50 protein-coding genes (2 of these 50 running past the window's edge) are annotated in these 57,400 nt (G+C 69.4%); 38 read left to right on the top strand and 12 right to left on the bottom strand.

Annotated features, from left to right (window positions below; all coding sequences use genetic code 11):
• The 3 genes from POL67_RS36120 to trpA all read left to right on the top strand — a co-directional run.
• On the top strand, positions 1–1,023 hold the end of the coding sequence (locus POL67_RS36120; protein WP_271925181.1) for a M13 family metallopeptidase. It extends 1,080 nt beyond the left edge of the window; the window shows 1,023 of its 2,103 coding nt (coding positions 1,081–2,103); its start codon lies beyond the left edge, outside the window; its stop codon occupies positions 1,021–1,023.
• Positions 1,024–1,106: 83 nt separating this feature from the next.
• Positions 1,107–2,309, top strand: a complete 1,203-nt coding sequence (gene trpB / locus POL67_RS36115; protein ID WP_271925180.1) for a tryptophan synthase subunit beta — start codon at positions 1,107–1,109, stop codon at positions 2,307–2,309.
• A complete protein-coding gene (gene trpA / locus POL67_RS36110; RefSeq protein WP_271925179.1) occupies positions 2,309–3,136 on the top strand; it encodes a tryptophan synthase subunit alpha in 828 nt (275 codons plus the stop codon). Before trpB ends, trpA begins: the two co-directional genes overlap by 1 nt.
• 47 nt (positions 3,137–3,183) lie before the next feature.
• Here the strand turns inward: trpA and POL67_RS36105 are convergent, their stop codons facing one another.
• The gene (locus tag POL67_RS36105) at positions 3,184–4,113 is read right to left on the bottom strand and encodes a GGDEF domain-containing protein (protein WP_136967543.1); all 930 of its coding nucleotides are present in this window, start codon (positions 4,111–4,113) and stop codon (positions 3,184–3,186) included.
• A 138-nt stretch (positions 4,114–4,251) separates the two neighbouring features.
• Complete coding sequence (locus POL67_RS36100; protein WP_271925178.1) at positions 4,252–4,917, bottom strand: metallophosphoesterase family protein; 666 nt, start codon at positions 4,915–4,917, stop codon at positions 4,252–4,254.
• A gap of 190 nt (positions 4,918–5,107) precedes the next feature.
• On the opposite strand from POL67_RS36100, the gene glnE reads away from it, so the two are divergent.
• From glnE to POL67_RS36075, 5 genes are all read left to right on the top strand, one after another.
• A complete protein-coding gene (glnE, locus tag POL67_RS36095) occupies positions 5,108–8,083 on the top strand; it encodes a bifunctional [glutamate--ammonia ligase]-adenylyl-L-tyrosine phosphorylase/[glutamate--ammonia-ligase] adenylyltransferase (RefSeq protein ID WP_271925177.1) in 2,976 nt (991 codons plus the stop codon).
• Positions 8,084–8,388: 305 nt separating this feature from the next.
• Positions 8,389–8,991 carry an NfeD C-terminal domain-containing protein gene (locus tag POL67_RS36090; protein ID WP_271925176.1) on the top strand — a complete coding sequence of 201 codons (603 nt, stop codon included), beginning with the start codon at positions 8,389–8,391 and terminating at the stop codon, positions 8,989–8,991.
• A 74-nt stretch (positions 8,992–9,065) separates the two neighbouring features.
• A complete protein-coding gene (locus tag POL67_RS36085; protein WP_271925175.1) occupies positions 9,066–10,433 on the top strand; it encodes a flotillin family protein in 1,368 nt (455 codons plus the stop codon).
• Positions 10,430–11,755: a flotillin family protein gene (locus POL67_RS36080; protein ID WP_271925174.1), complete on the top strand. Its 1,326-nt coding sequence runs from the start codon at positions 10,430–10,432 to the stop codon at positions 11,753–11,755. The genes POL67_RS36085 and POL67_RS36080 overlap by 4 nt, the downstream gene beginning before the upstream one ends.
• 451 nt (positions 11,756–12,206) lie before the next feature.
• Positions 12,207–12,713 (top strand): hypothetical protein, encoded by a 507-nt coding sequence (locus POL67_RS36075; protein WP_271925173.1) that lies wholly within the window; start codon positions 12,207–12,209, stop codon positions 12,711–12,713.
• On the opposite strand, the gene POL67_RS36070 is transcribed toward POL67_RS36075, so the two are convergent.
• A complete protein-coding gene (locus POL67_RS36070) occupies positions 12,714–12,872 on the bottom strand; it encodes a hypothetical protein (protein ID WP_271925172.1) in 159 nt (52 codons plus the stop codon). It abuts the gene before it with no gap.
• Between the two features lie 148 nt (positions 12,873–13,020).
• Entirely contained in the window at positions 13,021–14,706 is a 1,686-nt protein-coding gene (locus POL67_RS36065; RefSeq protein WP_271925171.1) for a hypothetical protein, read from the bottom strand.
• Between the two features lie 281 nt (positions 14,707–14,987).
• Between POL67_RS36065 and POL67_RS36060 the strand changes: the two genes are divergently transcribed.
• Genes POL67_RS36060 through POL67_RS36050 form a run of 3 tightly spaced genes read left to right on the top strand, consistent with a single transcriptional unit; the run spans position 14,988 to position 18,908 of the window.
• On the top strand, positions 14,988–16,097 hold the full coding sequence (locus POL67_RS36060) for a DUF444 family protein (RefSeq protein ID WP_271925170.1): 1,110 nt from the start codon (positions 14,988–14,990) through the stop codon (positions 16,095–16,097).
• A gap of 19 nt (positions 16,098–16,116) precedes the next feature.
• Positions 16,117–17,679 carry a SpoVR family protein gene (locus POL67_RS36055; RefSeq protein WP_271925169.1) on the top strand — a complete coding sequence of 521 codons (1,563 nt, stop codon included), beginning with the start codon at positions 16,117–16,119 and terminating at the stop codon, positions 17,677–17,679.
• Positions 17,679–18,908, top strand: coding sequence for a tetratricopeptide repeat protein (locus POL67_RS36050; RefSeq protein WP_271925168.1), 1,230 nt, complete (start codon positions 17,679–17,681; stop codon positions 18,906–18,908). Before POL67_RS36055 ends, POL67_RS36050 begins: the two co-directional genes overlap by 1 nt.
• A gap of 59 nt (positions 18,909–18,967) precedes the next feature.
• On the opposite strand, the gene POL67_RS36045 is transcribed toward POL67_RS36050, so the two are convergent.
• On the bottom strand, positions 18,968–19,417 hold the full coding sequence (locus POL67_RS36045; protein WP_271925167.1) for an SRPBCC family protein: 450 nt from the start codon (positions 19,415–19,417) through the stop codon (positions 18,968–18,970).
• 93 nt (positions 19,418–19,510) lie between these two features.
• Between POL67_RS36045 and aat the strand changes: the two genes are divergently transcribed.
• The 8 genes from aat to POL67_RS53845 all read left to right on the top strand — a co-directional run bounded on the left by aat (position 19,511) and on the right by POL67_RS53845 (position 30,161).
• The gene (gene aat, locus POL67_RS36040) at positions 19,511–20,146 is read left to right on the top strand and encodes a leucyl/phenylalanyl-tRNA--protein transferase (protein WP_271925166.1); all 636 of its coding nucleotides are present in this window, start codon (positions 19,511–19,513) and stop codon (positions 20,144–20,146) included.
• A 67-nt stretch (positions 20,147–20,213) separates the two neighbouring features.
• Positions 20,214–20,729 carry a MarR family winged helix-turn-helix transcriptional regulator gene (locus POL67_RS36035; protein ID WP_271925165.1) on the top strand — a complete coding sequence of 172 codons (516 nt, stop codon included), beginning with the start codon at positions 20,214–20,216 and terminating at the stop codon, positions 20,727–20,729.
• Positions 20,726–21,625 (top strand): beta-keto acid cleavage family enzyme, encoded by a 900-nt coding sequence (locus tag POL67_RS36030; protein WP_271925164.1) that lies wholly within the window; start codon positions 20,726–20,728, stop codon positions 21,623–21,625. Before POL67_RS36035 ends, POL67_RS36030 begins: the two co-directional genes overlap by 4 nt.
• Entirely contained in the window at positions 21,622–22,413 is a 792-nt protein-coding gene (locus tag POL67_RS36025) for an enoyl-CoA hydratase/isomerase family protein (protein WP_271925163.1), read from the top strand. The genes POL67_RS36030 and POL67_RS36025 overlap by 4 nt, the downstream gene beginning before the upstream one ends.
• Positions 22,414–22,422: 9 nt before the next feature.
• Positions 22,423–23,982 carry an acyl-CoA carboxylase subunit beta gene (locus tag POL67_RS36020; RefSeq protein ID WP_271925162.1) on the top strand — a complete coding sequence of 520 codons (1,560 nt, stop codon included), beginning with the start codon at positions 22,423–22,425 and terminating at the stop codon, positions 23,980–23,982.
• Positions 23,983–24,252: 270 nt separating this feature from the next.
• On the top strand, positions 24,253–24,903 hold the full coding sequence (locus tag POL67_RS36015) for a globin family protein (RefSeq protein ID WP_271925161.1): 651 nt from the start codon (positions 24,253–24,255) through the stop codon (positions 24,901–24,903).
• A gap of 50 nt (positions 24,904–24,953) precedes the next feature.
• Entirely contained in the window at positions 24,954–25,907 is a 954-nt protein-coding gene (locus POL67_RS53850) for a YdcF family protein (protein ID WP_271925160.1), read from the top strand.
• A gap of 117 nt (positions 25,908–26,024) precedes the next feature.
• Positions 26,025–30,161 carry a serine/threonine-protein kinase gene (locus POL67_RS53845; RefSeq protein WP_308789595.1) on the top strand — a complete coding sequence of 1,379 codons (4,137 nt, stop codon included), beginning with the start codon at positions 26,025–26,027 and terminating at the stop codon, positions 30,159–30,161.
• A 49-nt stretch (positions 30,162–30,210) separates the two neighbouring features.
• Here POL67_RS53845 and POL67_RS36000 read toward each other — a convergent pair whose 3' ends face one another.
• From POL67_RS36000 to POL67_RS35990, 3 genes are all read right to left on the bottom strand, one after another.
• On the bottom strand, positions 30,211–31,677 hold the full coding sequence (locus tag POL67_RS36000) for a right-handed parallel beta-helix repeat-containing protein (protein WP_271925159.1): 1,467 nt from the start codon (positions 31,675–31,677) through the stop codon (positions 30,211–30,213).
• 14 nt (positions 31,678–31,691) lie between these two features.
• A complete protein-coding gene (locus POL67_RS35995; protein WP_271925158.1) occupies positions 31,692–31,835 on the bottom strand; it encodes a hypothetical protein in 144 nt (47 codons plus the stop codon).
• A gap of 103 nt (positions 31,836–31,938) precedes the next feature.
• Positions 31,939–34,287, bottom strand: coding sequence for a helicase-related protein (locus POL67_RS35990; RefSeq protein WP_271925157.1), 2,349 nt, complete (start codon positions 34,285–34,287; stop codon positions 31,939–31,941).
• 473 nt (positions 34,288–34,760) lie between these two features.
• Between POL67_RS35990 and POL67_RS35985 the strand changes: the two genes are divergently transcribed.
• The 5 genes from POL67_RS35985 (at position 34,761) to POL67_RS35965 (ending at position 37,713) form a co-directional block, all read left to right on the top strand.
• Positions 34,761–35,477 (top strand): SMI1/KNR4 family protein, encoded by a 717-nt coding sequence (locus tag POL67_RS35985; protein WP_271925156.1) that lies wholly within the window; start codon positions 34,761–34,763, stop codon positions 35,475–35,477.
• Between the two features lie 369 nt (positions 35,478–35,846).
• Positions 35,847–36,233: a hypothetical protein gene (locus tag POL67_RS35980; RefSeq protein ID WP_271925155.1), complete on the top strand. Its 387-nt coding sequence runs from the start codon at positions 35,847–35,849 to the stop codon at positions 36,231–36,233.
• 421 nt (positions 36,234–36,654) lie between these two features.
• Complete coding sequence (locus POL67_RS35975) at positions 36,655–36,855, top strand: hypothetical protein (protein WP_271925154.1); 201 nt, start codon at positions 36,655–36,657, stop codon at positions 36,853–36,855.
• Positions 36,840–37,223: a helix-turn-helix domain-containing protein gene (locus POL67_RS35970; RefSeq protein WP_308789567.1), complete on the top strand. Its 384-nt coding sequence runs from the start codon at positions 36,840–36,842 to the stop codon at positions 37,221–37,223. The genes POL67_RS35975 and POL67_RS35970 overlap by 16 nt, the downstream gene beginning before the upstream one ends.
• Complete coding sequence (locus tag POL67_RS35965) at positions 37,204–37,713, top strand: SRPBCC family protein (RefSeq protein WP_271925153.1); 510 nt, start codon at positions 37,204–37,206, stop codon at positions 37,711–37,713. Before POL67_RS35970 ends, POL67_RS35965 begins: the two co-directional genes overlap by 20 nt.
• Here the strand turns inward: POL67_RS35965 and POL67_RS35960 are convergent.
• Complete coding sequence (locus POL67_RS35960) at positions 37,697–38,227, bottom strand: M28 family peptidase (protein WP_271925152.1); 531 nt, start codon at positions 38,225–38,227, stop codon at positions 37,697–37,699. The genes POL67_RS35965 and POL67_RS35960 overlap by 17 nt on opposite strands.
• A 376-nt stretch (positions 38,228–38,603) precedes the next feature.
• Here POL67_RS35960 and POL67_RS35955 point away from each other — a divergent pair, with 376 nt between their 5' ends.
• Complete coding sequence (locus POL67_RS35955; protein ID WP_271925151.1) at positions 38,604–38,768, top strand: hypothetical protein; 165 nt, start codon at positions 38,604–38,606, stop codon at positions 38,766–38,768.
• 72 nt (positions 38,769–38,840) lie between these two features.
• Complete coding sequence (locus POL67_RS35950) at positions 38,841–40,058, top strand: hypothetical protein (RefSeq protein WP_271925150.1); 1,218 nt, start codon at positions 38,841–38,843, stop codon at positions 40,056–40,058.
• 174 nt (positions 40,059–40,232) lie between these two features.
• Here the strand turns inward: POL67_RS35950 and POL67_RS35945 are convergent, their stop codons facing one another.
• Positions 40,233–40,847 carry a hypothetical protein gene (locus POL67_RS35945; RefSeq protein WP_271925149.1) on the bottom strand — a complete coding sequence of 205 codons (615 nt, stop codon included), beginning with the start codon at positions 40,845–40,847 and terminating at the stop codon, positions 40,233–40,235.
• Positions 40,848–41,612: 765 nt separating this feature from the next.
• Here POL67_RS35945 and POL67_RS35940 point away from each other — a divergent pair.
• On the top strand, positions 41,613–45,479 hold the full coding sequence (locus POL67_RS35940) for a serine/threonine-protein kinase (RefSeq protein ID WP_271925148.1): 3,867 nt from the start codon (positions 41,613–41,615) through the stop codon (positions 45,477–45,479).
• Between the two features lie 81 nt (positions 45,480–45,560).
• On the top strand, positions 45,561–46,409 hold the full coding sequence (locus tag POL67_RS35935) for a helix-turn-helix transcriptional regulator (RefSeq protein WP_271925147.1): 849 nt from the start codon (positions 45,561–45,563) through the stop codon (positions 46,407–46,409).
• On the opposite strand, the gene POL67_RS35930 is transcribed toward POL67_RS35935, so the two are convergent.
• On the bottom strand, positions 46,399–47,352 hold the full coding sequence (locus tag POL67_RS35930; RefSeq protein ID WP_271925146.1) for an oxidoreductase: 954 nt from the start codon (positions 47,350–47,352) through the stop codon (positions 46,399–46,401). The two genes, POL67_RS35935 and POL67_RS35930, sit on opposite strands and share 11 nt — an antisense overlap.
• Before the next feature lie 101 nt (positions 47,353–47,453).
• Positions 47,454–48,260: a Nif3-like dinuclear metal center hexameric protein gene (locus POL67_RS35925; protein ID WP_271925145.1), complete on the bottom strand. Its 807-nt coding sequence runs from the start codon at positions 48,258–48,260 to the stop codon at positions 47,454–47,456.
• Between the two features lie 60 nt (positions 48,261–48,320).
• Here POL67_RS35925 and POL67_RS35920 point away from each other — a divergent pair, with 60 nt between their 5' ends.
• The 10 genes from POL67_RS35920 to POL67_RS35875 form a co-directional block, all read left to right on the top strand.
• Positions 48,321–49,424 carry a glycosyltransferase family protein gene (locus POL67_RS35920; protein ID WP_271925144.1) on the top strand — a complete coding sequence of 368 codons (1,104 nt, stop codon included), beginning with the start codon at positions 48,321–48,323 and terminating at the stop codon, positions 49,422–49,424.
• A gap of 82 nt (positions 49,425–49,506) precedes the next feature.
• The gene (locus POL67_RS35915; RefSeq protein WP_271925143.1) at positions 49,507–49,878 is read left to right on the top strand and encodes an NlpC/P60 family protein; all 372 of its coding nucleotides are present in this window, start codon (positions 49,507–49,509) and stop codon (positions 49,876–49,878) included.
• Positions 49,879–49,885: 7 nt separating this feature from the next.
• On the top strand, positions 49,886–50,575 hold the full coding sequence (locus tag POL67_RS35910; RefSeq protein WP_271925142.1) for a class I SAM-dependent methyltransferase: 690 nt from the start codon (positions 49,886–49,888) through the stop codon (positions 50,573–50,575).
• A 41-nt stretch (positions 50,576–50,616) separates the two neighbouring features.
• Positions 50,617–52,107: a sensor histidine kinase gene (locus POL67_RS35905; RefSeq protein WP_271925141.1), complete on the top strand. Its 1,491-nt coding sequence runs from the start codon at positions 50,617–50,619 to the stop codon at positions 52,105–52,107.
• Positions 52,077–53,450, top strand: coding sequence for a sigma 54-interacting transcriptional regulator (locus POL67_RS35900; RefSeq protein ID WP_308789566.1), 1,374 nt, complete (start codon positions 52,077–52,079; stop codon positions 53,448–53,450). Before POL67_RS35905 ends, POL67_RS35900 begins: the two co-directional genes overlap by 31 nt.
• A gap of 125 nt (positions 53,451–53,575) precedes the next feature.
• The gene (locus POL67_RS35895) at positions 53,576–54,055 is read left to right on the top strand and encodes a response regulator (RefSeq protein ID WP_271925140.1); all 480 of its coding nucleotides are present in this window, start codon (positions 53,576–53,578) and stop codon (positions 54,053–54,055) included.
• 24 nt (positions 54,056–54,079) lie between these two features.
• On the top strand, positions 54,080–54,640 hold the full coding sequence (locus POL67_RS35890) for an OmpA family protein (protein WP_271925139.1): 561 nt from the start codon (positions 54,080–54,082) through the stop codon (positions 54,638–54,640).
• A gap of 5 nt (positions 54,641–54,645) precedes the next feature.
• Positions 54,646–55,473, top strand: coding sequence for a TonB C-terminal domain-containing protein (locus POL67_RS35885; protein WP_271925138.1), 828 nt, complete (start codon positions 54,646–54,648; stop codon positions 55,471–55,473).
• A complete protein-coding gene (locus tag POL67_RS35880; RefSeq protein ID WP_271925137.1) occupies positions 55,473–56,810 on the top strand; it encodes a TolB-like translocation protein in 1,338 nt (445 codons plus the stop codon). The genes POL67_RS35885 and POL67_RS35880 overlap by 1 nt, the downstream gene beginning before the upstream one ends.
• 11 nt (positions 56,811–56,821) lie before the next feature.
• Positions 56,822–57,400 carry the beginning of a lamin tail domain-containing protein gene (locus POL67_RS35875; protein ID WP_271925136.1) on the top strand. The gene runs 1,755 nt beyond the window's last position, so 579 of the gene's 2,334 nt are visible here — the first part of the coding sequence; its start codon is at positions 56,822–56,824; its stop codon lies off the right edge, out of view.

The raw sequence follows: 57,400 nt of genomic DNA, 5'->3' as shown, positions 1-57,400 counted from the left end.
CTCTTCGGCCTGAAGGAGCAGAAGCCGCGCTGGAAGCGCTGCGTCGAGGCCACGGATCACGCGCTCGGCGAGCTCGTCGCGCAGCCGTTCGTGGCGAGCCACTTCGCGGGCGATTCGAAGCGCGCCGCCGAGCAGATGGTGCAGGAGATCAGCAAGGCCTTCGGCGTGCGCGTGCGCTCGCTCGACTGGATGGACGACAAGACGAAGGAGCGCGCGCTCGCCAAGCTCTCGTCGATGGCCTACCTCATCGGTTACCCGGGGAAGTGGCGCAGCTACGACTTCGAGGTCGACCGCAAGAGCTACGGGAAAAACGCGATGGCCGCGGGCGCGTTCGAGCAGAAGCGCAGGCTCGCCAAGATCGGCAAGCCCGTCGATCGCGAGGAGTGGCAGATGAGCCCTCCGATGGTGAACGCGTACTACGATCCGCAGAAGAACCACATGGTCTTCCCGGCCGGGATCCTGCAGCCGCCGTTCTACGACGTGAAGGCGGCGATCCAGGTGAACCTCGGCGGCATGGGCATGGTCGTGGGCCACGAGCTCACGCACGGCTTCGACGACGAGGGCTCGCAGTACGCGGGCAACGGCAACCTCGAGAACTGGTGGGAGCCGGCCGTCGGGGAGCTCTTCAAGAAGAAGACGACGTGCGTCGAGGAGCAGTACTCGAAGTACGAGCCGCTGCCCGGCGTGAAGCTCAACGGCAAGCTCACGCTCGGCGAGAACATCGCGGATCTCGGCGGCCTCCGGCTCGCGTTCATGGCCTACCGCGAGATGCGCAAGGGCGCGGCGAACATGACCGTCGCCGGCGGCTTCACCGAGGATCAGCAGTTCTTCCTGGCGCACGCGCAGTCCTGGTGCGCCAAGAGCCGCGACGAGTACGCGCGGCTCCACGCGAAGACGAACACACACTCGGCGCCCCGCTTCCGTGTGAACGGTCCGCTCGTGAACACGCCCGAGTTCGCCCAGGCGTTCTCGTGCGCCGAGGGCACGCCGATGCACCCGGCCAAGGTTTGTTCCGTCTGGTGACCTCCTCGCCACGGGGGCCGCTCGACGCCCATTTCAGGAAGGACCTGCTCGCCCGGTAACACACGGGCGAGCAGGCTTTTCGCGTGCTTTTTGCAGGTTACTTCGGACCGTTCGGAGGGCGCTTCGTCGCAGAGACGCTCGTGCCCGCGCTCGAAGAGCTCGATCGGGCGCGGCAGGAGGTCCTCCCGACGCAGGCGTTCCAGGCGGAGCTCCACGGGCTCTTGCAGAGCTACGTCGGACGGCCGACGCCCCTGACGGAGGCGAAGCGGTTCGCGCGGCGGATCGATCCCGACGGAGAGGCGATCGCGGAGCTCCTGCTCAAGCGTGAGGACCTCTGTCACACGGGGGCGCACAAGATCAACAACGCGCTCGGCCAGCTCTTGCTCGCGAAGGCGATGGGCAAGACGCGGATCATCGCGGAGACGGGCGCAGGGCAGCACGGCGTGGCGACGGCGACGGCGGCGGCGCTCCTGGGCCTTTCGTGCGAGGTCTACCAGGGTGCGCTCGACATGGAGCGGCAGGCGCCGAACGTCGCGCGCATGCGGCTGCTCGGGGCGCGCGTGGTGCCGGTGGCGTCGGGGTCGCGGACGCTGAAGGACGCGATGAACGAGGCGCTGCGCGACTGGGTGACGAACGTGCGCACGACGTACTACTGCGTCGGCAGCGCGGCGGGGCCGCATCCGTATCCGACGCTCGTCGCGTCGCTGCAAAGGATCATCGGTGACGAGGCGCGCGCGTCGTGCCTCGATCGCGGGGCGCTGCCGGACGCCGTCGTCGCGTGCGTGGGCGGCGGCTCGAACGCGATCGGGATCTTCAAGGCGTTCGAGGGGGATTCGAGCGTGTCGCTCTACGGCGTCGAGGCCGCGGGGCTCGGGCTCGAGACGGACAAGCACGCGGCGACACTCTCGCGCGGGCGCGTCGGCGTGCTGCACGGAGCGAAGACGTACGTGCTCTGCGACGACGCGGGGCAGGTGATCGAGGCGCACTCGGTGAGCGCGGGGCTCGATTATCCAGGCGTGGGGCCGGAGCACGCGCGGCTCCGCGACACGGGGCGCGCGACGTACGTCTCCGCGACCGACACGGAGGCGCTGGATGCGGCGCGCGAGGTGGCGCGCGCGGAGGGCATCGTGATCGCGCTGGAGACCGCGCACGCGTTCGCCGCGCTCGGGCCGATCGCGCGGCGCGAGGCCGAGGCGCGGGGACGGCCCGCGCGGATCCTCGTGTGCCTCTCGGGTCGCGGCGACAAGGACCTGGACACGATCACGGCCTACGGCGGAGGGAAGTGATGCACCGGATCGATCAGCGCTTCGTCGAGCTCCGGCGCGCGGGCCGCAAGGCGCTCTGCGTGTACCTCTGCGTCGGCGATCCGTCGCTCGAAGCGTCGGGCTTCCTCGCGCTCGAAGCGATCGACGCGGGCGCCGACATGCTCGAGCTCGGCGTGCCGTTCAGTGATCCCACGGCCGACGGCCCGACCCTCGCGCGCGCGGCGCAACGAGCGATCGCGGCGGGCGCGACGCTCGAACGTGTGCTCGACGTCGCGTCGCGCGTGCGCGCTCGCTCGGAGGTGCCGCTCGTGTTGTTCACGTACTACAACCCCGTGCTCGTCGCGGGGGAGGCGCGGGTCGCGCGGCTCGCGCGCGCGGCCGGCGTGGACGCGTTGCTCGTCGTGGATCTGCCTCCCGAGGAGGCGGCGCCGCTCCGGGGCGCGTGCGCGGCCGAGGGGCTCGGCGTGGTGCCGCTCGTCTCGCCGACGAGCCACGCGGCGCGGATCGAGGCGATCCGGCGCGCTTCCACGCCGCTCGACGGCGCGCCGCGCGCGTTCGTGTATTCGATCTCGATGACCGGCGTGACGGGGGCGAGCCCGTCGGATCTCGCCGCGGCCGCGCGTGACGCCGAGGGGATGCGCCGCGCGTTCGACCGGCCCGTGCTCGTGGGCTTCGGCATCGACAGCGGCGCGAGCGCGAAGCTCGCGGCGGGCGAGGCGACCGGCGGCGCGGATGGCGTCGTCGTCGGCACCGCCCTCGCGCGGCATATCGAGCAAGCTGCGAGCGGCGACGAACAGCGACGCGCCGTCCGCACCTTCGTCAGCGAACTCCGGCGCGCGCTCGACTAGGACATCGATCGGTCTGCAACCGGTCGATGCTCTAGCCTGTCGATGCTCTAGCCTGTCCCGTGCTTCAGGAGGACGCGGTTTCGGCCCGTCCGCTTCGCCTGGTAGAGCGCCTCGTCGGCCGCGGCGATGAGCTGCTCGGGCGTCTCCACCGGCAGATCCGGGCTCGCGGCGACGCCGACGCTGATCGTGATGGGGATGCGCGTCCCCTCGTGCTCGAACGACGCGGTCTCCACGGCCGAGCGCAGCCGCTCGCCGAGGATGCCCGCGTTGCCGAGCGACACGCCGCGGCAGATCACGCCGAACTCCTCGCCGCCGTAACGCGCGAAGACGTCCTCGGTCCGCACCGTGTTCATCGTCAGCTTCGAGATCTTCGTGAGCACGTAGTCGCCGGCGAGGTGACCGTACGTGTCGTTCACGCGCTTGAAGTGATCGACGTCGAACATCACGAGCGAGAGCGGCGCGCGGTGCCGCTTCGCGTAGGCGATCTCGGTCTCCAGGCGGCTCAGGAAGTAGCGTTTGTTGAACGCCTTCGTCAGCCCGTCCCGCAGCGCCGCGTCGATCATCTGCTGCTGGAAGCTGACGTCGAGGTGGTCGTGGTAGGTGAACTTGAGGATCGTGGTCGATCCCAGGCGGATCTTGTCGCCGTCGCGCAGGATGCGCTGGCTGATGTTCTCGCCGTTCACCGAGGTGCCGTTCGAGCTGTTGAGATCCTCCAGCACCACGTCGTTGCCGGCGCGGACGAGCCGCGCGTGCCGACGTGAGATGCCGTCGTCGTTCAGACGCACCGTGGCGTTTGCCCCGCGGCCCAGGACGGTCTCAGGAAACTCGACCTCGAACATCTCGCCGACGTTCGAGCCGACGAGCACGATGAGATAGGCGCGATCACGCTGCGATCGAGCCCTGAGCTCGTCCTGGAGCTCCTTCACGTGGGCGACCCGCGTGGCTTCGATATCGTCGTCAGGCGGCCCGCTGTTCATGCTGCCAAACTACATCATAGCGCTGCACGCCGTCGCTTGGGAACGGTGAACCGTGCAGGCTTGGGTGGTTTCTCGGAGTTCCAAGGGATTGAAAGAAAGCCAGCCGACCGGAGGGGCGGCTCGTTTGCCACGCCCGCTCTAAGCCGCCTTCCCGAGCGGGACGGCGATCTGCTCGACCTCGACGCCGGCGATGCTGGTTTCGAGCAGCGTGACGTCGGCGTGCGAAAAGCCTTGCCCTGCGCCCTCGCCGCCCGGGGCTTCGCCGACGCTGCCCACGTTCACGATCCGTACGCCCTGCACCATGCGATCAAAAGGCACGTGCGAGCCGCCGCAGACGATCACGTCGGCCGGGTCGTCGCCGAGCAGGGCCGCCATCTCCTCGTCCGTCATGTCGTGGCAGAACGGCTCGAACGGATCGACCGGGGATCCGTGCACGAGCAAGAGCTCGCTGCCGTCCTCGAGGTTCATCCGATGGGTCGTCGGAAGCCTTCCCAGCCGCGCGAGGATGAGCTGGCCGAGCTCGGTGCGCACCGAGGAGAGGCGATCGAGCCGCGAGCGCTCGTGGGGGCTCTTCGGGACGACCTTGCTGATGTCGAGCGTCGCGAGCGCGCGATCGCCGGTGCCCTGGACCAGGATGGCCTGGATCTGCGTGAGCCGGCGCCACGTCTCGAGCGGATCGGGGCCGGGAAAGCAGAGGTCCCCGGCGACGAGGATCTTCGAGTAGCCGCGACGCTCGGCCACCGCGAGTACGGCGGAGAGCGCATCCGCGCGTCCATGAATGTCGGACAGGCAGAGGAGACGCACGTCGCGGAGCATAGGAGGTGGGCGGAGCCTCGCCAAGGCGCATCGAGGCCGAGGGGCGGGAGAGTCGTGAACACGTCCGCCCCGCCTGCTCGACGCGGACGCGAGGAAGGAAAAAAACGCGGATCCGCGGGCATGTTGAGCGTCGCCCCCAAGCGGAAGGCGCGCGTCGCTGCTACGTTGCGGCCTTCCGATGCTCCGCCGCTCCCGGCTCCTCGCCCTCGCGCAGCGGATTGATCGTCGCCGCGCCGAGATCTACGCCGCGCGCCTCGCCGAGCGGCTCGAGCCCGGCACGGTCGGGTTTGCCCTCGCCGTGCTGCTCGCGAGCGCTTATCCGGCCCTCGCCCCCGCGCTCGAAGTGGCGCCCGAGATCGTCGAGACGATCGCCGCCGAGGGGCACCAGGCCGCGCGGGATCGCGCAGGGCTCGCCGCGCGGCTTCGGGCGCGGCTCGGGGAGGGTGACGACGGCGAGCGGGTGGCGCGGGAGCTCCGGCGGTTCGCGCGGGAAGAGCGGATCCGCGTGGCGTTGCGCGAGCTCTTGCCGCCTTCGCTCGGGGGCGCCGATGTCGACGTGACGTCGCAGGAGATCGCGGCGCTCGCGGAGGTGACGATCGACGCGGCCGTGAAGGACGCGATCACGCAGCTCTCGTCGCGCTTCGGTCCTCCGCGGCGCGAGAGCGGCGCCCCCGCGCGGTTCGTGGTGCTCGGCATGGGCAAGCTCGGCGGGGGCGAGCTCAACGTGGGATCCGACGTCGATCTCGTGTTCTTTTACGACACGGACGAGGGCGGGTGCGCGCAAGGCGGCGGCGAGCTCTTGCCGCTGCACGACTTCTGGACGCGCGTCGCGCGGCGCGTGACGGCGACGCTGGAGGACGTGACCGCGGACGGCTTCGTGTGGCGCGTGGATCTTCGCCTGCGGCCCGAGGGGCGAGGCGGGCCGCTCGTCAACTCGCTCGCCGCGGCCGAGCGGTACTACGAGTCGTTCGGGCGGACGTGGGAGCGCGCGGCGCTCGTGCGCGCGCGGCCCATCGCAGGGGATCTCGACTTCGGCGACGAGATGCTCGCCGCGCTCGAGCCCTTCGTGTGGCGGAGGCGCGTCGATCCGACGATCGCGGTCGAGATGACGAAGCTCGTGCAGCGCGCGCGGACCGAGCTTTCCCGCGAGCCGGGGCGGGATCTGAAGCTCGGATCGGGCGGCATCCGCGAGGCCGAGTTTTTCGTGCAGACGCTCCTCCTCGTATGGGGCGGCCGCGAGGCGCGCCTCCGCGCGCGGGGCACGTTCGACGGCCTCCGGCGTCTGCGCGCGGCCGGGTTCGTGACGGATCGCGAGGCACGCGAGATCGCCGAGGCGTACCTCGCGCTCCGCCGCGCCGAGCACGCCGTGCAGCTCGCCACGGGCCAGCAAACGCACGTGTGGCCCGCGGACGCCGAGTCCGCCGGCAGGCTCGCGCGGGTGCTCGGCTTCGCGTCGGCCGAGGCGTTCGAGGTCGACCTCGCGAAGCACCTCGGCCGCGTGGAAGCGCGTTTCCGCTCGCTCGTGCCCGACGGCGCGCCCGTACCCTCCCGCTGGGCCGAGGCCCTCGCCGCGCTCGACGACGGCGACGCCGCGGCGTTCGAGGCTGCTTTCCGCCGCGTCGCAGAGCTCTCCTTGCCCGCCGCGACGCCCGAAGTGCCGGACGCGCTCGAAGCGGTGGAGCGATGGGGCGACGTCGCGCGGGATCTTTTTGATCTCTCGCGCCGCCCGGACGCGGTGCTCGGCGCGCGCAGCCGCGAGGCGTATCCGCGCCTCGGCGAAGCGGTCCTCGACGCCGTGGCCGACGCGGCCGATCCCGAGCAGGCCGCGCGCACGCTGCGCAGGCTCTTCGCGCGGCTCCGTCATCCCGGCGTGTACCTGCGTTTCCTCGGCGACGAGCCGCGCCTCGTGCGCAGGCTCGTCGAGGCCATCGGGGGCAGCGCGTTCCTCGCCGAGGCGCTCGTGCAGCACCCCGAGCACGGCGATCGCATCTTGTTCGCGCGTGGTGTCCCGACGCCCGCGTCCGCGCGCGCGGAGCTCGATCAGGCCAAGCGCGAAGCCGCGGCGGTGGACGAGGATCCCGACGAGCAGCTCGTCGGCGCGCTCCGCCAGGCGAAGGCGCGTGTCGTGATTGACGTGGGCCTCGCGGATCTCGCGAGCGAGCTTGGCCCGCGCGAGGTCGGGTACGTGCTCTCGGCGCTCGCGGATGCATCGCTCGAAGCGGCGATGCGGCACGCGCTCGGCACGCCCGAAGGCGAGCCCGTGCGTGGCCTCTCCGTGCTCGCCGTCGGCACGCTCGGCGGGCGCGAGATCGGATACGGCTCGGACCTCGACGTCCTCTTCCTCTTCGATCCGGAGAAGGCCCCGGCCGGCGCAGATCCCGATGCGTTTTTCGCGCGCTCGGCGCGCCGCGTGATCCGCCTGATCTCGATCCTGCACCCGGCCGGGCCCGGCTACGAGCTCGACACGCGCCTCCGGCCCTCGGGCAACCAGGGCTTGCTCGTCACGTCGATCGACGCCTTCGCGCGCTACCACGCGAAGGGGCCGGACACGCCGCACGTCGAGGCCGCGGCCTGGGAGCGCCTCGCGCTTTTGCGGGCGCGCGCCGTCGCGGGGGACGTCGAGCTCGGGGCGCGGGCGATCGAGATCGCGCACGCGGCGGCCTACGCGATGCCGGGGGATCCTGCGCAGGTCGCCGAGGAGCTCCGCCGGCTCCGGGGACGCATGGAGCAGGAGCTCTCGCTGGAGCGGCGCGGCCGGTACGATCTCAAGCTCGGACGCGGCGGGCTCTTCGAGATCGAGCTCTGCGTGCAGTTCCTGCAGATGCTCAGCGGCGCGGATCCGGGCGTCCGCACCACGGAGACGGCGCTCGCGATCGAAGCGCTCGCGGCGTCGGGCAAGCTCACGCCGGAGCAGGCCGAGGCGCTGCGGGACGGGTATGCGTTCCTGCGCAAGCTCGGCGGCCGCATCCGTATCGTGCACGCCGACGCCTCGCACCTGCTCGAAGAGAGCGCGCCGGGCCTCTGGCCTCTGGCGCGGCGGATGGGCATTCGTGATCGCCCGGGCGCGCAGGCCGCCGGAGAGCTGCTCGCGCGGTACCGGGAAGTCACGGGCCGCGTGCGCGCGGTGTACGAAGCCGTGCTGCGCGGGAGCTAGCGCGACCGCCGGGTCGCCACTCCGCATCGTCGCGCTCGCCTCCGCGGCGCCCGGGTCGTCGCTCCGCATCGTTGCGCGCGCCTCCGCGGCGGCCGGGTCGTCGCTCCGCATCGTTGCGCTCGCCTCCGCGGCGGCCGGGTCGTCGCTCCGCATCGTCGCGCTCGCCTCCCCGGCGGCCGCGTCGCCGCTCCGTAACTTGCGGAGCGCCTCCCCGGGCGCCGATCCGCATCGTTCGGATCACCGTTCCGCTCTCCCGGGTGCCGATCCGTATCGTTTGGGCTTGTGGACGAGATACTCTCTCGTCGATGGGCCTCGTCTACCTCTTCTCCCTGGTCGTGGGCTTGGGCATCTTGCTCGTGCAGATCGTCTCGGGGGGCAAGGGCGACGCCGATGGCGGTGACGGGCACGACGCGGGCGAAGGCGGGGGCAAGGACCTCGCGAAGGACGTCTCCGGCAAGGCGCTCGCCACGACCGGGGGCACCGGCGCGAGCGACCTCGTGGCCTTTTTCCTCTCGCTCCGGTTCTGGGTGTTCACGTTGCTCGGTTTCGGCATGTCGGGCTCGCTCCTGCACTTCTTCGCGCTCGCAGGGCCCGTCGTGATCTTCGTGCTGGCGGCGGGCTCCGGCCTCTCGTCGGGCCTCTTCGCGCAGCTCGCGTTTCGTTTTGTGTCCCAAGGATCCGCGTCGACGTCGGCGGACGTCACCCACGCCGGCGGCTCGGTCGGGCGTGTGCTCGTGCCCGTCGGCAAGGACAAGGTCGGCAAGATTCGTATTGTTTTGAAGGGGCAGAGCGTCGACCTGCTCGCCCGCAGCGACGGCGAGGACATCGCGCGCGGCGACCACGTCCTCGTGGAGGACGTGGAAGGTGACGTGGCGCGCGTGTCGCGGCGCCCCTCCGAGCTCGCCTAGCCGGAGGCTGAAATCGCGTGATCGCGTGTCCGATCACGCACCGGGCGTGCCGGCTTGCCTGCTACGCTCGCCGCATGGGGTATCATCATCTCGGCAGTGTCCTCTTCGCGTCGATCGACGCGCAGCGGCGCACGCGCCCTTCCACCAGCGGGGCCTCGGGCATGGGGACGCCCGACCTCGATCAAGCCGTCTTCGTGCTGCTCGCCGCGGGCGGCATCATCCTGCTCTTCGGGATCTTCGTGGCGGTCCTCCGGCAGTTCTTGTTCATCTGCCGGCCGAACGAGATCCTGGTCTTCAGCGGCCGCAAGCACGTCCTGCCCGACGGCACCGTGAGCGGTTACAAGATCCTGCACGGCGGACGCGGCTTCCGCGTGCCCTTCCTCGAGAGCGTGGCCCGCATGGACATGCGGCTCTTCCCTGTCGAGGTCCAGGTGCACAACGCCTACTCGAAGGGCGGCATCCCGCTCAGCGTGCACGCAATCGCGAACGTGAAGATCGCGAGCAACGACACCGCCGTGCGCAACGCCGTCGAGCGTTTCCTCGGCACCTCGCCCACGCAGATCGCCATCGCCGCGCAGCAGACGCTCGAAGGCGTGCTCCGCGAGGTCATCTCCCAGCTCACGCCCGAGGAGGTGAACGAGGATCGGCTGAAGTTCGCCGAGACGCTCGTGGAGAACGCGCGCGACGACTTCGACAAGCTCGGGCTCGAGCTCGACGTGCTCAAGGTGCAGCACGTCTCCGATGACCAGCACTACCTCGCGAACCTCGGCCGCGGCCGGATCGCGACGATGCTGCGCGACGCGGCGAACGCCGAGAACGCGGCGAACCAGGCCGTGGCCGAGGCGCAGGCGGCGGCGCGGCAGGCAGCCGAGACGGCGGCGAAGCGCGCCGAGACGGTGATCGTGCAGAGCCGCAACAACTACCGCGCCGAGGGCGCGAAGCTCGAAGCGGAGGCGAAGCAGATCGAGAACGAGGCCGAGATCGCGGCCGAGACCGAGCGCGCCGTGGCCGAGCAGGAGCTCCAGGCGTTGCGCGCCGAGCTCGAGAAACTTCGCCTCAACTGTGACGTCATCCTGCCGGCCGAGGCGAACCGCAAGGCGCAGGAGCTCAAGGCGCGCGGCGAGGCGGCGCCCACGGTGGAGAACGGCAAGGCGACGGCCGAGGCGCTCCGTCTCGTGGCGCAGGAGTGGGCGGCCGCGGGGCAACTCGCGAAGGACGCGTACGTGCTTCAGCAGCTGCGGCAGCTCGTGACGGCCGCGGCGGCGCGCGTGGCGCAGACGCAGATTGGCGAGGTCAACGTGGTGGCGGGCAACGATGTCGAGGCGTTCAGCGCGCTCGTCGCGGCGTACCCGGCCGCGGTGACGCGTGTCCTGCAGGAGACGGGGCGCGCGATGGGCATCGACATCCAGCAGATCCTCGGATCGCACGGGAGGGCTTCGTGATCCAGATCATCATGGTCCTCGGTCTCACCGCGTTCGTCGTGGTGGGCTTCGTCATCTACACGCTGAAGAACCTCCTGCTCGTGAGCTCGCCGAACGAGGTGCTCATCCTCTCGGGCGGGTCGCATCAAGTGGGCTCGCGCGCGGTGGGCTATCGCTCCGTGCGTGGCGGTCGCGCCGTGCGCATCCCGCTGCTCGAGCGGGTCGACCGGATGGATCTCAACAACATCCCGGTCGATATCTCCGTGAAGGGCGCCTACTCGAAGGGCGGCATCCCGCTCAACGTGCAAGGCGTCGCGCACGTGAAACTGCCGGGCGAGGAGCCGCGGCTCTCGAACGCGGTCGAGCGTTTCCTCGGCAAGTCGCGCGACGAGATCGCGGCGATCGCGCGCGAGACGCTGGAAGGCAACGTCCGCGGCGTGCTCGCGCAGCTCACGCCCGAGCAGGTGAACCAGGACAAGACCGCGTTCGCCGACAAGCTGCTCGAAGAGGCCGAGCACGACATGCAGCGCATGGGCCTCGTGCTCGACACGCTGAAGATCCAGAACGTCGCCGACGACGCGAATTACCTGAACTCGATCGGCCGCATGCGCGGCGCGAGCGTGCGCATGGACGCGAGCATCGTCGAGGCGAGGACACAAGCCGAGTCGGCCGAGCAGAAGGCCGAGAACTGGGCGAGGAGCGAGGTCGCCAAGATCGACGCGGACCTCGCCATCGCGCGGCAGGAGACGGAGAAGCGCGTGAAGGACGCGTTGAGCCGTCGCGAGGCCATGATCCAGGAGGCCAAGGGCCAGGTGCTCGCGCAGATCGCGCAGGTCAAGGCGGAGATCAACCGCCAGAAGGCCCGCGCGCTCCAGGTCGAGCGGCAGCTCCTCGCCGACGTGATCCAGCCCCACGACGCCGAGCGGCGGAACCTCGAAGAGCAAGCGCGCGGCGACGCGGCGAAGATCATCGAGCTCGGCAAGGCGGAGGCCGAGGCGCTGCACCGCATCGTCGACGAGATCCGCAAGGCCGGGCCGGGCGCGCTGGAGATCCTCGCGCTCCAGCAGATGATGCCGCTCTTGCCGCACATCGCGGGCGCCCGCACGCCGACGAAGATCGGCACGCTCTCGGTGCTCCCGTCGGGCGACGACGCCTCGCTCGCGCGCAAGGCGATCGCCGTGTCCGAGCAGATCCGCGCGGCCACGGGGCTGGATCTCACGGAAGTCGCGCGTCGCCTCGGCACGAGCGCGCCTGCACCCGCCCTCGCGGCCGCGCCGCCGCCGCTGCCTCAGCAGGTCCCTTCGCGGAGCACGCCTCCGCCGGGCCGCACGCCCCGCGCCTGACCTCACCCCCCCGGGGTTTCATCCCGCAGCCGTTGCGCCGGGGCGCTGCCCCGGACCCCGCGGGGGCTATCCGCCCCTCGACCCGGACCAGGCACGGCCTGGACCGAGGTGGAAGAACTGCGCTCCGCGCAGTTCTTCCAACGAGCCGGTGGCAAGACCATGGAGGTGGTTCCAATCCGGCGACGGGCACGTTGCTGGTTGAACCACACGCTGCGGGTTGAACCTGCAGCGCCGCGGTCTTGGCTGGCAGGGTCGTCGCCGGTCTTGCCCGCGGCTGTTCGATGAACTGCGCATCGCGCAGTTCATCGACCCCGAGTCCAGCGCTTGCGCTGGTCCGGGTCCCGGGGCGGACAGCCCCGGGTGGGGCCTGGGCCAACGCCCCAGCGCAACGGCCCCCAGATGCGACCCTTCCGCGTTGCTGCACGTTCCGAAACCATGCAACCTGCGGCTCATGCAGGCAGTGGAGCATGGTCGCGTCGTCTCGAAGGTTCGGTCGCTCGACGAGCTCGTCGGCGCGCATCCCGAGTCGCTCCGCCGTATCTATGCGGCCGGGAGTGTCCTTGATCCCTCGGCCATCGGGGAGGGCCGTGGCCGCGTGCTCGCGCTCGTCGCGGCGCCCGGCGCGTTCCTCGCGGTCCGGAGCCTCGTTCGCCTCCTCGCCTCGGATCTCTTGCCGTGGGAGGGCAAGGCCATCGAGAGCGAGATCGGGTGGAACCTCCTCAAGGGGGGCCGCCGCGTCGCGCCGTTTCGCGTCGAGCGTGCCGAGTCGTCGCTCGACGGCGGGCCGACGCTCGTGTTCCGGTACGACGATCCTGCGCAGGGGCATGCGTGGCCTGTGCGAGCGCTCCGCGACGAGCTGCGTTCCATCGCGCCCGGCATCGGCATGGGCCCCGTGATCTTCGATCAGGGCGGCGCGCCGCGCGTGATCGCGTGGTGGGGCCTCTCGTTCTCCCGGTAGCTAAAAATCCCAGCCGAAGCCCACGCGCCCGCCGCCTTTGATCACGGTGATCGTCCCGCGCACGTCGTTTGCCGGGTAGTACTCCGCGGAGAGGTGCAGGCCGGCCCACGGCATGATGCGGCGGATCCGCAACGTCGAGACGCCGATCGACACGCCCACGCGGCCGCTGGCGCTCGGGCGTAGACGAGGTCGTGGAGGAGCGCGGACTCCGCGCGGGAAGGCGGCTCGGCCGCGGCGTTTTCCGTGCTGAGGAGCGAGACGAGGAGGGAAAACGCCGCGGCGATCCGGGCAGGCGAGGCGGGCACGACTAGAAGCAGGTGCCCTGGCCGCAGTTCGAGCCGAGGCAGACGAGGAGCTGCACGGCTTGCGGGCTGTTCACGCACTGGAAGAAGCACGGGCCCGGGCTCGATCCGCCGGCCACGCACGTGAGGAAGCACTGCACGTTGTTCTGGCAGGTGGGGTTGTTGATGCAGTTCTGGAGCTGGTTGCAGCAGCTCTGCGCCACGCAGTTGCCGCACACGCTGCCGTCCGACGGGCAGGCGGGCGCGCCGCAGATGCCGTTCGTGCACTGCCCGGTGCAGCACGCGGCGCTGTTCATGCACATGGCGCCATCGGGCTGGCACTTGGGCGGGCCGCAAACGCCGTCCGAGCAGAGCCCCGAGCAGCAATCGCCCGGCACGTTGCAGAGAACGCCGTCCGGCTGGCAGACGGGTTTGCCGCAGACGCCGTTCGTGCAGACGCCCGTGCAGCACTCGCCGGCCGTCATGCAGCCGTTGCCGTCGGGCTGGCACTTGGGCGGGCCGCAGACGCCGTCCGAGCAGAGGCCCGTGCAGCATTCGCCGGCGCCCGCGCACATCTGGCCGTCGGGCTTGCAGACCGGCGGACCGCAGACGCCGCTCGAGCACTGGTTCGTGCAGCACTCGCCGGCGAGCATGCAGGGCACGCCGTTCGGCTTGCAGACCGGCGGACCGCAGACGCCGTTCGAGCACTGCCCGGTGCAGCACTCGGCGCCGGTCTTGCAGACCTTGCCGTCGGGCGCGCAGACGAGCGGGCCGCACGTCCCGTTCGCGTTGCAGACCTGCGAGCAGCACTGATCCCCCAACATGCACGGCAGGCCGTCCTCCGTGCACTCGCCGCAGTTCAGCCCGCAGAGCGAGTCCACGGCGTTCACGCAGAGCCCGTCCCAGTTCGCGTTGCAGCAGAACGGGTCGAGCTGGCAGATCGACGCGGCGCACGGCCCGCAGCCGGGATCGAGCGCGGGGCCGACCACGCAGACGTCGTGCGAGCAGGGCTTGCCGAGGCAAACGCCGTTCGAGCAGAGGCCGGAGCAGCACTCGTCGGGCGAGCTGCACATGAGGCCGTTGCCCGTGCACTGCCCGATGCCGCAGACCCCGTTGATGCACGAGCCGTTGCAGCAGTCGAAGCCCGACATGCACTTCTCGCCGTCGGGCACGCACGGGTTGAAGCCGCAGCTGCCGTCGTTGCAGGCGCCGCTGCAACACTGGATGTTCTCGAAGCAGGCCGAGCCGTCGGGCAGGCACGCGTTGCTGCAGAGGCCCTGGAAGCAGCCGCCGCCGCAGCACTGGCCGCCTTCGACGCAGCTCGCACCGTTCGGCAAACACGGGCCGAACCCGCAGACGCTGTTTTGACAGATGCCGCTGCAGCAATCGAGGCCCGAGACGCAGCCGAAGCCGTCGGGGGAACACTCATTGAAGCCGCAGCGCTCGTTCGCGCAGATGCCGGCGCAGCACTCGCTCGCGTCCGTGCAAGGCGCCTGGTCGGGCAGGCAGGTCGACGGGCCGCAAACCCCGTTCTCGCAGGTGCCGTTGCAGCAGGGGCTTCCGCCCTGACAGGGGCTCCCGTCTTCGAGGCAGGGAATGCCTCCGCCCTGGCCGCCCTGGCCGCCCTGGCCGCCCTCGCCTTGTCCTGGTCCGAGCAGCTCCGCCCGCCCCCCGCATCCGAGGGCCACGAGCGACAGCACGAACCAAAGCATCCTTATGGAATAAGTGCCCCGCGACATCATCTGGGAGCGTATCACAGGCGCTGTCCTGGACGCCCAATTCGCCGCTGGATCGCGCCGATCACGGAACGCTTGTTCCACGCGCGGAACGGCCGCGCATCGAGCGCGCGTGAGCGACCCGACGATCGAGCGCGCGGGCGGAGCGGCGTGGGCATGCGTGGACCAGGCTGGACGTGCGGGGAATGTGCTTGGCGGCCGCGCAGTTCGTCGGGCAGAAAGGGCCTCCTTTGGATCGGATCTGCTACACTTCCGGGGTGTCGCTGAAGATCGACCAGGACCACGGCCGTTTTCGCCAGATCGTCCGCGGGAGGATCCGGCAGAACCTGCGCAAGTACATCTCGCAAGGCGAGCTCGTCGGGCGCAAGGGCAAGGATCTCGTATCGATCCCGATCCCGCATATCGACATCCCGCGGTTCCGGTACGGGGACAAGCAGCGGGGGGGCGTGGGGCAGGGGGATGGCAACCCTGGCGACCCGATCCACGGCGGGGACGAGAAGCAGCCCGGGCAAGGGCAAGCTGGCAGCGACGCGGGGGAGCACATCCTCGAGGTCGACGTCACGCTCGACGAGCTCGCGGCCATCCTGGGCGAAGAGCTCGAACTGCCGGACATCCAGGACAAGGGCAAGAACAAGATCTCGAATGCGCACGATCGGTATTCGGGGATCCGGCGCGTCGGCCCCGAGTCCTTGCGCCATTTCAAGCGCACGTACCGCGAGGCGCTGAAGCGCATGATCGCGAGCGGAACGTTCCAGCACGACAAACCGGTCGTGGTGCCCGTCCCGGACGACAAACGATATCGATCGTGGAAGACGGTCACCGAGCCCGTCGCGAACGCGGTCATCATCTACATGATGGACGTCTCGGGCTCGATGGGCGACGAGCAGAAGGAGATCGTTCGTATCGAGTCCTTCTGGATCGACGCGTGGCTGACGAAGCAATACAAGGGGCTCGAATCGCGGTTCATCATCCACGACGCGGTCGCGCGCGAGGTCGATCGGGATACGTTTTTCCACACGCGCGAGTCGGGCGGCACGATGATCTCGAGCGCGTACAAGCTCTGCTCGCAGATCATCGACGCCGATTATCCGCCGGACGAGTGGAACATCTATCCGTTCCATTTCTCGGACGGGGACAACTGGTCGATGGATGACACGCTCGCGTGCGTGGACGTCCTGAAAAACAAGGTTTTGCCGCGCGCGAACATGTTCGCGTACGGTCAGGTCGAGAGCCCGTACGGCTCGGGCCAGTTCATCAAGGATCTGCGCGAGCATTTCGGGCGGGACGAGCGCGTCGTCACGAGCGAGATCCGGGACAAGGACGGGATCGTGGGGAGCATCAAGGATTTCCTGGGCAAGGGGAAGTGAGAGGGGGCGTAGAGGCGAGATGAGCAAGTTTGCGCTGAACACCGCGCTCCCCCGCTACCTGCGGGCCGAGCAGGAGCGCGTCGAGGCCGTGGCGCGCGAGTATGGCCTCGACTTCTTCCCCGTGATCTTCGAGATCCTGACGTACGACCAGATGAACGAGATCGCCGCGTACGGCGGTTTCCCGAGCCGGTATCCGCACTGGCGGTACGGCATGGAGTACGAGCAGCTTTCGAAAAGCTACGAATATGGCCTCTCGAAGATTTACGAGATGGTCATCAACAACAACCCCTCGTACGCCTATTTGCTCGAAGGGAACTCGCTCACGGATCAGAAGCTCGTGATGGCCCACGTGTACGCGCACGTGGACTTCTTCAAGAACAACTTCTGCTTCCGCTCGACCGACCTCGATCAAAAGGGAAACATCATCGATCCGGTGCGCAAGACGAGCCCCTACGACCCTGATCGGCGCTGGATCGACAAGATGGCGAACCACGGCGCGCGCGTCGCGCGGCACATCGAGCGGCACGGGATCAACAAGGTCGAGGATTTCATCGATCGATGCCTCTCGCTGGAGAACCTCATCGATCCGTGGCAGCCGTTTTCGGGCCGCGGGACGACGAAGAAGGGCGATGAGGAGGAGGACGAGAAGCCGATCGAGGTGCCGCGGCTCCGGGCGAAGGAGTACATGGAATCCTTCATCAACCCGGAGGAGTACATCGAGGCCAAGAAGAAGCAGCTCGCGAGGGACAAACCCGAGCGCAAGGTCCCCGAGCGGCCGGAGCGGGACGTGCTCGGCTTCCTGCTCGATCACGCGCCTTTGGAGCGCTGGGAGCGCGACGTTCTGGAGGTCATCCGCGACGAGGCCCTCTATTTCGTGCCGCAGCGCCAGACCAAGATCATGAACGAGGGCTGGGCGGCGTACTGGCATTCGAAGATCCTCACGGAGAAGATCCTCGATGCCTCGGAGATCATCGATTACGCCGACAACAACGCGGGCGTCATGGCCACGGCGCCGGGGCGGCTGAACCCGTACAAGGTCGGGGTCGAGCTCTTCCGGTACATCGAGGATCGCTGGAACAAGGGGCGCTTCGGCCGCGAGTGGGAGGAGTGCAACGATCTCGACGCGAAGCGGAGCTGGGACATGCGCCTCGGCCTCGGTCGCCAGAAGATCTTCCAGGTCCGCGCGCTCTACAATGACGTGACGTTCATCGACGAGTTCTTGACCCCCGATTTCGTGCTGGAGCAGAAGCTCTACACGTTCGGTTTTTCGGGGCGAAATGATCGGTTCGAGATCGAGAGCCGTCAGTTCCGCGACGTGAAGGAAAAGCTCCTCTTTTCGCTCACGAATTTCGGTGATCCCTACATCCGCGTGATCGACGCGAACCACCAGAACCGCGGCGAGCTGCTCCTCGAGCACCAGCACGGCGGCGTCGACCTGCGGGCCGATTACGCGCGTGAGACGCTCGTCTCGCTCGTCCGCTGCTGGAAGCGGCCTGTGGCCGTGGCGACGCGGCTCGACAACAAGCCCGTGCTCCTGCGTTATGACGGCAAAGAGCATTCGATGACCCCGTACAAGTTGTGATGAAGATTCGAGCCAGCCGCGGTGGCGTGATCACGCTCGTGATCCTCGCCGCCTGCGGCCCCGCCACGCCGCCCCCTCCGCCGCCTCCCGAGCCGCTGCCGCCTGTCACTTATGGAAGTGTTTCTGTAGCCGCTTCCGTACCCACGTCCGCAACCGTTCCCGTGCCTGCTTCTGCGTCCGCTTCCGCGCCCGCGGCGCCGTCTCCGGGCTCCGGTGTCCCGCTCGATGCGCCCGTTTCCAGCGAGGAAGCCGCGCAGCCGCCGCCGGCGAAGCTCGCGCGCGGGACGGGGACGCCCGCGGACAAGGCGCTCGCCGAGGGCGACGAGGCGCACGCGCGGGGGGATTTTTCAGCGGCGGAGAAGGCGTACAAGAAGGCGAAGACGCTCGCGCCGAAGGATCCCGCGCCGATCGTCGGGCTCGTCCGCACGCGCCTCTCCGCCGAGGACGCGCCCGTCGATTACGGCGCCGCGCCCACGCACCCCGGATTGATCCAGGCGGTGAAGGATCTCGAAGGCGTCCTTCAAAAAGAGCTCTCCTACGCGCCGGCGCACCTCGAGCTCGGCCGCGCGCTCCTCGTCCTCGGCCGCGCGGATTCCGCGCTCGCGGCCTTGCGCAAGGCCGCCGAGCTCGCGCCAAACGACGCCGAGGCGCACTCCGCGCTCGGGGTCGGGCTCGTTGCCACGGGGCAACTCGAACCGGCGGTCCGCGAGCTCGAACGCGCCGCCGAAATCGAGCCCGGCGTGGCCGAACGACAGACGAACCTGGGCACCGCGCTGCTCGCGCTCGGCCGGCGAGAACAGGCCGTCCGCGCGTACGAGCGCGCCGCGCGCCTCGCCCCGAACGATGCCCGCGTGCAGAACGACCTCGGCACCGCGCTGCTGACCCTGAACGACACGGATCGCGCGATCCGGTGCCTGGAGACGGCGGTCGCGCGGGATCCGCGCCGCGCCACGTACCGTTCGAACCTCGGGTATGCGATGGCGCAGAAGGGCGACCTCGAACGCGCGAAGGTCATCTACCGCGAGGCGCTCGCGCTCGATCCGGCGCTCGTAAGCGCGTGGGTGAACCTCGGCAATGCCCTCGCCAAGCAACGCAAGCTCGTGGAGGCGCGCGAGGCGTACGAAAAAGCCCAGGCGCTCGATCCCGAGGATCCGCGCGTCAAGGCCGTGCTCCTCGAGCTCTCGGCGATCGAGAAAGGCAGCGGCGCCGGTTCGCCGGACAAACGCTGACGGGGGGTTTGGGGGCACAGCTCCGCTTGCGGAGCGGAGCCCCCAGCGTCGACGACCCCTCAACCCTCGCAGGCTTTTTTCGTCACGGCGTGGCGGAATTCGAACATCTTTTCGAGCTTCCGCCGCGCGAACGCGCCGCCGAACAGGGCGCCGAGCGGGCCGAGCGGCAGCGCGTAATCGATGTGGTCGACGAGGAAGGTCCCGCCTTCTCCGTCCGGCTCCATCGTGTGCGTGTGGACCCACCGGGCGAACGGTCCTTCGATCACCGTATCCTGGAACATCCGCCCTTGTTCGTACGCCGTGTGAACGGCCACGAGGCGCTGCTTCACGGGCCCGATGTAGGTCTCGATCACGGTTCGCGCGCCCTTCTCCAGGCCACCGCTTCGTTCGAGGATGCGGGCATGCTCCCACGGCGGCAGGAGGAGGTTCAGCGCGTCCGGGCGCTCGTGGAAGGCGAAGACCACCTCGGGCGGGGCTTGGATGCGGGTACGTTTCTCGAAGACGGGCACGATGCTGGCCTATAAGCTGGATTTGGCCGCTGGCAAAGGCTTGACCCGCGGGGGGTTTGGCGCTTGGATGGCCCGCGTCCGGGAAGATTGAGCATGAGCATCGACGCCGACGACATCGTGGCCGTGGGCGGCAGCCTGGAGCCGCGTGTGCTCGTCGAGGCGTACCGGCGCGGGGTTTTTCCCTGGCCGATCGACGGGCTCGATGTCCTGCCCTGGTTTTGCCCGAAAGAACGGGCGATCCTCGATTTCTCGTTCCTCCACCTCTCGCGCAGCCTCCGCCGCGAGCTCCGGAAGACCCCGCTCCGCTGCACGGTGAACCGAGGATTCGACGCGGTCATCGAGCGCTGCGCCGAGGTCCCGCGTCCCGGGCAGGACGGCACGTGGATCACGCAGGAGCTCATGGACGCCTACAAGGAGATGCACCGGCTCGGCTTCGCGCACAGCGTCGAGGTGTGGGACGTGGAGGAGGTGCTCGTGGGCGGCATTTATGGCGTTTGCGTCGAGGGGTATTTCTCGGCGGAGAGCATGTTCCACCTCACGCCGAATGCGTCGAAGATCGCGCTTTTGTATCTCGTGGATCACCTCGGCGAGGCGGGCTGCGATTGGATCGACATCCAGGTGATGACGCCACACATGAAGGCGCTCGGCGCCATCGTCCTCACCCGCAAGCAGTTCCTCGAACGGCTCGCCCGGACGCGGGCGAGAGGGCTTCGGCCGTTCGGGGCGTGAGCGAGCTTGCTAGAACTCCTCCCTTGACAACTGGCTGCGCTCCGAATATTTCGTACACGAAACATCCGTGGCGGCCTCCCTCCCTCCCGATACCAAGCCCGAGGTGGATGCGATCGTCGAGACGATCATCTACCTCTACACCGAGTCGCGCCGCCTGACGAAGGGCCTGGCGGCGCAGTTTGGGCTCACAGGCCCGCAGCTCACCGTCATCAAGCTCTTGCAGGAGCTCGGCGATCTGTCCTTGTCGTCCCTGTCCGAGCGCATCCGCGCGCAGAACAGCACGGTGACGGGGATCATCGACCGCATGGAGCGTGAGGGGCTCGTCAAGCGCGAGCGCTCGACCACGGATCGGCGCGTCGTTTACATCCGTCTGAGCGAAAAAGGCCAGAAGCTCGCGCGCGAGATTCAGGTCGAGCCCATGGAGATCTTCCGGAGCGCGCTGACGGATTTGTCGCAGAGCGATCTCGAACATTTGCTCCGGGTCCTGACCAAGCTGCAAAAGCGCGTCGTCTCGCATGTCGAGGGCCGCGTATCCGAGGCGCAAGGCGCTCCCCGCGCGGGAGCGGAGGAGGACAAGCCATGAAATCGTTCACAGGCGAGACCAAGAAGCCCGGCGTGCGTGATCCCGACATCTGTGTCGTCACCTGCGCCGTCACGGGCGTCCTCGCCAATCGCAGGCAAAACCCGGGCATCCCGTACACGCCGGCGGAGATCGCCGACGAATGCAAGCGCGCCTATGACGCGGGCGCCTCGGTCGTGCACATCCACGCCCGGAACGACGACGGCGGCCCGACGTTCTCCCCGGCCGTCTTCGCCCGCATCAAGGAGGAGGTCCGGGCCCGCTGTCCGATCATCCTCAATTTCTCGACGGGCACGATTCTCGACGACGTCACCGATCAATGCACGTACGTGCGCGAGAGCAAGCCCGAGATCGCGGCCCTGAACATGGGCACGATGAACTACGCGAAATACTCGCCCAAGCGCAAGCAATTTGATTTCGATATGGTGTTTCCGAACACCTATTCGAAGATCATCAAGCTCTTGGAGGTGATGAACGAGGTGGGCGTGAAGCCCGAGCTCGAGTGTTTCGACACGGGGCACACGAACGGGATCGCGCCGCTGCTCGACATGGGCGTGCTCCGGCCGCCGCTCCAGTTCTCGTTCATCATGAACGTGCTCGGCGGCATTCCGGCGCACGTGGAGTCGCTCCAGCTCCAGACGAGGATCATGCCCGCCGGATCGGAGTGGGAAGTCATCGGGATCAGCCACGGCGCCTGGCGCATGATCGCCGCGGCGCTCGTGCTCGGCGGCAACATCCGCTGCGGGCTCGAAGATCATCTTTATCTGCCGAACGGCGAGATGGCGACCTCGAATGGCCCGCTCGTCGAGACCGCGGTGCGGCTCGTGCGCGACGTGGGCCGGCGGCCGGCGACGGTCGAGGAGGCCCGGGAGATCCTCTCGCTCGGAGCGCCGCGATGACGACGGCGCGTGCTTATGGATTCCTGGAGGTCGCCGCGAAGGAAAACGGCGCCCTCTGGATCTTCCTGAAGAACCCGCCCAAGAAAAACGCCATTGGCCCGGCCATGGTGAACGAGCTGCTCTGGGCGCTCGAAGACGCGGCGAACGACGATTCGGTGCGCTCGATCGTCCTGACGGGCGCGGGCGACGCGTTTTGCGCGGGCGGTGATTTCACGCAGATGAGCTCGTCCGGTCCGTCGGCGGAATTGCCGCCGAAGGGGGATTACGCAGATCTCCTGCTCGCGCTCACGCGTTCGCCGAAGCCGCTCGTCGCGCGGGTGAACGGGGTCGCGATGGGCGGCGGGGTCGGGCTCGTGGCGGCTTGCCATTTCGCGGTCGCCGCGCGCGGGATCAAGCTCGGCACGCCCGAGATCAACCGGGGCCTCTTCCCGATGATGATCATGGCTGTGCTCGCGCGCGTCGTGCCGCAGCGGCGCCTGCTCGAAATGATGCTCTTCGGCGACAAACTGGAGGCCGACGAGGCAGCGGCGATCGGCCTCGTCGGAAAGGCCGTCGACGCGGACGGGCTCGACGCCGAGATCGCGCGAATCACGGGGCAGATTGCGCAGAAGAGCCCGATCACCGTGAAGCTCGGGCTCGAAGCGTTCGCGGCGCAGGCCGATCTCACGCTCGAACAAGCCTTGCCGATGCTGCGCGAGCGCCTCGGCGCCGTGCTCTCGACGGACGACGCGCGGGAAGGCCTGATGGCGTTCCTGGAAAAACGCACCCCCAAATGGACGGGTAAATGACCCATGGACATGCGTGAGCTCTTGAAGGACCTCGAGGCCCGGCGCGCCGAGGTGCGCAAGATGGGCGGCGAGGACAAGGTCGCCAAGCAACATTCGCGCGGCAAGCTGACCGCCCGCGAGAGGCTCGCCGCGTTCTTCGACGACGGCGTCCATTTCGAGGTCGGCATGCACGGCACGCAGATGGGCCTCGCCGCGGGTGACGGCAAGGATCGGCCGGCCGCCGACGCCGTCGTCTGCGCCTTCGGCAAGGTCGACGGCCGCATGGTCTGCGCCGCTGCGTACGATTTCACGGTCAAAGGCGGCAGCATTGGCCATACCGGCGAGGAGAAGGTCACGCGCCTCCGCCAGATGGCCCTGCGCGGCCGCTGGCCCATCGTGTGGTTCATCGATTCTGCGGGCGCGCGTATCGACCCGGGAGCGAGCCACCCGGACTCGATTTCGCTCTTCGCAGGCAGCGGCCACCTCTTCCGCGAGCAGGTCATCATGAGCGGCGTCGTCCCGCAGGTCGCGGCCATGGTCGGCCCCGGCGCCGCGGGCACGGCCTACATCCCGGGCCTCGCCGATTTCGTTCCCATGGTGAAGGACATCGGCTCGATGGCCCTCGGCGGTCCGCCGCTCGTCAAGGCCATGACCGGCGAGGACATCTCCGAGCAGGAGCTCGGCGGCTCGAAGGTCCATTCCACGAAGAGCGGCGTCGGCGACGGCGAATACAAGAACGACGCCGAATGCATCACGGCGATCAAAAAATACCTCTCGTTCTTCCCGTCCCATTGCGAGGAAGAGCCGCCGCGCATCGCCGTGACGGATCCCACGGATCGGCGCGAGGAATCGCTGCTCGACCTGCTCCCCGAGAACCCGCGCAAGGCGTACGACATGTACAAGCTCATCGCGGCGCTCGTGGACCACGGCGAGTATTTCGACATCAAGCCCCGCTTCGCGCGGCAGATCATCACCTGCCTCGCGCGCATCGGCGGCCAGAGCGTCGGCATCGTGGCGAACCAGCCCAATCACATGGGCGGCGTGCTCGACGTCGACTCCTCGGACAAGGCCGCGCGGTTCATGCAGATCTGCGACGCCTTCAACATCCCGCTCGTGTTCCTCCAGGACGTACCCGGCTTCATGATCGGGTCGAAGGTCGAGCACGAGGGCATCATCCGGCACGGCGCGAAGATGCTGCACGTGATGAGCGCCGCGACCGTCCCCAAGGTCACGGTCGTCGTGCGCAAGGCTTATGGCGCCGGTTATTACGTGATGTGCGGCCGCGCCTACGAGCCGGACCTCATCGTCGGATGGCCGACCAGCGAGATCAGCGTGATGGGCCCCGAGGGCATGCTCGGCATCGCCGCGCGCAAGCTCTTCGGCGATGCGCCGCCGCCGCCGGAGCTCAAGCAGCAGATGGTCGACATGCTCCAGAAGAACATCGACATCATGAAGGTCGCTGGCTGGGGCCTCATCGACGACGTCATCGATCCTCGCGACACGCGGCGCGCCGTCGCGTGGGGCCTCGAGCTCGCGCGGCACAAGCGCGTCGAGCGGCCCTTCAAGAAGCGCGGCATCATCCCCGTTTGATCCTGGCGCGCCCCCCGATTCCCGCGCACGTTTCCGTCCTCGGACCGACATTCATGTCGTTCGGGTGCAAACGTTGCGGGCCTCGCGTCGGGGCGCTGCCGATGCATCACGGACACCACGCGCTTGGCGTCCCCGCAACAAATACTGTCGGTACGCGCCCGACCCATGCTAGGGTGAAACGTCGGCGCAGATCTTGGATAGAGGTCTTCGCTGCTGGTGGTCGCCGAAGCATCTCTCCGCCCGGATAACAGGGCTGGCCGTGAGGAAACGATGAACAACGAGCAGAAGCTTCTGGTCCAGAAGACCTTCGAGATGGTCGCTCCGATCGCGGACGTGGCCGCCGGACTGTTTTATGGTCGGCTCTTCGAGGTCGATCCGTCACTCAAGCCCCTCTTCCGGGGCGACATGAAGGACCAGGGCAAGAAGCTCATGTCCACGCTGAAGGTGGCGGTCCAGGCGCTCGATCGTCTCGAAGCGCTGATCCCGACCGTCCAGGCGCTCGGTCGCCGCCATCTCGCGTACGGTGTTCGCGACGACCACTACGACACGGTCGGCGCGGCGCTCCTGTGGACGCTGGAAAAGGGCCTCGGCGAGGCGTTCACGCCCGAGGTCAAGGAAGCGTGGGCCACGGTCTACGGCGTGCTTGCGAAGGTCATGAAAGACGCGGCGAACGAGGTCGCGCCGCTCTCGCTTCGCACGCCGCTCTCGCGTCGCGGCAGCGCGCACCGCCTGCCCGCGGTCAAGCGTCCCTCGTACCGTCCGCCGATGGGCCGCCCGTCCATGCCGCCCGGCTCGCGCATGCCGGCCTCGATCCAGGCGCTCTACGGCGGCGCGAGCTCGCAGTCGGCGCCGTCCTCGAAGAGCGGCGCGTCGCCGAGCACGCGTTTGCCCCGCATCTCGAACCCGCCCACGATCACCTGATCTCGCGCGCCTCTCGTCTCCGCGCCCATGCTGCCTTCTCCTTGCGCGGCGTGGGCCTCGCCGTCGGCCTGCTCGCCCTCCTGAACCTCGGGGGCGAGGCCGTGCGGCCTCCCTTCGATTCCACACATACCTGGCTCGGCGACGCGGATCTTCCGCGGCCGATCTTCCGCGCCCTGGAACTCGCCTCCGCCGTCACGCTCCTCTGGCACGCGGCGCGGCCGATCCGCCCGGCGTGGGCGCGCCTTGGCGGGGCGATCGTCCTCGGGATCGGGGCCGTGCTCGCTGCGCTCGACGTCGCCACATTTTACGGCGTTCTCGCGCGCGGCGCGATCCACGGCCCGGCGTTTGTCCCGGCTTCCCTGGTCGTCCTGGTTTGTCTCGGCGCGCTCGCGGCGAACGTCGCGATGGATCGCGCGGAGCGTCCTCGATGGACACTCGGGCGCGCGGCCGTGTGTGCGGCCGTGACGGCGGCGAGCTTCGTGGCCATGCCGCTCCTGCTCATGGTCACGCTGGGGCCGACGCGGTACGAGCGCCGCGCGGACTGCGCGATCGTGCTCGGAGCGCGCGTGTGGGACGACGGCACGCCTTCGCTCGCGCTCTCGGATCGCGTGGACGAGGCGATCTGGTTGCACCAGCAGGGGCTCGTGCGAGCGATCGTGATGAGCGGCGCCATCGACGAGCACAACGGGATTTCGGAGCCCGCCGTGATGCGGGCGCGTGCTGTCGCGGCGGGCGTGCCGGAGGCCTCCGTGATCCTCGACGAAGAGGGCGTCACGTCCTCGTGGACGGCGCGGAACGGTGCGCTCTTGATGCGCCGCCACGGGTTTTCGCGGGCGATCGCGGTGACGCATTATTATCACGAGCCGCGGGTGAAGATGCTCTTCGAGCGCGCAGGCGTGGCCGTGTACACGGTGCCTGCGCGCATGAGCCGGCGCCTCTTGAAGGAGCCTTGGTTCATCGTCCGCGAGGTCCTCGCGTACTGGCATTCGTTTCTTTTTCAGTGAGCCGCACGCCCTCGCGCGCCAGGACCCGCGTGACGCCGCGCGCGCCGGTATGGTACGACGAGCGGCAACGGCCCACGGGGATCGGGGGATGGTCTCGCGGGGCTCGCGAGGGGCGTCATCGACACGGCAAAACTCACCCCCGGCACGGTCCTCGGGCAGAAGTACCAGATCATCAAGCGCCTCGGCGCCGGTGGGATGGGGGAGGTCCTGCTCGCGAGTGATCTCGCCCTCGACCGGTTCGTCGCGATCAAGATCCTTCGCCCCGAGCTCTCCACGCTCCTCGAGACCGACGCGCGCTTCCGCCGCGAAGCCCGCCTGCTCGCCCGCCTGAGCCACCCGAACGTCGTCGTCGTCCACGCCTTCGGCAGCGCCTCGGCCGAGCTTCACTACATCGTCATGGAGTACGTACGCGGCGAGTCGCTCGACGAGCGCCTGCGCCGCGTGGGACGCCTCGAACCCTCGCTCGTCGGCCACGTGATGGCCCAGGTCGGCAGCGCCGTCGCCGAGGCCCACCGGAGCGGGATCGTCCATCGTGATTTGAAGCCAGGCAACGTCCTGCTCACGACCCTCGCGGGTGACGCGTGCTTCGTGAAGGTCGTCGACTTCGGCGTGGCCAAGGCGTTTGGCCTCGAGGGAGGCCCGGAGCTCGCGGTCGACGGCCAGGTGAGCGGCACGCCCGCGTACATGGCGCCCGAGCAGATCGAGGCGAACGACATCGACGGACGCGCGGACATCTACGCGCTCGGCATCATGGCCTGCGAGCTGCTCACGGGCGCGCGGCCCTTCGACGAGTCCGGCGGCCTCGCCCGCCTCTTCGCCGTGCGCCTCGAAGGCACCCTCACCTTGCCTTCACGCCTCCGCCCCGACCTCGGCCTCTCCGCGGGCATCGACGCCGTCATCGGCCGTGCCCTTCGGACAAACTCCGCCGAACGTTACCAGACCGTCGAGCACTTCACGCACGAGCTCCTCCGCGAACTCCGAGCCTTCGGCGCGGGCGCGGCGACCCTCGCCGAGCGACCCGCGAGCGCGTCGTTGCCCGCGCCGATCGAGCTCTCCGAGACGATCGTCGTTGGCGCCGACGGGACCCTCGGGCCCCTGCCGGGCGTGACCTCGCTCCTCGAAGGCGCGTCGCGTCCGTTTCCCACGGCAGTCGGCTCGGGCGCGTGGGCGCCCCGCGAGGCCAAGGACGCGCGCTCGGTCCGAAGCGCCACGGTCCTCTACGTCGACCTCTCGCTCGGCGCGCTCGACGCCTCGGTCGATCTGGAAGAGCACCTCGACTGCCTCGCCGTCGTCGGCGCGCGCCTCGAACAGGTCCTCGCGCGCCACGGCGGCGAGCCCATCGGGCCTTTCACCGATCGCGCGCTTTGCCTCTTCGGGCCCGAGGGCGCCGCCGAGAACGACGCCGAGCGCGCCCTCGACGCCGCCCTCTCGCTCCGCGCGGCCCTCGGCGCGCTCTCCTCCGACCCCACGTTCCCGCCCTCGTTCCGGCTCGGCGTGCGCCTCGGCATCGACGCCGGCCGCGTCGTCTCCACGCAACCCCGCGGCAGCGGCGTGCCCTTCGTCTCGGGCGCGCCCGTCTTCGAGGCGCGTGGCCTCGCGCGCGCCGCGTCCTCCGGCGAGATTGTCGCGACGCACGCCGTCTTGCGCCGCGTCCGTGGCCTCTACGAGACCACGAGCGCGGGCGCCGAGGTCCCCGGCCGTCGCGTCGCGTCGAAGAAGTCCACCGCGTACCTCGGCACGAACGAGATTCACGGCGTCCGCATCTCGCTCGTCGGGCGTGACGAGGAGCTCTCCGTCCTGCGCGCCGTCCTCGCGCGGGCCCGCATGGAGCGGCAGCCCGAGGTCCTCGTCGTCACGGGGCCCGCGGGCGTCGGCAAGAGCCGGCTCTGCATGGCCCTCGTCGAGGAGCTCGAAGAGCGCGAGGGCGAGACGTACTACTTCGAGATGGGCCGCTCGACCCCGTCGGGGCAAGGCGTCCCGTACGAGCCGTTTCTCCAGGCCATCCGCCACCGCGCGCGTGTCGTCGACGACGACGGCCCCGAGCAGGTCCGCGCCAAGCTCGACCACTACATCCGCCGCTACTGCGCCGTCGATCCCACGACGCTCGGCGAGGCCGAGATCGAGCTCGGCCGCAGGCTCGGCGAGCTCCTCGGCGTGGGCGGCGGCGGCGACGCGGCCGCCGAGCGGGACGCCGTGGCCGGCGACGAGGCCCAGAAAAAAGTCCTCTTCGATGCCGTCGCCGAGGCCTACCGCAGGCTCGCGACGCGCACGCCGCTGCTCTTCTTGCTCGAAGACTTCGAGTGGGCCACGGCCACCACGAAGGCGCTCCTCGGCCACGTGATCGAGCGCCTCGCGGGCGCGCCCGCGCTCTTCGTCCTCGTCAGCCGCGCCGAGGGCGCCGCCGCGCCGGAACTCTCGTTTTTGCGGGATGCCTCGGGCGTCGTCACGATCCCCGTCGAGCCGCTCGAACACGAGGCGTGCGAGGCGCTCATCCGGCACGTCCTCCGCGCGCTCATCGACGTCCCCGCGGGGCTCGTGCGGCAGATCGCGGCGCTCGCGGGCGGCGTGCCGCTGATCGTCGAGGAGACCGTGCACCAGCTCGTCGACGAGGGCGTGCTCGTCGTCGGCGAGGGCACGTGGCGGCTCTCCTCGTCGCGGGCGGCGAGCGTGCGCCTGCCCGAGACGCTCGAACAGCTCCTCCTCGGTCGCCTCGATCGGCTCGAACCGCGGCTCAGCGAGGCCGTCGAGGCCGCGGCCGTCGCGGGCCGGAGGTTCTGGCCCTCGCTCCTCGGCGAGCTGCTCGAAGGGCGCTTCGAGCCGCGCTCGCTCGCCGATCTCGTGCGCCGCGGCATCTTTGCCCCGCGCCGCGACGCGATGCTGGCCGGCGAGCTCGATTATGCGTTCACGCAGGCGGCCTTGCAGGAGGTCGCGCAGCGGCGCGTGCCCAAGGCGCGGCGGCGCGCGCTCCACCGGGCCGCGGCGCTCTGGCTCGAACGCGCCACGGGCGGCTCCCCCGGCCCGCACGACGACCTCATCGGCCACCATTTTCGCGAGGCCGGCGAGCTCGCCCTCGCCCTGCCGTACAAGCGCCGCGCCGCGGAGCGCGCCATGCGCACCCATGCGATCGAGGAGGCCGTGCGGATGCTCGAAGCGTCCCGCGAGATCCTCCTCGAAATGCCCTCCTCGGCCATGGACGCGCCCGCGCGGCTTGGCGAGCTCCTCTCCCTCGCGGGCAGCCTCGCGCACGAGCTCGTGCTCGCGGGCAGCCTCGCGCGCGCCATCGAGGTCGCCGACGACGCGCTCGCCCGCGCCGCCGACCTCGGCGACCGCGCCGACGAAAAGGCCCGCGTCGCCATCGAAAAGGGCTGGGCGCTCCAGCACCTCAGCCGCTATGCGGACGCGCGGGAATCGTTTGTCCTCGCCGGACAATGGCTCGGCGAGGACGAGAGCCTGCTCGCGCTCCGGGCGCTCACGGGCGCGATGGGGGCGAGCGTCCACCTCGGCGATCATCGCGCCTCGGCCGATCACCTCCGCCGCGTCCTCGAATCCCACGAAAAAGGCGACGCCGCCGCGCGCACGCAGGAATGGGAGCGCGCCCTCTCCTCGGCGTACCGCGTCCTCGGAAATGGGTATCTGCACACGGGTCGGTACGACGAGGGCGAACCGACCTACCAGCGGGCCATCGAGCGCGCCATCGCGGCGAATGCGCCCGTCGAGGCCGTCGACGCCTACAATGGGCTCGCGGCCCTCCATTACTTCCGCGGCCGCCTCGATCTGGCCGAGTCCACCTGGCGCGAGGCGCTCGAACAAACCGAGCGCTGGGACCTCGTCCAGCACCGCTCGATCATCCTGAGCAACGTCGGCGAGCTCGAGCTCGCCCGCGGCGACGCCCGCGCGGCCATTCGTACGCTCTCGCGGGCCGAGGTCCTGCACGAGCGGCTCGGCTCCTTGCGCGGCCTCGCCGAGGCGCACCGCGCGCTCGCCGAATGCCACCTCGTCACGGGCGAGCTCGACGCGGCGAAGGGGCACGCCGAGCGCTGCATCGAGCTCGCCGACCGCGTGAGCTCGCCTTATATGCGGGGCACGGCGCGCCGCACGATGGCGCGTGTGCTCCACGCGAGCGCGAAGGGCGACGATGCCCTGCGCGCCGAGGCGACCCGCTTCCTCGACGAGAGCATCTCCATTTTCGAATCGGCGAACATGAACAAGCTCGCCGAGGAGACGAGAGCGCTCGCCGCGTCGTTATCGGTTTGATCGAGAGGGGGAGGCGGGCGCGCGTCGTCAGACGCCCGCCGGGGTGGGATCACAGATCGGACGAATCGACGCCGATCGGAATGGCCGGCGCGACGGGCGGGACGTCGGCTTCGTTGGAATCGAGCACGAGACCGTCCACGTTTTGCACGATGATCGACCCCTCGTTGTTCTTCTCGAACGTGTTGTTCGTCACGACGCACATGTTCGAGGCCCCGAAGAACACCGCGCCCACGCGCGCGTTCGAGGAGATCATGTTCTTGTCGACGTGCGCGCTCGCGCCGGCGTACACGCCGAGCCCGTCGCCGATCTTGGTGGGGATCCCGTTCGCCATGATCTCCCCCGCGATCGTCCCGCTGATGCTCTGGTTCTGCACGATGATCGCGCGGGCGTTGTTGGTCACGCCGATCCCGATGAAATGGTTTTTCTCGATCCGGTTCTGCTCGATCCGGATGCCCACGCTCTGGTCGGCGTTCGGCGAGGTGCCGGCCTTCGATTGCACCCAGATCCCCGCGCCGCGCGTCGTATCGTCGGCATTGCCGATCACCTCGTTTTGCACGATGATCCCGCGCGCGCGCTCGCCCGAGAACAGGATCCCGGCCCGGTCGTTGCCCTCGATCACGTTCTTGCTCTCGGCCTTCTCGCCGCCGATTTCCACGTAGGATTCGCCGATCGCGCCGTTGCCGAGCACCCGGATGCCGTCCGCCATCCCGTCGGGGCCCCGGCTCTTCGTGTTCTTCACCTGGTTCTGCACGATGATCGCGCGCGAGCCGAGGACCGCGATGCCGGCCTCGGTATTCTCGGAAATCTCGTTCTCCAGGAGCGACACCTCGCCGACCCCGCTCTGCACCCAGATCCCCGCGAGGCGGCCGCTCTGCACGATGATGCTGCGCTCGACCTTCGCCCCCGCGGCATTCACGTGCACGCCCGCGCCCTCGGATTGCACGATGATCGTCCGCTGGACGATGATGCTGCCCTTGTCCGAGGCCATCACGCCGTGGCCGTCCTCCTTCACCGCGGTCGCGCCCTCGACGCGAGATCCCTCGATCACGGCGCTGCCATTCTTCTGCACCCGGATCCCCGCGCCCTGGGGCCTTTGCACGATGATCCCGCGCAGGAGCACGTCCGTCGCGCCCTCCACCGTGATCGCGTACGCCGACGGCGCCTGCACGATGATGCTCGCGTTGTTCGGGTCGCCGGCCTTGTCCGCGCCGAGGACCTGCACCGGCTTCGTGATGCTCAGGTTCTCGGCATACGTCCCGGCGTCGACGAGCACCGCGCCGCCCTCGACCGAGGCGTCGATGCCTTGCTGGATCGACGCGAAGGGCCGCTCGACCGAGCCGTCCCCGTCCCGCGCGCCGCAGGACGCGGACACGTACACCACGCCGGATGCCTTCTCGGGCGCCTCGGCGTACGTGCCGCAGTCCGGCGTGGCCAGCGAGTCCGAGCCCCCGCAGCCCGCGATCGGCAGCGCGGCGAGCAAGGCAGCCAGAGATGCGAAATGCAATCGATTCGTCATGGTCGTTCTTCCTTTCACGGCGTATCGAAGGTCTCGTGGGGCACGGGGGGACCGGCCTGGCGGGCCGGGACGATGTCCTCCGGGGCCTGGGAGCTGCCTGCGGCCATCCCTACGACGCCGCACAAAAGCAAACCCGTACGCATCCATGCGTCACGCATGCGTCGGACCTCGACGAAGGAAATAAGCAGGCTCCGGACTATAAATGCGGACGCCCCGCGCCACAAGGCGGCTCCCCGATCCTCGGCACGTTTTCGCTCGAATTTACACTTTCGCTGCATCCGCGGGGGCCGGGGCCATCCGCGGCTCGCCGCGCGCCTCGCCCAGGATCGCCGCGCCGACCTTCGCCGCTTCTTTCGCCGGGCACCCGAGCCATCCCGCGAGCTTTCCCGCCGGCGGCAGGCCCCCCTCCGCCTCGATCGCTGCGAGCACCTTTTCGACCACGTCCGCGCGCACCGCACGAGGCCCGAAGACCGGATATCCCAGCGCCGTATGGAGCGGCGCGTCCGCGGGACGCGTGACCGGCACCGACACCACGCTCGGTCCCGGCGCCTGCGGCGCCTTCGCTCCCGCGAATGCCGAAACGAGCGCGCTCCGCCGCAAAAGTGCCGGGCCCTTGAGCATCGCCGGCACATAGAGCACCCGCGCGCCCACCACGATGCCCGCCGCCGCGAGTTTGTCTCGGTCCTCCAGCGCGAGCTCGGCGATCTGCGCCGCCGCGTCCTCGGCCCGCGCCGTCCCGAGCCCCTGTTCGAGCTGATAAAGGATCCCGCGCGCCGCGGCCCCGAGCCCGCGCGGCGCCTGCGCCCGGAGCGGCGCGCAGAGCTCCTCCACGAGATCTCGCGCGAACGCCACGAGCCGCCGCGTGATACGCGTCTGCGCCCCCGCGCCGAGCTCCAGCAGGGGCGCGAGTTTTACGTCCGGCAAGAGCAGGCTCGATCCCCGCACGAGCCGCCCGAGCTCGCGCCCGTCCTCGAACGTGATGCGCCCCGACGCATCCACTTCGATCGACACGTGCCGCGCCGAGACGACCGCCTCCACCCAGCGCGCCTCGTCCGTCGACGCCCCGCCCGCCTCGCGCGCCTGCGGCGCCTTGAGCGCCGCGAGCTTTCCAAACGGATTCGCCTTGTCCATCGCGCGAAGCTCCGCCCGCGTGGGCGCCGCTTTGCGCGCATTTCCTGTCGACCGCGCCTTGGTCCCGCCGCCGCTCTTCTCGACGAACCGCTGCACCAGCCGCTCGTGCAGCGCGTCGCTCAGCCGATCCTCGATCGCCGCGGTCCGCTCCTGCCACACCGTCGGGTCCTTCACCCAGCGGCCTTGATGCGACACATACGTCCACGTCCGGATGGCCGAGATTCGCGCGATGAGCGTATCGATGTCCCCCGCGGGATCGTCGATCTCCCGCACGCGCTCATCCATCCACGCCTCGTCGAGCCACGCCCGCGGCCCCGCGAGGTGGGCAAAAATCTCCGCGAGCAGCGCGACGTGGGATTCGAAGAGCAGCTTGCGATAATCGGGGATTCGACACACCTCCCAGAGCAGCTCCACCGCCTCCCGCCCCTGCGCCCGTGCCCGGATCGTCGGATCCTGGGCCATCCGCGCGAGCGCCGCCGCGTCCTCGGCGCTCTCCTGCATCAAGAGCGAGCGCCGCCCCGGCGAGCGCCGCAGCGAGGCGAGCAGGCCGTCGATCGAGCTCGTATCGAGATCGGCGTTCCGCCAGACGAGCCGCCGCACCGCGGGGAACCGGTGCCCCTCCACGGCGTTCGCGAGGCCTTGCGGCAGCGTGAGGGGCGCGAGGGTCCCGAACGAACCATCACTCGTGTAGCGCCCGGCGCGTCCGGCGATTTGCCCGATCTCGGCCGCTTCGAGGTCCCGCACGTCGCGGCCGTCGAACTTGCGCAGCGCGGCGAATGCCACGTGCTTCACGTCGAGGTTCAGCCCCATCCCGATCGCGTCGGTCGCGACGATGTACTCGACCTCGCCCGACTGAAACATGGCCACCTGCGCATTGCGCGTGCGCGGCGAGAGCGCCCCGAGCACCACGGCCGCGCCGCCGCGCGTGGCCCGCAGCCGCTCGGCCACCTCGTACACCTCCTGCATGGAAAACGCGACGATCGCGCTCCTCTGCGGCAGCCGCGCGAGCTTCTCGGCGCCCGCGAACGCGAGTCGGCTGAGCCGCGGGAACGTCTGGATGCGCGCGGCGGGCAGGAGCTCGGCGATCAGGGGCTGCATCGACGCGGCCCCCATGAACCAGGTCTCCTTCGTGCCGCGGGCATCGAGGAGGCGCTCGGTGAACACGTGCCCGCGTTGCGGATGCGCGGCGAGCTGGATCTCGTCGACCGCGACGAACTCGACCTCGAGGTTCCGCGGCATCGCCTCGACCGTGCAGACCCAGTAGTGCGCGCGGCGCGGGATGCGCTTCTCCTCGCCCGTCACGAGCGCGACGCGCTGCTCCCCGAGGCGCGCGGTGATGCGATCGTAGACCTCGCGCGCGAGGAGCCGGAGCGGCAAGCCGATCATCCCGGACGCGTGCTCCAGCATGCGCTCGACGGCCCGGTGCGTTTTGCCGGTGTTCGTCGGGCCGAGCACGGCCGTGACCGCGGAGCCTATCATCGCGGGGCGAGCGTAGCGCGGACGGCGGGAGGCGCACGCGAGGGGGGAGCGGGAGCGGGAGCGGGAGCGGGAGCGGGAGCGGGAGCGGGCTTGGCAGCGGAAGCGGGAGCGGCAAGTGGAATCTGTTTGTGTACCGCTTTTGAGGAAGGGGGGCAGGTCGAGTGCCGGATGGGCCATGGGCCATGCCAAGTGTAGCGGCCGCCATGGCGGAGGGTGGCGGCCGTCGGGCATGATCCATGAAGCGCTCGCCAATCGGCGTGCCTTTCGTTTGGCACGACGTGCGCGATGGCACCGGGTCGACGGTGCAGGCGTCGCAACGGGCGCGGGCGCAGGCGCAGGGGGGCAGGCTCGGTCCTCGAGCTGCGGGTCGATCGCGGCGGACCGGACACCGTACGTCGACGCGGGTCGGCGCTAGGGACGATTGCTTTTTCACCAGACCTCAACGAAACTCTGGACGATAAAGAAGATATGGTATGGCATCAGACCTGATCGCAAGATTCGACGGCATGGTGGATGAGCTTCGCCGGGACCCGGAGATCGATGTGCTTCACTACCTCGTGCGTCCGCCGGACCCCTCGGAGATCGAGGAGGTCGAGCGGGCCCTCGGGTACCCGCTGGGGGCGGCGATCACGGAGTTCTACGAGGCCTGCGGGGGCATTCAGCTCCTGTGGATCCGTAAAACCCACGAGGAGTACGAGGAGCGAGCCCGGCTCGTTCGCGAGGAGGTCGAGCGGTCAGGAGGCAGCTTCGACGAAGGCTGGTTCTACGGTGGCAACAACGGCGACGCCATGCATCCCGATGGGGTCATCCTCATCCCGTCGATCAAGCGGGCCTTCCTGGACGAGAGCTTCAACAACAACAACTCCGGGTCTGGCGTCGTCGGGATGCTCGAGGCCTACAAGGCGGCTCTCGCAGACCGGGAAGCGGTCATCTATCGCGGGTTCGAGATGTTCTACCCCACCGTGAACGTGGCCTTCGCGCTCAATGGCCAGCCCGATCCGGTCCTGGCGGCGGCGTACGACAGGTACGAGTACGACGACTCGGCGCTCATTCATTTTCGCGAGTATCTCGAGCTGCTCCTCGTGAGCCGGGGTGACGCCAAGAGAGCCTTCGGATTCCTCCTGGACAGCGATCGCGTGGGCAAGGTCATCACGCACGAAGACGTCGGGCATTGGGCACCGAACGAGTAGCCGGCGCCTGGCGCCCGGCCCGAGCTACCCGTCGCAGCCGCGAGCAGCCCCTCCCGCGCTCACGCGGCGGCATCTTGCATTCCATGTTGCAGTCGCCGCCCCGGCCTTCCGGGGCGGCACCAGGCCGTCCCGGAAGGCCGCAATATTCTCGGCACTCAGCCCGAAGTCGGGCAGCACCCCCGCTGCCGCTCCCGCTTCTGCCACAACCGGCCACTACCCGGTAGCGGTAGCGGGAACGGGAGCGGCAAGCGGGATTTGTTTGTGTACCGCTGTTGAGGAAGGGGGGCAGGTCGAGTGCCGGATAGGCGATGGGCCTTGCCAGGTGTGGCGGCCGCCATGGCGGAGGGGGGCGGCCGTCAGGGATGAGCGATGAAGCGGTCGGCCATCGGCACGCCTTTCGTTTGGCACGACGTGCGCGATGGCGCCGCGCCTGGGTCCTTCCAACGCGCTTTCCGCATTGCATGGCAGTTGCCGCTGTTCGGTGAGCTTTTCAATGTAGGTGACGATTCTGACGCGAACGGTCGCCGCAAGCCGTGGGCGTGGCTTCTACGGCATGTATTTGCCATCGACGTGACGGTGTGCCCGAAGTGCGCGGGCACGATGCGATGGCGAAATGTCGCGCTCATACCGGATGCAATTCGCGAAGGATTGGCCCGTGCAGGGCTCTCGGCGCGTGGACCGCCAATGCGCAAGAGGGTGCCTATTGGGCAATTCTGCTTGCCGTTCCTCAAGGCGCGCCGGCTGGGACAACGATGAAGGGCGGCTTCGGTGAACGTCTCGCGCTTGCTGTTTGCAGGCGCCGATGCATAGGTGTGCTCGCCGTGCAAGAAAACTCGATAAAGAACTCGACGTTCAGCGCGAGACCCACGGGGGATGGTGTCATGCTGTAGCTGGGGATACAGCCGCGGCGGTGGCGTCGCGGTGACGGTGTCCGTGCGCGAGGGCAATTGGGCGGGTTGCTCACCCTAAGCGCCCAGAATTTCGGAGCGAGCTGCAGGACGTCGCGGCTGGACCAGCTCGGCAGAAGCGTGCCGGCTTCGCCAACGGAGTTGAGCGCGGGCTCGAGCGTAGGAAGCATGTCCACGCAATCTGGCGATCAGCCCTACCCGGCCGGCCTGAAGCTCCGCGCGGCGGAAGGACGCGTACGAGGTCACCGATCGCGACGTACGGCTGCGCCATGAACGAAGGCAACGTCGCGATCCCGCCGCCCGACACGGCGACGCCGCGCAAGACCAGGAAGTCGTTGGCGACGATTCTGGGCGTGAGCGGGCGCAGCGCGTTCGCGATGTCGGTCGTGGCATCCGCTGGTGGTGGTGGCGATCAGCCACGCGCGCTCGATCTCACCTTGCACGCGGCGAATCGGTGCGTTACAAACTGAACCACATGGTTCAGCATTCGGATGCCCGCCTCGACGCCTCTTTCGCCGCTCTCTCGGACGCAACCCGGCGCGGCGTTCTGGAGCAGCTCGGACGCGCAGACGCTTCGATCACGGAGCTTGCCGAGAAGTTCCACATGACCCTCACGGGCATGAAGAAGCACGTCGGCGTCTTGGAGCGAGCCGGCCTCGTGGCCACGGAGAAGGTCGGGCGCGTGCGGACCTGCAAGCTCGGCCCGAGCCGACTGGAGTCAGAAACGGCATGGATCGAAGGGTACCGCCAGCTCTGGGGCTCACGCTTCGACGAGCTGGACAAGGTTATCGAGGAATTGAAACGCAAGGAGAAGGTCGATGAACGCAAAAAAAGATAGTGAGCCCGACACCACGAAGAATCGCACGACGGTGGAACCGAAGTCCGAGCGCGAGATCGTCGTCACGCGAACCTTCGACGCCCCGGCGCGCATCGTCTTTCAGGCGTGGACCACGCCCGAGCTGTTCAGGCGGTGGTGGGTGCCGAAGTCAATGCCGCTGGCCCTGCTCTCCTACGAAGCGGATATCCGTACTGGAGGCGGCTACCGACTCGTGTTCGACGTCGACGGCACCAAGACGATGGCGTTCTTCGGCAAGTACATCGAAGTGACACCGCACTCGCGAATCGTGTGGACGAATGACGAGAGCGGCGAGGATGGGGCCGTCACCACGGTGACCCTCGAGGAAAAAGGCGACAAGACGCTGCTGGTACTGCACGAGCTCTATCGCTCGAAGGAAGTTCGCGATGCTGCCCTGGCCTCCGGGGCGTACGACGGGATGGGCGAGACGTTCGGGCAACTGGACGAGGTGCTCGTCACGCTGGGCGCGTAGGGGGCATCGTGAGGTCGTGGCGCGCAGGGGCCGAGGTGCGGGTGAACAGGGTGTCGATGCGCCGCATCGTCTCCATGATGGCCGCCACGCCGAACGCGTCGTCGCCCGCGCCGAAGCTCGACCCGGTCGTATCGTCGTGAGCGTTGAGGAGCACAGCGTCGCGCGAGCGACCCGGCAGGCGCCCGATGACGTTGATCGTGCGGTAGGCGAACATCGAGTAGGGGAATGGCGTGTCCGTGAACTGGCGCGTCCCCGCGGCCTCTTGGACCTCGACCTCGACGCCGGGCAGCGTTCGTAGCTCGGCGGCGAGCCGCTCCGCCGCGGCCCGCGCGCTCGGCGTGCCCGAGACGCGGGTCCCGAGGTCCGTGAGCCCGCGCAGGGTCACCATCGCCCGCTCCGCGGAGAACTCGGTCGGCGGCGCGCTCGCAGGTCGAGGCGTCGGCAGCCGCTCGGCGAACATCGTCAACTCGACCGCCAGGACGAGAAGAGCAGCGATGGCGATCCAGATGCGCATGGAGCCTCCCGTGTGACCCGCATCAGGGAAGGGGGGCGGAGGGGGGCGAATGCGTGGGCGGAAGCGGATGCGTGGGCGGAAGCGGATGCGGTAGCGGGAGCGGCAAGAGGGATCTGATTGTGTACCGTTGCTTGCGGCTAGGATGAGGACTAATAGCTCGAACTTATACGAGATTTGCATGCTCCTCTCCGAGCGTGTACGAGGCGTCAAGGCGCTCCGCGGGGCCCTCGCGCCGCTCGGTGCGGTCGTGCTTGACGGTGCAGCGCACATGACGCCGCACCATGGGCTCGAGCAGCTTGGCGCACGCATGTGCTTCCGCTAGGTACACAGGAAGAACCAATGCGAGAAAATTGCCCTCGAGCACGAGGAATCCTCTATGCTCCACACGCGCGAGGGCGTGCGAAGTTGCGATCAATCCGGCGACCCAACGGCGGACGGCCGCGCCGCGATCGAGGGCGAGATCGAGTTCGCGGGCGGCCTCGTCGATCCCTCGCCCGATCGTGTTCGCCGGCACGATCGCGGCGCCGCCGGGCTCCAGTAACATTGTCATCCAGCCGCTTCTTGCGCGGGCGGAGGCCTCCGGGCCATCATAGGATATTCGGTCGGAGGGGCGATGAGACACGCACGACTTTCATGCGTAGTAGCGGCGGCGCTGTCCGGGTGCGCGTCGGAGAACGTCGTCGAGGAGACGCAATGCGTGTTCGAGCCTGCCGCGGAGGCGGAGGCGCCGCCCGCCGACTGGAAGCCGCTCGGGTCGCACTTCGTGCTGTGTCCATACACGTTCTCGGAGGTGGTCTGCGCGCCGCGCACGCCGGAGGCGCTGTTCACCTCGGACGAGCTCCGCTACATGAACACGATGGCGTGGACGGGCGACGGACTGGCGATCGGCGTCGTACTCCAGCAGGATGACGGCGTCGACCGGCAGTGGGGCGTCGCCGCGACGAAGGGCGCGACGGCGGAGGTGACGACGCTGTGGGAGCTGCCGGTCGAGAACTTCCCGAGCGCGCTGCTGCCGACGCACGAGGGGCTGTTCGTGGTCGCCAAATCGTATTCGTCGGCGGTCACCGGCGGGCTGCTGCGGCTGCTCCCCGACGGCTCGCACGAGCAGCTGTTCGTCACGCCGTACTCGGGCCTCAATTACGACCCCGAGCACCCGTTCGTGTTCGCGGACGGCCGGATCCACGGGCTGATGCGCGACACCCCACTCGGCTGGGAGACCCGACCGACCCGGATCGCGGCGGCCGGCGGCGAGCTCGAGGTGTTCGACTTCGCCACGCGGCACTACGCGCTCGTCGACGGCGAGTTCATCGGGCTCTCGGGCAACCTCGGATCGCCGCCGTGCGACCACGGGGCGGACTGCTTCCCGCCGCTGCTCTCGCTGGCGCTGCGCCGCCACGACCCGGCGAGCGGGACCACGAGCACGATCCAGCCCGCGATCTGCATCACGGCCAACCCGGGCTACACACCGGAGCGGTACTCGACGCGGCCGTTCCGCGGGCTCGGCGTGCACGCGAGCGGGTTCGTCGTCGACGACGGCGCGCTCGTCGACATCGGCTTCGACGGCAGCCACCGCGTGATCGCGGCGCTCGCCGACGGCTTCGCGCAGGCGACGCTGCACGGCGAATGGATCTACTTCGTGTCGTATCAAAAGACGCCGGAGGGCCAGATCGAGTCCCAGGCGCTGCGCCGCGTGGCGCTGCAGGGCGGTCCGATCGAGGAACTCGCCCGCTTCCCCGGAGCGAGCCTCACGATCGGCACCTTCGACGGCGAACACGTGTACCTCGACCACTACACGGAAGAGGGCAGCACGCTGATGCGGGTCCCCCTGTGATCTCGCGCGGGCGTGCCGCGCAGTACGGGCTCGTCGGTGCGACTGGCGAATCCGCGCGGGCAGCCACGGGCCTCGCGGTGATACGATGACCCGGTGCTCCGTGCATTCCTGGCGCTGACCGTCGCGGCCGTCGTCTGGCAGAATAGAGATTGTCGCGGTCATGCACCTGCGGCGTCATCCGGACACGTGGAAGAGCCGTTGAGCCGCCTGCTCTTCATGCGGTAGCAGAGCAAGCGTGGGCGGGAGCGGGTTTGGAAGCGGAGGCGGAGGCGGGAGCGGGAGCGCAAGCGGGAGCGCAAGCGCGCGCGGGGGGAAACCTCTCGGATCAGCCCGCGCGGGGGTGCTTTCGTCGCCGCCGCTGCCGCTCGCCATTCCGCCGCTGCCGCCGGCGCCGCCGCTGCCGCTCGCCATTCCGCCGGCGCCGCCGCTGCCGCCGCTGCCGCTCGCCATTCCGCCGCTGCCGCCGCTGCCGCTCGTCGCCGCGTCCGGGCCGGCGTCGGGGAGCTCGTCGGGGCCGATCAGGACGAGCTTCCCGTTGCTGCGGGCCAGGATCGCGCCTTTCAGCATGGGATACCCCAAAAAGCCGTCCAGCCAGGGGCTCTCGGGGATCGTCATCACCTCGACCGTCCCGGCCGCGGTGCGGTCGGTCTTCCAGAGGTGCGCGTCGGGCGTGTTGTCGGCGGCGGCGAAGTAGACGACGTCGCCGAGGCTCCCGAGCCGCGCCGCCGAGGGGATATCGGCGAACATCGCGACGTTGCCCGCTGCGTCCACGGTACCCAGATGGAGCACCGGCGTGGCGGGATCCGGCGATACAAGGAGCAGGTTCTGCGACCCGGGATGAAGCCAGGCATTATAGTTTAGCCCGGGAAGCCGTAGCTCGCTCATTGCAACTTTACCTTCGCGGCCGGCTGCGGACGAGCGCGCGTTTTGGCCCCCGAGATGCGACACACGGGCCGGCCGGCCTCTACCCTGGGCCGAGGTCGAGAGGCCATGCCTTCTCCTCCCGATGGGCTCGATGGGATGGATCACGTCAGGGCCGCGACGCGGGCGATGCAACGTCGTGGGATCCGTGAACAATTGACGGAAAAGCCCACGTAGGACGAGCAGGTTTCGGGCGCGCGAGGGTGTTCGAACGTTCGAGGGGGCGCGGGAGACGGTGACGCGAGGGTGTTCGAACGTTCGAACGGGCACGCGTCACGGTGACGCGGGGGTGATCGAACGTTTGGAGAGCCGGTGGAGACGGTGACGCGCGGGGGATCGGTCGTTCCAACGGGCGCTGGTCAACGTGACGCGAGGGTGTTCGAAGCTTCGGAGAGCCGGAGGAGAACGTGACGCGAGGGTGTTCGAAGACTCGAAGAGGGGCGCGTCACGGTGACGCGCGGGTGTCGGGACGTTTGGAGACGCGAGGGCAACGGTGGAGGCGGGGGCGGCGAGATGGAAGCGGGCGCCGGGCGGACGGGTTTCGGGACGCCTCCTCCGGCCTGCCGTTCGCGACGACGAATCCGTGACCACGCCTCGCGCGCGGGCTTAGGTTCTTCCGCGCCGGAGGTGCGCATGCGGCCGGGGGACGTCATCGACGGTCGGTTCGTCATCGAGCGGATGGCCGGCTCGGGCGGCATGGGCTCGGTCTTCCAGGCGCACGACCGCCTCGTGAGCGGGCCGGTGGCCATCAAGGTGCTGCATGACCACGAGCCGAGCGACGTCGCGCGCTTCGATAGGGAAGCACGTGTCCTCGCCGGGCTCGATCATCCGGGCATCGTCCGGTATGTCACGCACGGGGTCACCAGCGCGGGCGAGCCCTTCCTCGCCATGGAATGGCTCGCCGGAGAGGATCTCGGCGCGAGGCTTTTGCGCGGCAGACTGACGGTCGCGGAGAGCGTCGCGGCGATCGGCGCGGCGGCCGAGGCGCTCGCGACGGCGCATGCGCGCGGCATCGTGCACCGCGATATCAAGCCGAGCAACGTCTTCCTCGTGGAGGGCGCGCTCGATCGCGTCAAATTGCTCGATTTCGGCCTTGCACGCATGCGCCTCTCCCCCCGGTTCACCCGGACGGGCGTCGTCCTCGGGACCCCAAGCTACATGGCGCCCGAGCAGGCGTACGGAGCCCCGTCGCTCGACGCGCGCGTCGATGTGTTCGCGCTCGGCGCCGTGCTCTTCGAATGCCTGACCGGGCGGCCTGCCTTCGCCGGGAATCACGTGATGTCCATCCTGGCGAAGGTGTTGCTCGAGGAACCGCCCTTGTTGCGCGATCTTCGGCCCGAGGTGCCGGCGAGCCTCGAAGCGTTGGTCGCGTGTATGCTCGCGAAGGAGCCGGCAGATCGGCCCGTCGATGCCGGCGAGGTCGCGGACGCGCTCGCCCACCTCGACACGGGCAAGGCGTATTCGTGGCTTTCGGACGCGCCGCCCGCCGAAGCCCTGACGAGGAGCGAGCAGCGCTTGCTCGGCATCGTCGCCGTGGGCCCGCCGAGCGAGGATACCGCGGCCATGGACGAGACGCTCGCCGCGAGCTACACGAGCGCGCGCCGAAAGGCGCTGGAATCGGCCGCAGCGCCGTTCGGGGCGCGGATCGAATGGCTGGTAGACGGCTCGATGCTTTTGGTCTTCACGAACGCCGCGAGCGCCGCGGATGCGGCGGCGCGGGCCGCGCGGTGTGCCTTGGAGCTTCGCCTGCGCACGCCGGATACGCCGATTGCGGTCGCCACCGGCCTCGGCGAGCTCGAGGAAAAGCTGCCGGTCGGACAGGTCCTCGATCGGGCCGCCATGTTCTTGCGCACGGCGGGGCGCCGGGTGCTCGTCGACGAGGTGACACAGAGCCTGCTCGATATGCGGTTTGTTGTGGTGCGCGTGCCGGACGGGCTCGAGCTCCGGAGCGAGGAAGCCATTGGCGAGGCCGCGCGCACACTGCTCGGCAAACCGAGCCCCTTTGTGGGGCGCGGACGAGAACTGCGCGCGTTTCTCGACCTGCTCGACGAAGCCGTAGGCGAGCGTGTCGCGCGCGTGGCGCTCGTGACAGGACCGCCCGGAATCGGAAAATCCCGCCTCCGCAAGGAGCTCGTCCGCGCCGTCGGACAGCGCCAGGAAAGGGTCGACGTGTGGATCGGGCGCGGTGACGCAATGAGCAAAGGCTCGGCGTTTTCCCTGGCTGGCTCGGCGCTGCGGTATGCGGCGGCGATCGCGGGGCACGAGCCGATCGAGGAGCGCAGGCGCAAGCTCACCGAGCGGGTCGCGCGCCACGTGGCCGAGCCCGAGGTCCGCGACGTGGCCGGATTTTTCGGCGAGATGACGGGCACGCCCTTCCCGGACGCCGAAAGCGCGAAGCTCCGCGCCGCGCGCCTCGACGCGCGGCTCATGGCCAATCAGATCGACGCTGCCTGGAGACGATTCATGGCTGCCGAATGTGGTGCGCACCCGGTCTTGCTCGTCCTCGAAGACCTGCACTGGGGTGATCTTCCCTCGGTGAAGCTCGTCGACGCGGCGCTCCGGGACCTCGCAGGCAAGCCGCTGCTCGTGGCCGCCTTCGGCCGTCCCGAGGTGCACGACATTTTTCCGAAGGTATGGTTCAAGCGTGTGCTGTCCGAGATTCGCCTGGGCGAGCTGACCCCGCGGGCCGCCGAGAAGCTCGTCCGGAGCGCGCTCGGGGACGCGGCCGATCCTCGGACGATCGCGCAGATCGTGACGCGCGCCGCGGGGCATCCATTTTTCCTCGAAGAGCTGATCCGGGCGGTCGCCGAGGGGCGCGCCGAGCAATTGCCGGAGACCGTGCTGGCCATGGTCGAGGCGCGCCTCGCCGCCCTGCCGTCCGACGCGCGGCGCGTGCTGCGCGCGGCGAGCGTGTTCGGGGAGGTTTTTTGGTGCGGCGGGGTGGCGCACCTCCTCGGCGGGGGCGACGAGGCGCTACGTGCGCACGATCGGCTCGAAATGCTGGCCGCGCGTGAGGTGCTGCAGCGCAGCGAGGCGAGCAGGTTTCCGGGCGAGGAGCAGTATTCGTTCCGGCATTCGCTTTTGCGGGAGGGAGCCTATGCGATGCTGACGGAGCCCGACCGCACCCTCGGGCATCGGCTTGCGGGGGAGTGGCTCGTGCAAGGGGGCGAGGAGGACGCGCTCCGCCTGGCCGAGCATTTCGAGCGGGGAAAGAGTCCGGAGCGCGCGGCGACGTGGTATCTCGCGGCGGCGAGGCAGATGCTCCAGGGGGCGGATCTACGTGCAGCCATTGCCTGCGCAGAGCGCGGCCTCGGCTGCGGAGCCTCGGGCAAGCTGCGTGCATCCCTCTTGTTCGTCCTCGGCGAGGCATACGGGTGGAGAGGGGATTGGGCCTCGGTCGCGACAGCCATGGCGGAGATCCTGGGCCTGGCCACGCCGCGCACGACGCTCTGGATCACGGCCATGGCGTGGAAGCTCGCGAGCACGACTGCGCTCGGCACGCGCACCGTGCGCAGGGAAGACGTGCTTTCGCTCGTCGACTTGGATCCGGGCCCCGAGGGCGTGCGGCAGCTCGTCCATGCCCTCGGGCTCGCCTGGGAAGCCTTGCTGCAGCAAGGCAGGCGTGATCTGGCCCAGCTTTGCGCGGCGCGGATGGAGCAGCTCGGCAGCCCCATCTCGGCGGACGATCCCGCGGTGCGGGGCGGGCTGCACGTGGCTCGAAGCGAGACGCTTTACGTCGAGGGGGATCCATGGGGCTCCCTTTTGGCTGCAAGAGTCGCTGTGGCGAGCTACGAGGAGGCCGGCGAGCGGCAGCACATGCCATGGGCTCGCCTGATTGTCGCGGCGTGTTACTTGTCCCTCGGCGCGTACGGGCGCGCGGACCAGGAAGCGCGCGACGTGCTCGAGGAGGGCGCGGAGGCTGCCACCTATGCGATATGGGGGAAGTGGCTTTATGCCTGTGTGCTCGCGGGTCGGGGGGCCTTGGACGACGCGCGCGCGCTGCTCCGGAGCATCCTGCGCTCCGCGTATACGCCCAGCTACCAGTATTTGATGGGTATCGTCCACGCGACGCTGGCCTCCGTCCTTCTGCGCTTCGGGGATCTCGGCGAGGCAGAGCGCGAGGCGCGCGCGGCCGCCGAGATCCTCACGGGCACCACGCCCTGGCGCGCGGCGGCGGCGGCGGGGCTCGCGGCCGTCCTCCTCCAGCAGCAGCGCGCGGATGAGGCGCTGCGCATCGCCGAGGACGCGGTCGCGCAGCTCGATGCGGGCGGTGGGGGCGGACCTCATGACATGTTCCTACGCCTCATCCACGCCGAGGCGCTGCATGCGACGGGCGATCACGCCCGCGCGCGGACTGTGCTGTTCGAGGCCCGCGGCGTCTTGCTCTCGCGCGCAGCGAAGATCGAGGACCCCGAGCTACGCCGGAGCTTTTTGGAGAATGTACCCGAGAACGCGTGCCTCCTCGCCCTTTCGGCCGCCTGGGAGCAGGCCGCCGCTTAACATTGGGAAGGCGAATCCACGCGCCGAGCCGCCGCGACAACACTTCCCGTTCGCCGCGCCGATCGCGTAACGTGCCCCTTCGTGACGGATACGCCTCGTTTGCCACGGCGCGTCGAGCTCGCGCAATTCCTCCGCACGCGGCGGGCGCGCCTTCGTCCGGCGGACGTGGGTTTGCCGGAGGGCGCTCGGCGGCGTACGCCGGGGCTCCGTCGTGAAGAGGTCGCTCGTCTCGCGGACGTCGGCGTGAGTTGGTACACCTGGCTCGAGCAGGGGCGGGACATCCACGTGTCGGAGCCGTTGCTGGAGCGGCTCGCGCTTGCCCTTCGCCTGTCGCCGACGGAGCGCGCGCATCTCTTCGACCTCGCGCACGGAAGGCCGGCCGCGCGTCCGACGATTTCACCCGACGCCGTGAGCGTCATCCTGCAGCGGGTGCTCGATGCCTATCCCTTTCCGGCGCTGGTCTTCACGAGCCGGTGGGACATCCTCGCCTGGAACGAGCCGGCGGTGATCCTCTTCGGAGACCTCGGAGCGCTCCCCGTCGAGCAGCGCAATGGGCTCTGGTCGATGTTCATGAACCCCGAGCGGCGCGCGCGCATGCCGGGCTGGGAAAAGGACGCGCGGCGCGCCGTGGCCGGCTTTCGCCTCGACGCCGCGCGCGCCGCCGATCGGACGGAATTCGACGCGCTCGTGGCGGAGCTCTCTCGCGTCAGCCCGGAGTTTGCGCGCTTTTGGGGCGAGCACGACGTGGCCGAGGTCCCCGAAGGGTTGAAGGTGTTCGTCCTCCCGGACGTGGGCGTGATCGAATTCGAGCACGTCACGCTCCTGCACGCGGACCCCGACGGTCACGTGCTCCGCGTCTCGTTTTATTCGCCGCGACCCGGAGAAAGCACCACGCGCGCGGAAACGTTGTGCCGGCGCGTCACGCGGTGAACGTCACGCCGGTCCACGCTTCGCTTTGCGTCCACAGCCGCTCGGCCAGGTCCCGATCCATCGCCCACGGCCGCACGCCACGTCGCTCGGAGGAATCGGCGGGCACCGGCGCGGCGATGTCGACGTCCTCGCAATAGACGCCGCCCATGCCTTCGAGCCGTGGGCTCGTCGCGCACCAGACGCTCGTCGCGGCCCCCTGCTCCGCGCTCTTCAAGGTCGATACGGCGCTGAAGGTGTCGACGGCCGTGCGGACCTCCTCGTCGGACATGTATCGCATGAGCTCGGTGACGATGCCGCCCGGGTGGACCGAAAACGCGCGGACACGATGGGCCTCGCCGCGCGCGTCGAGCGCGAGCGCGAAGAGCGCGTTGGCCGTCTTCGACTGGCCGTAGGCGATCCATTTGTCATAAGGTCGCCGCTCGAAAAACGGATCCTCGAAGTCGACGCCGGAATACGCGTGCCCTCCCGAGGACAACGAGATGACGCGCGCGCCCTGGGCCTTTCGCAGCGCGGGCCAGAGCCGGAGCGTGAGCTGGAAGTGGCCGAGGTGGTTCGTGGCGAGCTGGGATTCGAACCCGCGAGCGTCCCTCACGAGCGGCGTCGCCATGATGCCTGCATTGTTCACGAGCATGTGGATGGGGCGGCCGGACGCCGAGAATCGCGCGGCAAACACGTCCACCGATGCCGGATCACCCAGGTCGAGGCGTTCGATCTCCACGCGCTCCAAGCCCGCGAGCGCGGCGCGCGCTTTGTCGGGGGTTCTCGCCGGAACGATCACCGTCGCGCCGGCGGCCGCGAGCACGCGCGTGGTTTCGAGTCCGATGCCCGCGTACCCGCCCGTGACCACGGCGATGGCTCCGTCGAGCCTCCTGTCGCCGATCACCTCACGCGCCGTCGTCTGCGCGCCAAAACCCGAATGCAAAGGCCTTTGGTTCGTCGTCATGGCCCAGGCATAACGCCTGCGACGCCGCCCCAAAAGAGCGTGAATTCATCCTAGGACTCGCACCACCAGGATGAGACCCACGAGGCGCACGAGCTTCGATCTCACCGCACGACGAACGGATCCCGATCCGCCCCGCTCACGAACACCGAGAGCCCCGGCAGCGCGCCGGCGATCCGCTCCCGGATCCGCGGCAGGACGGCCCGTTCGCTGTTCGAATGCAGCGCGCACACGACCGTCATGCCGAGCTTCGCCGCCCGCAGCGCGTCGTGGTGCCTCATCTCGCCCGTCAGGTAAAGCTCCGCCCCCTGGCCGAGCGCGTCCTCGACCATCGCGCCCGCGGCGCCTGCGCTCGCCGCCACCGTGCGCACCCTCCCCGTCGTCGGCCCTGCCACGAGCAACGCCTCGATTCCGAGGCCTCGCTTGATGCGCTCCAAAAGCTCGTCGCGCGCCACCTCCGCTTCGAGCTCGCCGATGCGCCCGAGCCCGAGCGATTCTCCCGCTGGCGCAGGACCGCATTTCGCTCCCGGCGCGCGCATCGGCCGGCGCGCGGGCAGGCCGCGGCCGAGGCCGAGCAGGTCGGCCAGGAAATCGTTCGTCCCGCCCTCGGCCACGTCGAGCGCCGTGTGCGGTGAATAAATGGCGATCCCGTCCCGGATGGCTTCGAAGATCGGCCCCGGCGAGACCACCCGCTTCATCGCCTCGAAGATCGGCGGGTGATACGAATACACGAGCGTGACGCCCTTCTCGCGCGCCTCGGCCGCCACGCCGGGCGTGTAATCGATGCAGAGCAGCGCCGCGCGGACCTCCGCGGCCGGATCCCCGACGAGCAAGCCCACGTTGTCCCAGCCCTCGGCGAACCGGAGAGGGGCGATCGATTCCAGCACGGGGAGCACGTCGGAGAGGCGCATGAGGTCTGCTCTTATCACAAAGCCCGCCCCCGCCGCGCCGATTTGCGCTACCAGAGGGCCATGCCCGCGGCACCCCCCGCTCGTATGGTCGTCTACGCCTCCGATCATGGCTTCGGTCATGCCGCCCGCATGCTCGCGCTCGCGTCGCGCCTCGCCGAGGACGGCGCCTCCGTCACGCTCTGCGCCGGCGCCGCTGCGCCCATGATCCGCGCCGCGTTGCCCTTGCTCCCGGCGCCCGTCGACGTCGTCTTTGCCTCGCTCGATCCCGGCCTCGCCCCGCGCGCCGGCGCCCTCGACTTCGACCTCGACCGCTCCCGTGAGGCCCTCGCCGCGTGGCGCGCGGATTTGCCCCGCCTCGTCGCGATCGAGGCCCAGCGCCTCGTGTCCCTCGGCGCTGCGCTCGTCGTCGCCGACGTCCCCGCCGCCGCGCTCCTCGCCGCCGCGCGCGCGGACGTGCCCGCCGTCCTTTGCTCGAACTTCACCTGGCTCGACATGTATGCCGGCCGATTCGGCGGGGAGCTCGACGCGATCCTCGCGGACGCGTATGCCCGCGCGCGCGTTGGTTATCGCCTTCGCCTCGGCGCAATGCCGCTCGCCGGACTCTCGACCCTCCACGACATCGACGGCGTCCTCGCGCGCCGCCCGCGCCGGGATCGCGCGACCGTTCGCCGTGAGCTCGGCGTCCCGGAAGGGGACCTTCTCCTCGGCCTTGGCCTCGGCGGCAGCCTCGACGCTGTTCTTTACGACGTCCTCTCCGCCTCCGCGCCCGCCTCGGGCGTCCGGCTCCTCGTGCCCTCCCACGCCGCCGATCCGCCGCCGCGCGGCCCGCTCGTCCATTTCCCTGCCATCACGCCCGACCCGCAAAGTTATTTCGGCGCCTGTGATCTCGTCCTCGCGAAGGCCGGGTATTCGACGCTCGCCGAGGCCGCGATCGCCGGCGTGCCGCTCGCCGTTTTCCCGCTGCACGGGAGCCCCGAGTCGGTGCGCCTCGCCCTGGACGTCGAGGCGCTCGGCCTCGGCGTTCGGCTCGCGGACGAGGCGGAAGCGCGCGCTGCGTTGTCGCGCCCCGAGGCCCTCTTCGACGCTGCGCGTCGTGCCTGCCGCGGGCCCTTGCCCGATGCGGCCCCGGCCCTTGCCGCGGCGCTCCGTGCACGTTTCCCCTGAGGATTCACCAAAAGGGGGTTTTCATCTCGCCGATGCGCGTGTAAACTCCCGACCATTCTTCGCGAAGCGGGAGGAGTCTTCCATGGGATACGACATTGCGCAGGTGGCCCGGAACTACGAGCAGATGCAAGGCCGGGAGATCTCTTACGCCGAGATGAAATGCAACCAGTTCGTCGTCGCGGTGCTGCGGGCTTCGGTGAACCCGAAGTTCCCTTACATGCTGGCGAACGACTTCGGCAGTTCGCCCTACTTCCAGAAGGTGACCGAGCCCCAGGCCGGTGATCTCGTCCACTGGCCGGGACACATCGGTATCGTGCTCGACCCGGATCAGGGCACGTTCATCGGCTCGCAGACCTCGACGGGGGTGGCCGAGGCGAACTACAAGAAGGGCTACTGGAACGGCTCGTACGGCGGCAAGAAGCCGGACGCGTTCCTGCGGTACACCGGCTTCTGACCCTCGCATGACGCGCCCCCACCTCGACGTCGATCTCCACAAGATGATCGACGATGTCCGCGCGGGGCGCCCCGTCTCCGATCGCGCCTTCGATCAGCTCTTCCCCGAGCCCATCCGGCGCGTCTCGTCGCGCTTCTGGACCCCCCTCGTCGTCGCACGGAAGGTGAGCCGCCTCCTCGCCGAGGCAGGCGGGCCCGTGCTCGACGTCGGCGCGGGCGTGGGCAAGCTCTGCATCGCGGGCGCGCTCACGACCGACGCGGTGTTCCATGGAATCGAGCACCGCGCGGCCCTCGTCGAGACCGCGACAGAGGTGATCGACGTGCTCGGGCTCGCAGGTCGAGCCGAGGTGCGGCCGGGCACGCTCGACGCTATCGATTGGGATACGTACCGGGCGTACTATTTTTGCAACCCATTCGAGGAAAACATCTTCCCCGAGGCGAGGCGGCTCGACGACGCCATTCCGCTGACCGAGGCGCGTTTTCGCGAGGACACGGCGCGGGTGGAAGCGGCGCTCGACGTTTTGCCGGTGGGCACGCGGATCGTGACGTTCCACGGGCTCGGGGCGCGGGTGCCGGCGACGTACCGGAAATACCCCGAAAGGACGGCGGGGACGGCGTTCCTCAATCTGTGGATCAAGGTCGACGCAGGGAGCGCACGCGGGGAGGGGACGTTCGACGGCTGGATCGCGGGGCGCTGAGAGGATGCGGGCGAAGGACCGCGCCATGGTACGATCCCGCGGTGATTCTCGCCCGCAAGCTCGCCATCGCCCTCATCCTGGGCGTATTCGCGGTCGTCGCCGTGCACGCCTACACCCGCGTGCGGCGTCTGATCACGCTCTTCGAGACGGACATTCGCCACGACTCGCACGTCTATGGCCGCGTCCTCGCCGCAGCCGTCGCCGAGGTGTATCAAGCCGACGGGCGTGATCGCGCCCGCGCCGTCGTGCAGCTCGCCAACCAGCGCGAGAGCCATGTCCGCATTCGCTGGGTCTCGCTCGACGTGCCCGCGGAGAGCGTCGACGCCCCCGCCGCGCCCCGCGTCGCGCTCGAGCCCGTCGCGAGGGGCGAGGAGGTCGTGCTCAGGCTCCCGCGCCTCGACGACGTGAACGAAGAGCACCTCGTCACGTTCGTGCCCGTGGTCGCGGAAGGCGGAGGATCGCTCGGCGCCATCGAGCTCGCGGAATCGCTGGCGGGCGAGAAGCAATACGTGCGGACGGCGCTGTTCAACACGTTCCTCGCGAACCTCGCGGTCGCGCTCGTGTGCGGGCTCATCGCCACGGGCCTCGGCGTATGGTTCGTCGGCCGGCCGATGCAGAGCCTCATCGCGCAGGCGCGCCGCGTCGGTGCGGGGGACCTCTCGGCGCGCCTCGCGCTCTCCCAGCGCGACGAGATCGGCCAGCTCGCCCACGAGATGAACCTCATGTGCGACCGCCTCGCGGAGGCCAACGCGCGCGCGGCGCGGGAGACGGACGCGCGGATCAGCGCGCTCGAGCAGCTCCGCCACGCCGATCGCCTCGCGACCGTGGGCAAGCTGGGCGCGGGCATCGCGCACGAGCTCGGGGCGCCGCTCCAGGTCATTTCGGGCCGCGCGCGGATGCTCTGCGAGGACGGGACGAGCCCCGAGGAGGTCGAGAGGAACGCGCGCACCATCGCCGAGCAAACCGATCGCATCATCCGCATCGTGCGCCAGCTCCTCGATTTCGCGCGCCGGCGAGGCGCCGAGAAGTCACGCCTCGACCTCCGCGCCATCACGCGGCGCACCGTGTCGCTCCTCAAGCCGCTCGCCGACAAGCGGACGGTGTCGATCGAGATCGAGACCGGCGAAGCGCCCGTCGAGGCGGACGCCGACGCCGAGCAGATCCAGCAGGCGCTCACGAACCTGGTGGTCAATGGCATCCAGGCCATGAAAGCAGGCGGGCGGCTCTGCGTGAAGGTTCACGAAGAACGCGCGGCGCCTCCCGGCGACATCGGCGGGGACGAGGCCACGTACGCTTGCATCGAGGTCCTCGACGAGGGCGAGGGGATGCCTCCCGACGTCGTGGCCCATATTTTCGAACCCTTCTTCACGACCAAGGACGTGGGCGAAGGGACCGGGCTCGGGCTCTCGGTCTCCTATGGCATCGTCCAGGAACACGAGGGGTTCATCCGCGTCGACAGCGAGGCGGGCAAAGGCAGCCGGTTTCGCGTATACCTGCCCTTGTGCCGCCGAGCATCCCCGGGCGTGTCCTGATCATCGACGACGAGCCCGACGTCTGCGATCTGCTGGACGCAGGGCTCAAGAAGCGCGGGTTCGTCACGTCGTACCGGACGAGCGGCGAGCAGGGGCTCGACCTGCTCGCGACCGAGGATTTCGATGTGGTCGTGGCCGACCTGCAAATGAAGGGAATGACCGGCCTCACGCTCTGCGAGCGGATCGTCGGGACGCGGCCCGACGTGCCCGTCATCGTCATCACGGCGTTCGGCAGCCTCGACACGGCGATCGCGGCGATCCGCGCGGGCGCGTACGATTTCCTCCCCAAGCCCTTCGAGCTCGAAGTGCTGCGCATCGCGGTGGAGCGGGCGGTGCGGCACCGGGCGCTGCGCGACGAGGTGAGGCGGCTGCGGCGCGCGGCGGCGGAGGCGCGCGAGTTCGAGGAGATGGTCGGGGCGAGCGCGGCGATGAAGCGGGCGACCGACCTGCTGGAGCGGGTGGCCGATCTCGATACCTCGGTGCTGATCACGGGCGAGAGTGGCACGGGCAAGGAGCTCGCGGCGCGCGCCCTGCATCGGCGCAGCGCGCGGCGCAGCGGGCCGTTCGTCGCGATCAACTGCGCGGCGATGCCCGAGGCGTTGCTCGAAAGCGAGCTCTTCGGCCACGTCCGTGGCGCCTTCACCGACGCGCGCGCGGCGCGCACGGGCCTTTTTCAAAAGGCGCACGGGGGGACCCTCTTCCTCGACGAGATCGGCGACATGCCGCTCGGCCTGCAGCCGAAGCTCCTGCGGGCCTTGCAGGAGAGGACCGTGCGTCCCATCGGCGGCGACGACGAGGTGGCCGTGGACGTGCGCATCGTGTCCGCGACGAATCGTGATCTCGAAGCCGCCGTGGAGGAGCGCCGATTCCGGGAGGACCTCTATTATCGTATCCACGTCGTCCAGGTGGAGATGCCGCCGCTGCGCTCGCGGGGCACGGACATCTTGCTTCTCGCGCAGCGGTTCGTGGAGAAGTTCGCCGCGACGACCGGGCGCCCCGTCACGGGCTTGTCCCCCGAGGCGGCCGACAAGCTCATGAGTTATGCGTGGCCGGGCAACGTCCGCGAGCTCTCCAATTGCATCGAGCGCGCCGTCGCCCTCGCCACGTACGAGCAGATCGGCGCGGAGGATCTGCCCGAGAAGATCCGCACCCACGAGGCCAAGCACGTGGTGGTGGCCACGGACGATCCCGCGGAGCTCTTGCCGCTCGAAGAAGTGGAGCGTCGGTACATTCTGCGGGTCCTCGAGGCGGTGCGCGGCAACAAGACGCGCGCGGCGGAGCTCCTGAAGCTCGATCGCGCCACGCTGTACCGCAAGCTCGCGCGGTACGGCACGAGCGACTGAGGCGTCTCCGTCGCAGAATGCAACAGCGCCGCGAAACACGGCGCTCGCGGCGCGCGTCGGGCCCCCGATCCCGCCGGTGTTCGGCCCGGATCCGCGTGGCGCGCTCCTTGCAATTCCCGGGCGCAATGGCGCGACGTACATCGAGCGCGGCGTGGGACCTCGTGGTCGACGGAGACGATCCGCGGCGTCGAGAGCCCTTGCGCGTGGTCCTCGCCGAGGACGACCTGGAGGTGCGCCTCTTCCTCGCGCAGGCCCTGCGCAAGGACGGGCATACGGTGATCGAGATCGAGAACGGGACGCAGCTCCTCGAGTTCTTGCGCGCGGTATCGCAGGGCGCGCTCGAAGAGAGCCCGCCCGACGTGATCGTCTCGGATATCCGCATGCCCGGCAAGAGCGGGCTCGACGTGCTCGCGTCCATGCGCGAGGTCGGGTGGCGCACGCCCTTCGTGCTGACCACGGCGTTCGGCGACGCGGCGACGCACGCGCGTGCGCGGGCCGCGGGCGCTTTCGCGGTGTTCGACAAACCTTTTGATGTCGACGACCTGCGCACGGTCGTGCTCAACGCCGGCCGGCGTCCGGGCGCGGTGGGCTCGACATCCGGATGAATTCCTGCCCCAGGAGGTATGCTCATGCGAGATCGATCCCGTTGCATTCTTGTCGTTTCGATCGCGGCGGCGCTTGCCATGCTCGTCGCGGGCTGCGGTTCGGATCCGGCGAGCCGGCCGAAAGCGGCGTCCGGGCGTGACGGCAGCGAAGCCGGCGCGAGCGGGCAGGCGGCGGGAGCGTCCGCGTCGAAGGGCAGCGCCCCCGCGGACGCGAGCTCGGTCCATATCGACGACCGCATCGTCAAGGCTTGCGGCAACATCCCGAAGGCGCATTTCGCCTTCGACTCCTCGTACATTCAGTCCGACGCCGCGTCGTCGCTGGACGCCCTCGCGCGCTGCTTCTCCAGCGGGAACCTCGCCGGCAAAGGAATGCGAGTCGTTGGTCACGCCGATGCGCGCGGGGAGACCGAATACAACTTCGGGCTCGGGCATAAGCGCGCGAGCAGCGTGGCGAGCTTCCTCGGCAAGAAAGGGCTCGAGGCGTCGCGCCTGCAAACCTCGTCCCGAGGCGAGCTCGAGGCGTCGGGCGGCGACGAGGAGGGGTGGGCGCGCGATCGCCGCGTCGACATTTTCCTCGCGGATTGAGGGGTATGCGCGCGCTCCCTCCCGCGGCCGTTCCGGGTTTGCGTGCTCGCTCCCTCGCGATCACGCTCTGCGCCTCCGTGGCCGTCCATGGAGGCGCCCTGCTCCTCGTGTGCGCGGAGCGTCCAGCGCCGCCCGGCGCCGCGCCGGTCCTCGATGTCGAGGAGGTCGAGCCGAGCCCGACGGTCGATGTGGATCCCGCGCCCGACCTCGCGCCCGCGCTCAAGCTCGGGGGGACGTGGGACCGAACGAAGCTCCCGGACCGCTGGGTGAGGCAAGCTCCGCAAGCGCGCGCCGCGGCGGCCGCCGCCTCTCCCGCGGACGCGACCCGGGGCGAGGACGGGCCGCAGCCGGTCGTATCGGAGACCGACGCCGGGGCGAGGATTCCGCCCCCCGACGTCGAGGTCGCAAAACAAATCGAGACGACGATTCCCGTCTCCGCCGAGACGCCGCCCGCCAATGTCCCCGTGAAAGGACACGCGGACGGCATTGCGGACGGCACCGAGACGGACCCGCTCGAGGCCCGCGCCGTGGACATCTATCGGGACCGGATCCGTGTGTGGTTCAGCCAGCGCTTTCGGGTCTCCGGGTCGGGGCTCGGCCCCGAGGAGATCACGCGATACCGCGTCGCCGCCACGATCGAGGTCTCGAGCGGCCGCACGGTCACGAGTTACGTGATCACGCCGAGCGGCCACGCGGCGTTCGACGCCGCCGCGCGCGCCGCGCTCGAGGGCGCGAGGGGAAAGGAGATCCCCCCTCCGCCGGAGAACTACCCGAACATCGTCCAGCACCGGATCTCGCTCACCTTCACCTGCACGCCGGAGCGATGCGATTGATGCGCGCCCTCCATCGGCTCTTCATGGGCACCGCGCTGCTCTTGGCCGGCGCTTCGATCGCCCGCGCCGCGGACACGCCCGCGGTCGACGCCCCGCCAAGCACCGCGGACGTGCTCGGCACGATCGTGGTTGTGGCCGGCGCGACGCGCCCGCTCCCGCGCGTCGCGGTCGTCCCTTCCCTCGCGTCGGACATCGAGGACGTGACCTTGCACGCCGTCACGCACCGCGACCTCGATCTCTGCGGCGAGTTCGAGCTTTTGCCCCCGAGCGAGGCGCCGGAGGAGGCGCTGCTCGCGACGGCGGTGGACGTGCGGCCCTGGGCGAAGAAGCGCGTCGAAGCGCTGATCCAGGTGGGCGCGCGCCGGGGGGAGGGGCAGGATCGCGTGGAGATCACCGGGCGGGTGTACCTCGTGGCGCGCGGCGCCGCGCCGGTCTTCGCGCGGCGTTTCCTCGTGCCGGCGGGGGATCTCCGGGCCGAATCCCATCGGCTCGTGGACCTCTTGATCGGCGCATTGACGGGCAAAAATGGGGGGTTCGGGAGCCACCTGACGTTCGTCGCCGGCACGGGCAAGCTCCGCCAGGTCTACACCATGGACGCGGATGGCCACGGCGCCGCGGCCGTGTCGCCCACGGATGCGATCGCGCTCGCGCCTGCGTTCGGGAAAACCGAGGAGCTCTTCTGGTCGTCCAGCGTGGACCACGGCGAATATCAGCTCCGCGCCGCGAGCGGCCGGACGATCCCGCTGCCCGTACGAGGTTCGGTGTACGGGCTCGCGTTCTCCCGGGATCGATCGCAGGTCGCGGTCTCGATCGGGGTGGAGGGCACGATCAAGCTGTTCGCGGGGCCCGACTTCGAGCACCTCACGCCCGCCTCCGGGGTCGGCATGGCCTTGCGGCCGACCTTCACGCCGAGCGGCAAACTGGCCTTCGCGGGCGAGGGTCGTTATGGACAGCGGATCTACGTGGACGGCAAGCCCATCACGCCCGAGGGCCTCTTCGCCTCGGCGCCGACGTTCTGCAATCACCCGGACGGCGTGCGGGTGGTGTTCGCCGTGGGCAGCGGCAAGGACAGCGATCTGTTGGCGGCGGGTGAGCGTGGCGGCGACATGGTGCGGCTGACGCAGGGGCAGGGTCGAAACGGATATCCCGCCTGTAGCCCCGACGGCCGCATTCTGGCTTTCTTTTCGACGCGCACCTCGGGCGAGGGGCCTGGGCTTTATCTCATGCGCCTCGACGGCGGGCGGCCGAAGCGAATCTCGACGCTCGTCGGCGATTCGTTGCGATGGGAGTCGTTACCACCCGGGCGAGCGATCGAGGTCGACGCGAAGGTTCCATGAAAGACGAGGGTATGAAGAAGAGGATTGTCAGGGCGATGTTCTTGGGAGCGCTCGCCGCCTTCGGCAGCGCGTGCGCGGAGGGTTCGCCCCCCGACGGGGACGGGGGAGCAGGCCAAGGCGGCCAGGGCGGCAGCGGGTCCTGCCGGAAGGCCGACGATTGCCAGCCCTCGGCGAACCCGTGCGAGACGGCGATCTGCAAGGACGGCGCGTGCGTCGCCGCGCCCGTGCCGGCCGGCACGTCCACGCCCGAGCAGAAGGCGGGCGATTGCGTGATCCTGCAATGCGACGGGGCGGGGGAGGTGATCCCGGTCCCCGAGGACAGCGACGTGCCGGTCGACGGCAATCCGTGTACGAGCGACGTCTGCACCAGCGGCATCGGCTCGAACCCGCCCGTCCCGACGGGCACGGCCTGCGGCGACGCCGGATCGATTTGCAATAGCGACGGCGCTTGCGTCGAATGCCTCACCGCGGCGGATTGCCCGGGGTCGGACACCACGTGCCAGGCCCGCACCTGCGTGATGGGGGTGTGCGGCGTCGAGAATGCGGCTGCGGGGACGCCTCTTCCCTCGCAGATGCCCGGCGATTGCATG

The organism is Polyangium mundeleinium (assembly GCF_028369105.1).
Lineage (GTDB): Bacteria > Myxococcota_A > Polyangia > Polyangiales > Polyangiaceae > Polyangium > Polyangium mundeleinium.
This window is presented reverse-complemented; position numbering and strand designations above follow the sequence as displayed.

What these genes read in the sequence shown, in the direction of transcription:
- trpA (WP_271925179.1), top strand. Translation starts at nt 2,309, where the DNA reads ATGCACCGGATCGATCAGCGCTTCGTCGAGCTCCGGCGCGCGGGCCGC.
- POL67_RS36105 (WP_136967543.1), bottom strand. Translation starts at nt 4,113, where the DNA reads ATGAACAGCGGGCCGCCTGACGACGATATCGAAGCCACGCGGGTCGCC.
- glnE (WP_271925177.1), top strand. Translation starts at nt 5,108, where the DNA reads ATGCTCCGCCGCTCCCGGCTCCTCGCCCTCGCGCAGCGGATTGATCGT.
- POL67_RS36090 (WP_271925176.1), top strand. Translation starts at nt 8,389, where the DNA reads ATGGGCCTCGTCTACCTCTTCTCCCTGGTCGTGGGCTTGGGCATCTTG.
- POL67_RS36085 (WP_271925175.1), top strand. Translation starts at nt 9,066, where the DNA reads ATGGGGTATCATCATCTCGGCAGTGTCCTCTTCGCGTCGATCGACGCG.
- POL67_RS36075 (WP_271925173.1), top strand. Translation starts at nt 12,207, where the DNA reads ATGCAGGCAGTGGAGCATGGTCGCGTCGTCTCGAAGGTTCGGTCGCTC.
- POL67_RS36065 (WP_271925171.1), bottom strand. Translation starts at nt 14,706, where the DNA reads ATGCTTTGGTTCGTGCTGTCGCTCGTGGCCCTCGGATGCGGGGGGCGG.
- POL67_RS36055 (WP_271925169.1), top strand. Translation starts at nt 16,117, where the DNA reads ATGAGCAAGTTTGCGCTGAACACCGCGCTCCCCCGCTACCTGCGGGCC.
- POL67_RS36050 (WP_271925168.1), top strand. Translation starts at nt 17,679, where the DNA reads ATGAAGATTCGAGCCAGCCGCGGTGGCGTGATCACGCTCGTGATCCTC.
- aat (WP_271925166.1), top strand. Translation starts at nt 19,511, where the DNA reads ATGAGCATCGACGCCGACGACATCGTGGCCGTGGGCGGCAGCCTGGAG.
- POL67_RS36030 (WP_271925164.1), top strand. Translation starts at nt 20,726, where the DNA reads ATGAAATCGTTCACAGGCGAGACCAAGAAGCCCGGCGTGCGTGATCCC.
- POL67_RS36025 (WP_271925163.1), top strand. Translation starts at nt 21,622, where the DNA reads ATGACGACGGCGCGTGCTTATGGATTCCTGGAGGTCGCCGCGAAGGAA.
- POL67_RS36020 (WP_271925162.1), top strand. Translation starts at nt 22,423, where the DNA reads ATGCGTGAGCTCTTGAAGGACCTCGAGGCCCGGCGCGCCGAGGTGCGC.
- POL67_RS36015 (WP_271925161.1), top strand. Translation starts at nt 24,253, where the DNA reads ATGAACAACGAGCAGAAGCTTCTGGTCCAGAAGACCTTCGAGATGGTC.
- POL67_RS36000 (WP_271925159.1), bottom strand. Translation starts at nt 31,677, where the DNA reads ATGACGAATCGATTGCATTTCGCATCTCTGGCTGCCTTGCTCGCCGCG.
- POL67_RS35995 (WP_271925158.1), bottom strand. Translation starts at nt 31,835, where the DNA reads ATGCGTGACGCATGGATGCGTACGGGTTTGCTTTTGTGCGGCGTCGTA.
- POL67_RS35990 (WP_271925157.1), bottom strand. Translation starts at nt 34,287, where the DNA reads ATGATAGGCTCCGCGGTCACGGCCGTGCTCGGCCCGACGAACACCGGC.
- POL67_RS35985 (WP_271925156.1), top strand. Translation starts at nt 34,761, where the DNA reads ATGGCATCAGACCTGATCGCAAGATTCGACGGCATGGTGGATGAGCTT.
- POL67_RS35980 (WP_271925155.1), top strand. Translation starts at nt 35,847, where the DNA reads ATGAAGCGGTCGGCCATCGGCACGCCTTTCGTTTGGCACGACGTGCGC.
- POL67_RS35975 (WP_271925154.1), top strand. Translation starts at nt 36,655, where the DNA reads ATGAACGAAGGCAACGTCGCGATCCCGCCGCCCGACACGGCGACGCCG.
- POL67_RS35965 (WP_271925153.1), top strand. Translation starts at nt 37,204, where the DNA reads ATGAACGCAAAAAAAGATAGTGAGCCCGACACCACGAAGAATCGCACG.
- POL67_RS35960 (WP_271925152.1), bottom strand. Translation starts at nt 38,227, where the DNA reads ATGCGCATCTGGATCGCCATCGCTGCTCTTCTCGTCCTGGCGGTCGAG.
- POL67_RS35955 (WP_271925151.1), top strand. Translation starts at nt 38,604, where the DNA reads ATGCTCCACACGCGCGAGGGCGTGCGAAGTTGCGATCAATCCGGCGAC.
- POL67_RS35950 (WP_271925150.1), top strand. Translation starts at nt 38,841, where the DNA reads ATGAGACACGCACGACTTTCATGCGTAGTAGCGGCGGCGCTGTCCGGG.
- POL67_RS35940 (WP_271925148.1), top strand. Translation starts at nt 41,613, where the DNA reads ATGCGGCCGGGGGACGTCATCGACGGTCGGTTCGTCATCGAGCGGATG.
- POL67_RS35930 (WP_271925146.1), bottom strand. Translation starts at nt 47,352, where the DNA reads ATGACGACGAACCAAAGGCCTTTGCATTCGGGTTTTGGCGCGCAGACG.
- POL67_RS35925 (WP_271925145.1), bottom strand. Translation starts at nt 48,260, where the DNA reads ATGCGCCTCTCCGACGTGCTCCCCGTGCTGGAATCGATCGCCCCTCTC.
- POL67_RS35920 (WP_271925144.1), top strand. Translation starts at nt 48,321, where the DNA reads ATGCCCGCGGCACCCCCCGCTCGTATGGTCGTCTACGCCTCCGATCAT.
- POL67_RS35915 (WP_271925143.1), top strand. Translation starts at nt 49,507, where the DNA reads ATGGGATACGACATTGCGCAGGTGGCCCGGAACTACGAGCAGATGCAA.
- POL67_RS35910 (WP_271925142.1), top strand. Translation starts at nt 49,886, where the DNA reads ATGACGCGCCCCCACCTCGACGTCGATCTCCACAAGATGATCGACGAT.
- POL67_RS35895 (WP_271925140.1), top strand. Translation starts at nt 53,576, where the DNA reads ATGGCGCGACGTACATCGAGCGCGGCGTGGGACCTCGTGGTCGACGGA.
- POL67_RS35890 (WP_271925139.1), top strand. Translation starts at nt 54,080, where the DNA reads ATGCGAGATCGATCCCGTTGCATTCTTGTCGTTTCGATCGCGGCGGCG.
- POL67_RS35885 (WP_271925138.1), top strand. Translation starts at nt 54,646, where the DNA reads ATGCGCGCGCTCCCTCCCGCGGCCGTTCCGGGTTTGCGTGCTCGCTCC.
- POL67_RS35880 (WP_271925137.1), top strand. Translation starts at nt 55,473, where the DNA reads ATGCGCGCCCTCCATCGGCTCTTCATGGGCACCGCGCTGCTCTTGGCC.